Here is a 56835-nt window from a genome sequence, read left to right as displayed (position 1 = left end):
ATGCGAAAGCTCGCCCTCGTCGCGTGAGATGAGGAAAGCGGCTGCGAGTAGGCCGACATAGAACAGCCCGACCATGCACACGACATAGATGCCTGGAACCGGGCCGAGCTGCGCCACGCGCGCGGCGTCGAGAAATGACGCGCCCAAGCCTATCGGCGACCCTTCGCGCTGCAGACTGGGCGTCGTGATCTTCAGCACCCACGCCAGCATCAGGATCGTGTACATGAAAATGTAGTTGCGGCGCAGCCGGCGCACCAACGCCGCGCGTTGCGAGATCAGGAAGCGCGGCGAACGCAGGCCTTCGCCGACGATGGCCAGCCAGTTGGAGGCGTAGTCGGGCTGCGGCGAGAAGATCTGCGCGAAATAATAGCGCTCGAACTGGCGCACCCTGGCCCGGTAGACGTCGAAGAAACGATAGCGCCGCGCCTCGATCCATAGCAGCAGCGTGGTCAGCAGCATGGCAAAGAGCAGCACCCCGTGATGGGCGCTGGGCGTCGAGAGTGAGACTGAGAGCATGGCGGCGACGACAGTAATCGCCCAGTTGCTGGTACGGTCCAGCCGGTCGCGCCAGCCGGCCATGCGGGCTATTTCGGCGCGGTGGAAATGCGACATGGTGGCCACGAATTCCGATGAGGTGAGCTTCAGCGCGAACGCATCAGAGGCCCGCGGCGCTGCAGCCGCTTCGTCGGTTTTCACGGTCTTGACCTGGGACATCCCTTGCCACGCGCCTCCCAACGCCATGGCCGGCCGAAACGACGCCGGTCATCCCCATCCGCGCAACGCGCAATCGGTTGAAAATGTTCCGTCGCCGGCCCGGGTCTCGGCGGTTTATCCGCAGTCAGATAGGCCCGTTATGCGATTCAGGTAAGGAGGAACCTGCGGCGCGCCAAGGGAGCGTGGCGTGCAACCGATCTCGCCCTCAAAACGTTATACCGGGCACAATGAGGGGGTGCATGTCCTTCGTGGTCAACCTGCGCCGGTCGGTCGCGCTTGCCGCGGCAGCTTTCGCATTCATGCCGGCCGCATCGTTGGCAGCCGAAAAGACCGGCATGTCCAGCGAGGGCATTTTCGTTCTCGAAATCCTCCTTCTGCTTCTCGTCGGCCGCGGCATCGGCGAGTTGCTGGAGCGTCTCGGCCAGCCGGCGGTGATGGGTCAGCTCATCGGCGGCATCCTGCTCGGGCCATCGCTGCTCGGCTGGCTATTGCCGGAAGCAGAACGCGTGATCTTTTCAGGCGACGCCACCCAAAAGAGCATGATCAGCGCCATCGCCCAGCTCGGCGTGTTGATGCTTCTGTTGCTCACCGGGATGGAGACGGATCTGCGGCTGGTGCGCAGGGTCGGCCGTGCGTGCTTTTCCATCTCCGCCGCGGGCGTCACCGTGCCTTTCGCGCTCGGCTTCACCGCCGCGCAGTTCATGCCGGCCTCGCTGCTGGCCGACGGAACCGAGCGCATTGTCGCCGGTCTCTTCCTCGGCACGGCGCTGTCGATCTCCTCGGTCAAGATCGTCGCCATGGTGGTGCGCGAGATGAACTTCATGCGCCGCGATCTCGGTCAGACCATCGTCTCGTCGGCCATCATCGAGGACACGATCGGCTGGGTGATCATCGCCATCACCATCGGCATCGCCACCAAGGGGCGCATCGAGCTCGGCAGCCTTGCCTTCACCATTGTCGGCGTCGCCGCCTTCATGGGGTTTTCCTTCACGATTGGCCGCCGCATCGTCTTCGACGCCATCCGCTGGACCAACGATACGTTCCGCAGCGAATACGCCGTCGTCACCGTCATTCTCGCCATCATGGGCGCAATGGCGCTGATCACCGATCTGATCGGCGTCCACACCGTGCTCGGCGCCTTCGTCGCCGGCATACTGGTTGGGGAATCGCCGATCCTGTCGCGTCATATCGAAGGGCAATTGCGCGGCGTCATCATGGCGCTGTTCATGCCGGTTTTCTTCGGCGTCGCCGGCCTTTCGGCGGATCTCACCGTGCTTGTCGACCACGAGCTTGCGCTACTCACGGCCGCTTTGGTGCTGATCGCCAGCTTCGGCAAATTCGCCGGCGCCTTCATCGGCGCCGAGCTTGCCGGCATGAGCCGCAAGGAAGGCATCGCCGTCGGTTGCGGCATGAACGCGCGCGGCTCGACCGAAGTCATCGTCGCCTCTATTGGCCTGTCGATCGGCGTTCTGTCGCACAATCTTTTCACCATGATCGTGACCATGGCCGTCATCACCACGCTCGCCATGCCGCCGACCTTGCGTTGGGCACTCGGCCGCTTGCCGATGGGCGAGAACGAGAAGAAGCGTCTGGAGCGCGAGGAGATCGACCAACGCGGCTTCATCGCCAATCTGGAACGACTGCTGGTGGTGACCGATGAGGGCGTTGTCGGCCGCTTTGCCGCTTACCTCGCAGGAGTCGTGGGCGCCGGCAGGCCGACGACGGTGCTGCATGCCCGAGGCGAGGGGGAGGAGGCCGAGCCCGGCACGGATGCGAAGCTCGAGCCGATCGAAAAGGGTGCCGAGGACAGCCGCGAGGCCGCCAGGAGTTCGGACGAGGAGCTGACCCGCGCGGCGCCTGTCACGCGGCGCCACGAGGCCGAGCTTTCGGCCGAAACGGTTGCCAAGGAGGCGCGCAAAGGCTATGGGCTGCTGCTGATCGGGCTCGGCCGCGCGGTCACGTCGAAAGGTGGGTTTGCCCGCCGCATCAACGAGATCGCCGGCGCCTTCGAGGGCCCGCTATGCCTGGTGCTGAAGGCGCCCGGCGCCGGCCGCCAGATGCCAAGGCTAGGACCTGAAGGCGGGAAGATTCTGGTTCCGGTCAACGGCACCGCGATCGCCCGCCGGGGTGCCGAAATGGCGCTCGCGATTGCAGCGGTCACGGGTGCGCGGGTCAAGATACTTTATGTCGCGCGCGTCGGCCGCGACGAACCGCGCGACACTGTCTCGCATCGCCGCAGGGAGGCGGTGCTGAAGGATACCGTCGCACTAGCCGACCGCTATGGCGTCGAGATCGAGACTGCCATCCGCAGCCGGGCCGCCGCCGCCGATGCCATTGCCCGCCAGGCCGGCAGGGGGGCGGCGCTGATCGTCATGGGCGTGGCGCGGCGCCCTGGCGAGGAACTCTTCTTCGGCGAGACGACCACCGGCGTGCTGCAGCGCTGCCAATGCCCGGTGGTGCTGATCTCGGACGCCAGGCTCAGCCGCGACGACGAGGGCAGAGAAGAGCTGCGCTCAGGAACGGGGACAGGGTGATGAGTATTTCCCCTCGAGGGGAAATTTCGCTCATGCCGCCTGCAGCCTCTCTCGGCCGGGCTGCGGCGGGAAGGCGATGGCGATGCCGGCAGCACCGAGGCCGATCAGCGCCGAGCCGATGAACAGCCAGGAATAGCTGGCATAGGCGTCGAAGATCATGCCGCCGGCGAGCGGGCCGAACGACATGCCGAGGCTGGACAACAGGGTCGCGGCGCCAAGTATCGTGCCGATGATGCGTGGCCCAAAATAGTCGCGCGCCAGAACCGCATAGAGCGGCATGACGCCGCCATATGTGGCGCCGAAGATGATCGCCAGGAGATAGAACTGCTCGAGATTGCCGACGGCGAGATAGGCGGCGATCACCACCGCCTGGATGGCGAGGCCCACGATCAGCACCGGCTTGGCGCCCAACCTGTCGCCGAGCACGCCGTAGAGCACGCGCCCGCCAAGGCCGGCAAGGCCCTCGACGCTGTAGATCGACACGGCTGCCATCGGCGCCACGCCGCACGACATCGCATAGCTCACCATGTGGAAGATCGGCCCCGAATGCGCCGCGCAACAGGCGAAGAAGGTCATGCCCAGCACCAGGAATTGCGGCGAGCGCAGCGCCTGGCCGACTGACATGCCGGGGGCCGCGGCAGGCGCGGGCGCGCTGCCATCCGCTGCCGCGACCGCCGCCGACGGCTGGCGCACCAGGAAGACGGCCGGCAGCAACAGCACCCAGGCCATGATCCCGATGTCGAACATGGCGGTACGCCAGTCATAGGCCGTGATCAGCCAGCGCGCGAAGGGCGAAATGGTCATCGGCGCCACGCCCATGCCGGCCGAGACCAGCGACACGGCCAGGCTGCGATGGGTCTCGAACCAGGCGGTGGTCAGCGCGATCATCGGCGCGAAGAAGGCGCTGGCCGCCAGCCCGACGATGACGCCATAGCTCAGCTGGAAGACCAGCAGCGATTGGGCTCGGCTCGCCACCACCAGCGACAGGCCGAGCAGCACCGCGCCGGCAAAAACCACCGGGCGGGCGCCGACACGGTCATAGATGGCGCCCCAGGCGAAACCGCCTGCACCCATCACTAAGAAATTCAGCGTCATGGCGCTTGAAATGCCGGTTCGCGACCAGTTGGTGTCGAGCGCCATCGGCTCGAGAAAGATCGCCAGCGAAAACATCGCGCCGAGCGCCACACAGGTCATCAGCGCGCCGCACGCGACGATCACCCAACGGTAGGAATTGTTCATGCTCTTCTCCCGAGATCGGTTTCGATGCGGCGCCACTCGCTCCAGCTCCGTTGCGCCGCTTGCGTCCGAAGGACGTTGGCGGGATTTCGAATCCGACAATCCGGTTGCATTTTTTATCCGGTCTGCGTGGAAGTCCATCCGGATATGACAAAAGCAGGGGTGTAAGGCTGCCAAGCGCGCCGACAAGATAGACTGCCGAATTGACGAGCCGCTCCGCGGCACTAGCTTTGTGGTCTCGCGACGGGAGATATCGCTCATGGAACTGCATCGCGGCCGCCTCATCGACCACGTCCAGCTGGTGGTCAGGGACCTCAAGGCGAGCCGGCGCTTCTATGAAGCCGTCTTCAAGGTGCTCGGCATTCCGATCGGCGGCGAGGCCGAGGACTATTTCTGGGCCGACGAGCTGTTCATCTCAAGCCTCGACAGCCGGGCGGCGAGGGGACAGCTGACCGGGCGCCATCATCTGGCCCTCCAGGCCAGGGACAAGGCCATGGTCGATGCGTTCTACAAGGCCGGCCTCGATGCCGGCGGCGCCGACAATGGCGCGCCGGGTGAGCGGCCCTACCACCCCGGCTACTACGCCGCCTTCCTGCTCGACCCCGACGGCAACAACATCGAGGCGGTGTTTCACGGGCCGGCAAAGCGAAGTGCCGCTTCGGTCGAGATCAATTTCTAGCGCAGGTTCACGAGGAGCGGGTTGCGGTGATCCGTCCGGAGTTCTCGTAAAAACAAAGAGTTGAAGCGGTCCACGGATTCAATCGCTGAACTACTTCACATTGCCGGCGCGTAGCGGTTCACCACCATTCCGCAGGCATAGGCTTTAGAGCCAAGCAGGCGCAATTTCAGGAAGCCGCCACAGTCGAAAATCCGCTCGCCGTCGCCCAGCGCGGCCGGATTGATGAACAGCTGGAACTCATCGACCAGTCCCGCTGCAATCAGCGCCGAGGCAAAGCCGGCGCCGCCGAATACCGCCATGTCGCCTTCACCTTCAGCTTTCAGCGCCTTGACCTCGCGCGGCAGGTCGCCGCTGGCAAGCGTCGTGCGCTCCCACCGCGATGCCGCGAGCTTGTCGCTCAGCACCACCTTGCGCGCCTCGACGATGCGCTGCGCAAAGGCGTAGAAGGGATCGCGCGGATAGTTTTTTGCCGCATTGCCCCAATGGGTTAGATAGCCTTCTTCGGCCATCTTGCGGCTGAGCAGAATGGTATCGATGCCGGCGAACACCGCGTTGAAATCCTGCTTCAAGTCGTCGTCCCACGGGCAGTTGGCGCCCCATTCCCAGAGCTGCCAGTGCTCATCGCCGGCCGCGCCGACAAAACCGTCGACCGACATCTGCATCTGCAGGATCAGTTTTCTCATCGTCGTTCTCCTGATTGAGCTCTGGTGTCACCAGCGCCAGGTCAGGCGGCGTTGGTGATTGCTTTACTTTCGGAACCATTGACACGAGAGAAAAATGATGTCAATAGTAAAGTGATTTAGAAATGGAAGCATTGAGAATGTCGACCAGGGAAAGATCCGGCTGCCCCATCAGCCTGTCGCTCGAATTGCTCGGTGACCGCTGGACGCTGCTGATCATCCGCGACATGATTTTCGCGGGAAAAAGGCACTTCCGGGAGTTTCTGCTATCAGGCGAAGGCATCTCGTCGCGCACGCTGGCCGAGCGGCTGCAGACCTTGCAGGATGAGGGCATTGTCACCAGAAGCGACGACCCCACGCACAAGCTCAAGGCGATCTATAAGCTGACCGAGGCGGGCATCGACCTGTTGCCGGTGCTGGCGACGCTCGGCGCCTGGGGGAGCAAATACCGCAACGCCGATGACAAGCTGGCAAGGATCGCCGATGAACTGGCGACGGGCGGCGAGGCAGGCCTGGAGCAGATAAAGAAGAAGCTGCGCGCCGAGCATATCGGCTAGGGAGCAACGCCAGCCCTCCCTTCGGGCCGATGGCGGGCTACATCGACACGACGTCGCGCAGCCTCACCCTTCCCATCCCGCAAATCGCTGTGGCCGGAGCCATGTCTGCTTCGGATTGCCATCGCCCGAACCACGGCCTCTTCCAGCCAGCGCGCGATGGCGGGGGCGGCATGCATGCCGATTGGCCCATGCCGCCATGCACGTAGAGCTCTTCGACCGCGGTGCGGCCGGCGACAGGCAGCCCGTCCGACAGCATGGGCGATTGCCGGGATAGACATTCGTCACCCTGGGTGAGCCGAGACCGGACAGGATGCGTAGCGTGCGCGCCGCGATGCGAAGGCGTCTCGGCGCTAGCGCGCCGATCCACCTTCTCCAACAAGGGGAGAAGGTGAGGCGCGCCTTGTCCCGCCTGCGCTTCTACGCGTAGCCTAAGGAGCTAGCGGGAGGAGAATCGCTTGGACACCACTGTCGTTATTGTCGGCGCCGGGCCTGCCGGCCTTGCGGTCGGTGCCTGCCTGAAGCGGGCAGGAGTGGATTTCATCCTGCTCGAAAAATCGCAGGAGATCGCGCCCGCCTGGCGGCGGCACTATCGGCGGCTGCATCTGCATACGGTGAAGTCGTTCTCGTCGCTGCCGTTCCTGCCATTTCCCAGGGACTATCCGCGCTACGTGCCGCGCGAACTGGTGGTCCGTTACCTCGACGACTATGCGGAAAAATTCGACCTGCGCCCGCGCTTCGGCGTGACGGTGAAAGCCATTCGCCTCGGGGACGGCGGTTTTCTGGTCGAGACAGGATCGGACAACCTCAAGGCGCGCCATGTCGTCATCGCCAGCGGTAACAATGCCGAGCCGATCATCCCCCGGCTCCCTGCTATCGAGGCTTTCAAGGGCGAGGTGCTGCACAGCGCCGACTATACGCAAGCGGCGCCCTTTGCCGGCCGCTCGGTGCTGATCGTCGGCATGGGCAACACCGGCGCCGAGATCGCGCTCGACTTGGCGGAAAGTGGCGCGCGTCCGACCATTTCGGTGCGCAAGGGCGTCCACATCGTGCCGCGCCAGCTGTTCGGCGTGCCGATCCAGATGGTCGGCATCGCCAGCCGGCCGATGCCGCAGGCGCTGAACGACTGGATGTTCCCGATCATCCTCGATTTCGCGCTGGGCAAGCTCGAGAAATACGGCATCGTCAGGCCGAAGCAGGGCATCCTGCAGCAGATCGACGAAGTCGGCCGCATCCCGGTCATCGACGTCGGCACGGTCGACGCCATCACCAAAGGCGCCATCAAGATCGCGCCCGACATAGCGGGCTTCACCGAGCGCGGCGCTGCGTTCACCGACGGCAGGCAGGAAGATTTCGACGCCGTCATCCTCGCCACCGGCTATCGCCCGGGCTACGAAAAGTTTCTGCCCGTGGAATTGCAGCCGGAGCGCAGTGGCGTCAACGCCCGCGCCTCGCAACTCGGCCTCTACCTCGTCGGCTTCTACAATCCGGTCACCGGTCTGCTCAGGGAAATTGGACGCGAGGCGAAGGCAGTGGCGGCCGACATTGCTCGGCGAGGCTGAAAGGGGCGGCGTCGGCCAAGCTGCGGATCTCCCGCCTTGCGGGGAGATCGGCTATCCATCACAGCCGCGCCGCATCGCCCTCATCCAGCAGCCATTGCCGCACGGCTTGCGTCGGTTCTGGGTGCCGTTGCTTGCGCGGCATCACGACATAGAAATCGTGCGTCCCACGCATCTCTGCGTTGATCGGCTGCACCAGCCGGCCGGCGGCAATGTCGGCAGCGACGAGAAACCGGCTGGCCAGCGCGATGCCCTGGCCGGCAATGGCGGCGTCGATCGCGAGGCCTGTCTGGTTGAAGCGCATGCGTTTGGCCTCGGTGGCCATCTTCAGCCGAGCGCTCTCTCCATGAATTCCGGCCACAGATTGTGCGCGTCGTGCAACAGGACATGATGCTGGATATCGGCCGCCGCGATCTCGTTCGCGCCGGTCGGCAGCAGGGCAGGGCTGCAGATGGCGATGATCTGCTGTGGAAACAAAAGATCCACCATCAGGCCGGCGCCGGAGGGCAGGCGGCCTTGCCTGACCGCAATGTCGACGCCATCGGCCTGAAAACTCGACAGGCTTTCGCTGGCCAGGATTCGCAAATCGACCAGCGGGTTGTGCGCGACGAACTCCGGCAGTTTGGGGATCAGCCATTTGGTGGCAAAGCTCGGCGTGACACTGATTGTCAGTCGCGCCGGCTCGGGCCGCAACAGCAGCGTTGCCTCGGAGATCAGCTCGAAGGCGCGGCGAATGTTCGGCACATAGGCGCGGCCCTCATCGGTCAGCGCCAGGCCGCGCGGCAGCCGGTCGAACAGCTTTGTGCCGAGATCGGCCTCCAGCCCGCGTATATGCTGCGCCACCGCCCCTTGCGTCACGTTCAGCTCTTCGGCGGCGATGCGGAAGTTGAGATGACACGCGGCGGCTTCGAAGGCACGCAGCGCATTCAATGGTGGCAGGCTCAGGAAGGCTTCAGGCATGCAGGAGTTTTTCTACAGCTTGATTTCAGGCTTTCTGGTTCGAACCAGATGGCAAAACCGTTTATAGCATTGCTCGAAGGTCGGAAACATGGGCTTCAGAGTCCCGCCAACCCGTGCGAAGGAAAATCGAGATGAGTGTAGAAAAAGTAGCAGTCGTCGTCGCGGGCGGCAGCGGTATGGGCGCGGCGGCGGCCAAGCGGCTGGCGGCGGACGGGTTCAAGGTCGCGATCCTGTCGTCCTCCGGCAAGGGCGAGGCTCTGGCCAAGGCGCTTGGCGGCCTCGGCGTCACCGGCTCCAACCAGTCGAATGACGATCTGCAGCGGCTCGCGGATCTGACGCTCGAGCGCTTCGGCCGCATCGACGTGCTGGTCAACAGCGGCGGCCACGGGCCACGCGCGCCGATCCTCGAAATCACCGACGAGCAGTGGCACACCGGTCTCGACGTCTATCTGATGAACGTCATCCGGCCGGTGCGCATCGTGGCGCCGCAGATGGTCAAGCAGAGGGCCGGCGCCATCATCAACATCTCGACCGCCTGGGTGGTCGAGCCGAGCCCGATGTTCCCGACCTCGGCCGTATTCCGCGCCGGCCTTGCCGCCTACACCAAGATCTTCGCCAACACCTACGCCGCCGACAATGTGCGCATGAACAATGTGCTGCCCGGCTGGATCGACAGCCTGCCGGCCACCGAGGAGCGCCGCGACAGCGTGCCGATGCAGCGCTACGGCACCTCGGAGGAAATTGCCGCGACCATCGCCTTCCTCGCTTCCGAAGGTGCGGGCTACATTACCGGCCAGAACATCCGCGTCGACGGCGGCATCATCGGCGCGATCTGACCGCGCCGGTCGCCTCGCGTGAGCCGGCGCGTCACTCCTTCACCGCGCCGGTCATCGACGAGACATAGTGCTCGACGAAGAACGAATAGAGCACCACCACCGGCAGCGAGCCGATCAGCGCTCCCGCCATCAGCGCCCCCCATTCGTAGACGTCGGAGCGCACCAACTCGGTCAGCACACCCACCGGCACGGTCTTGTTTTCCGAGGACTGGATGAATGTCAGCGCATAGATGAACTCGTTCCATGACAGGGTGAAGGCGAATATGCCGGCGGAGATCAGGCCGGGCACCGACAGCGGCAGCACGATCTTGGTGAGGATCTGCCACCGGCTCGCTCCGTCTATCAGCGCGCATTCTTCCAGTTCGAACGGGATGGAGCGGAAGTAACCCATCAACAGCCACGTGCAGAACGGCACCAGGAAGGTCGGATAGGTAAGGATGAGCGCGAAGGGCGTGTCGTAGAGCCCGAGGTTGAACACCATCACCGACAGCGGAATGAACAGGATCGAGGGCGGCACCAGATAGGCGAGGAAGATGCCGAGGCCGACCTGCCGCGCCCCGGAGAAGCGCAACCGCTCGATCGCATAGGCGGCGAACACCGACGCCAGCAGCGACAGGAACGTGGCGGCGGTCGAGATGATGATCGTGTTGAGCAGCCAGCCCGGATAGGAGGTCTCGAACAGGAGATAGCGGATGTGCTCCAATGTCGGATGCACCACCCAGAACGGATTGAACTGCGCATAGTCGGTCATCTCGAGATTGGGCTTAACCGCCGTGATCGTCATCCAGTAAAACGGAAACAACAGCACGAAGACGAACACCAGCAGCGGCAGATAGACCGTCACCACGCGGCGCGGCAGGCTCTGCAGGTAGCCCATGCCGCCTTCGTCGATATCCCCACGTTTCGCCTTCCTTGTCGCGGCCGTCTTGACCATGTCAGTCTCCGCCGCCTTGTTGCCATTTGCGGCGTTGCAGGCCGAAATAGCTGAACAGGATCGCCGCCAGCAGGAACGGGATCATGGCCACCGCGATGGCCGCGCCCTCGCCAAGCTGGCCGCCGGAAATGCCGCGCTGGAAAGACAATGTCGCCATCAGATGCGTGGCATTCACCGGTCCGCCCCGGGTCAGCACGTAGATCAGCTGGAAATCGGTGAAAGTGAACAGCACCGAGAAGGTCATGGTGATGGCGATGATCGGCGTCAGCAGCGGCAGAGTCACATAACGAAACAACTGCCAGCGACTGGCGCCGTCGAGCGTGGCCGCCTCGTAGAGCGACTGCGGAATGGTCTGCAGGCCGGCGAGCAGCGTGATGGCGACGAAAGGAATGCCGCGCCAGACGTTGGCGGCGATAACCGAAGCGCGCGCATTCTCCGGATCGCCGAGGAAATTGATGCGGTGGTCGATCAGGCCCATTTGCTGCAGCGCCCAGGACAGGATGGAGAACTGCGAATCGTAGATCCACCAGAAGGCGATGGCTGACAGTACGGTGGGCACCACCCAAGGCAGCAGGACTATCGCGCGGAAGAACGATTTGAACGGCAGGTTTTCATTGAGAATGAGCGCCAGCCACAGGCCGAGCACGAACTTCAGGATCGAGGCGCTGACCGTGTAGAGCAAGGTGTTGAAGACGGACAGCCAGAAGACGGCGTCACTCCACAGATACTGATAGTTCTCGGTGCCAATGAAGATGCCGGGGCGGCCGATACGGGCATCGGTGAAGCCGAGCCAGACGCCCAGCCCGAGCGGATAGGTCAGGAAGACCAGCAGCAGCGCCGCCGCCGGCAGCATGAAGCCGAAGCCCAGCGCGTTGCGGCTTTCGGAGATCCGCGAAAGCATCGACGGACGCGGCTGGGCGGCAACGGACGGCACGGCCATGAAGGGCTCCTCATCGGGGAATCAGGTCACGGCGTCAACGGCCGCCATGGGATTGTGCGACGGGCCGGGCAGCGCACTAGACGCTGCCCGGCGGTGCCGTGATCAAACGCGGTAGTAGCGGTTGGCGCGCTTCTCCGCCTCCTCCATCGCCTCCTGCGGCGTCGCCTGGCCGGTCACCGCCTTGGCGAACATGTCGACCAGGACATAGTCGGCCATGGTCGCCGCCGAGGCATAGCCGAGCGGCCCGGCATAGCCGTTGGGGCGCAGCGTCGCCGAGGCCTTGGCATAGGCGGCATTGTTCGGGTCGGCCGTCCACACTGGATTGTTGTCGAAGGCCTTCAGCGTCTGGCAGCAATAGCCCGCCGAGGAGGTGATCCAGTCGGTCATCTGCGGATCCTCGAACATGAACTGCAGATAGGCCTTGGCCGCATTGGGGTAGGGCGTGTAGTTGAAGATGACGGCGGTGGTCACCTGGAACAGTTCGACCGATTTCCCGACGGGACCGATCGGCAGGTTGGTAGTGCGGATGTCCTTGGCGATCTCAGCCAGCTTCGGATCGTTGTCCTTGTTGATCTTGGCCGTATTGTAGGCGGAAATGCCGTTGGCGATGACGCCGAGTTCGCCGGCCAGGAAGGCGCGGTTGTTATTGACGTCGAGCCAGCTTTCGGTCCCGGGAATGAAGGTCTTGTAGAGTTCCTGCGCGTATCCGATCGCCTTTAGCGTCTCGGGGCTGTTGATCGCCACCTTGCCGCTCTCGTCGACCATCTGGCCGCCATGGCTCCACAGCAGCCAGTGCGCGTAATTGTTGCCGTCGCCGACGCCGTGGCCGTGCGTGAAGCCAGCCGGATGTCCCTTCGCCTGCAACGCCTTGCAAAGCTCGAGGAAGCCTGCCGTGTCCTTCGGAAATTCGGAGAAGCCGGCCTGCTTCACCCAGCTTTCGCGATAGACGATGGCATTGCCGATCGTGGCCAGCGGCAGGCCGACGAACTTGCCGTCCCGCGTCGCATATTGCTTTGGTCCGTCGTGCCAGCCGCCATATTTCGAGCCCAGATACTCGCCGAGCTCGGTCACGTCGTGCAGCTTGTCTGGATATTGATGCGGGTCGTCGAACCAGACGAACATGAGGTCCGGGCCGGAACCGACATTGGCGGCGACCGCTGCCTTGGGGCGAATGTCCTCCCAGCTTTCCTTGTCGACACGAACCTCGACACCTGTCGCCTCGGTGAAGCGCTTGGTGTTGGCCAGCCATTGATCCTCATCGCCCTTGACGAAGGGCGACCAGCGCAGCAGCCGCAGCTTTGCGCCTTCCTCGGGCTTGTATTTCAAGCCCTCCTGGGCAAAAGCCGGCGAGCCGACGAACCGGCTTCCCAGAGCTCCCGCCGCGGCACCTGCGGTCGTGCGGATTACATCGCGTCTCGTGAATTTCATGGTCGTCTCCTCCGGTTTATCTTCCTTGCTATGCGGTCCTTACCATCCGTTACGCGTTTCAAATCGTGTTCCAGTCTTGCCGTCAAAGAGATGAATCAGGCCAGGCGCGGCAGAGAGCCGTATGGATTCGCCCGGTGTGAAGGCATGGCGTTCGCGGAAATTGGCGACGATCTCGTCGCCGCCGGCGGTGCGGCCGATGATCTGCACTTCCGACCCGGTCGGCTCGACCACCGCGACGGTGCCTGGAATGCCTTGGTCTGCCGATAGCCGCAAATGCTCGGGCCGTATTCCCAGCACCACCGGATGACCGTTGCCAACGGCCGGCGCGCCGGCCAGCGGCACGGAAATTCCCCCGGCGCCGCGAAAGGACGGAGACCCGTCGGTGACGATCTCGCCCTTGATCAGGTTCATGGCGGGCGAGCCGATGAAACTGGCGACGAAGAGATTGTTGGGCCTGTCGTAGAGCTCCAGCGGCGGTCCGATCTGTTCGACGATGCCGTCATGCATGACGACGATCTTGTCGGCCATGGTCATGGCCTCGATCTGGTCGTGGGTGACATAGACTGTCGTCGTCTTGAGCCGCTGGTGCAGTTCCTTGATCTCGGCGCGCATCTGCACCCTGAGCTTGGCGTCGAGATTGGAGAGCGGTTCGTCGAACAGGAAAACCTGTGGATCGCGCACGATCGCCCGGCCCATGGCGACGCGCTGGCGCTGGCCGCCGGAAAGTTGGCGCGGATATCGCGTCAGCAATGGCACCAGCCCGAGGATTTCGGCGGCGCGCTGAATGCTGGTAGCGCAATCGGCCTTCGAAACACCTTTGAGCATGAGCGAGAACGCCATGTTCTCGGCGACCGTCATGTGCGGGTAGAGCGCGTAGTTCTGGAACACCATGGCAACGTCGCGCTCTTTCGGGGCAACGTTGTTGACGACCCGATCCCCGATGGCGATCTCGCCCCGAGAAATCTTTTCCAGGCCGGCGATCATCCTGAGAAGGGTCGATTTTCCGCAACCCGACGGGCCGACCAGCGTGACGAATTCGCCGTCATCGATATCCACACTGACGCCATGCAGGACCTCGACGGTCCCGAACGATTTGTAAACGTCGCCGATCGCGACAGACGCCATCGATCTCCTCCCGAATGCTTCTTGCGACGCCCCGAAGGAAACCGCTCCTCTCCCGCCTCGCGACCGTCTCCCATTCCCCGAACAGGTCGCGCGACAATCAGACGGTAGCGCTACCAAGCCTGCCTGTAAAGCGGCCATGCGGCCGGTACTCTTGTCGTTCGGAACACTCGGCGCTATGACCGGCACACCGGCAAACTACCTCCCATTCACAAAAGCCAGCACCAGCTTCTGCAGGTTTCCGCCGGGGCCGAATTCGACTCGGTCGAAGTCGCGGCTCGCCTGCCGCTGTGCCAGCGAGATCTGGGCGAGTTGCCTCGTCAGCTCGGTTCTGATCTTGCTGCAGCCGGGGTCATCAGTAACGGTCAGGCCGACGCTCACCGCCTCGATCTTGCGCACCATCTCGGCGATGGCTGCGCCATGCACTCTCTCGTGGGCGGCGAGCCCGGCGATGAACACCGTCCAGTTCTTCTGGACGGAAGCCGGCAACGGTTCGGCCGGCTTCGGCAAGGTGTAGGTGATGATCAGTTTCGGCCGCGCCGACACCAGCTCGCAGGCGTCGCCTTTCGGCCTGTAGTCCCTGGTCCAGGTCAGCTTGAAATTGGTGTGCGCGATGACCCGGCCCTTGCCGAGCAAGGGGCCGGCTTCACCGATCGCGGCATAGAGTTCCGGGCCGGTCCGCCCTGCGATGGCGTAGGTCTCGACCTTTTCGACCGGCTTCCAGTCGGCGCGTGCCGGCGACGCCAGCAGAGAGGCCGCGAACAGGAGAAAGAACATGGCTGGTTTCATGGAAACGTCAGAGACACTGGGCTGAGGCAAAGATCAACCCGGCGCAAATGCACTCAGGTCCCACGGCAGGCCGCGTCATAGTCGGCCAGCACCTGATCGACAGCTTCGAGAAGGATAGCCTCGGGATTGCCCGCCGACCCGAGTTCGGCCGGCAGCGCCGGCAGGAATTGCCGCATCAGCGTTTCGGGAATGGCGACCCCGTCCAGCGCCTTGCGCAGGCGCTCGACGGCCGCGACAGCGGTGGGGTTGCTCCAATAATAGCGGATGCGGTCGCTGTAGCTGTAATGCCGCTGCACATAGAGCTCTGCTTCGTTGCCGTGATAGTGGCTGTGCCAATGGCCGGGTGCTGCCAGCATCGCGCCTTCCATGGTCCGGGCGAGCGACCGGTCGCCATAATCCGTGATCATTTCGGATGCTATCAGGTCGAGCCCGTAAAGCGCCTCGCGCAAGGCGAAGGTCAGGCCGGGGCCGACCTTGAGGATGGGAAAGCCGTTTGCGACCAGCGCGGTCAAAGCCGCACGGCTCTGGTAGTCGGTCGAATGCGCCTCGTAGACGAGCGACGGCTGCTCATCGAGCAAGCCGGTCAGGCCCTTGGATTTCTCGGGCGCGTAGGCGACGACGTTCTGGCTGCCGAATTCCACGCCCGGCTGCACCACCACGGCCATGACGCGGCCGAACGCCTCGGTCAGGCCTTCGCGGGCAAAGATCTCCCGGTGAACCTCGATCGTGCGCCTCGCCGCCGCCGCCTCGGTCGGCTTCAACTCGCTGATCGCATGGTCGACGCCGCCGGGGGCGGGAACTTCGGTGCCGATGATGTAGACCGGCAAGGTGCTGCCTGCGGCGTGCGCGCCCGTTTCGGCCGCCTTTGCCAGCCGCGCCGCCCGGGTGGCGATGGTCTCGTCGTCAAGCGCCGCCGGCTCGCCGGCGCAGCCCATCGATGCGTCGAGATGGATCTTGGTGAAGCCGGCCGCGATATAGGCGCCGACCATGGCCTCGGCCTTGTCCATCGCCTGCGCCGCCGGCTCTGCGCGCCACGGGTTCGGTCCCAGATGGTCGCCGCCGAAGATGATGCGCGAGGCTTCCAGCCCCTCGCGGCAGGCGATCTCAAGCACGAAGGCGACGAACAGCGCCGGGGTCATTCCGGTATAGCCGCCGAACTGGTTGACCTGATTGCAGGTTGCCTCAATCAGCAGGTTTTTCTCCCTGTCGGCAACGGCGCGTCGTATCGCTGTCTGGATCACCAGCGGATGAGCCGAACAGATAGACGTGATGCCGTAGGGCGAGCCGTTTTTGCGCGCGCTGGCGAGGCCTGCAAGCGGGTTGGCGCTCATGTCCGTCTCGCTGTTCCCTTGATGAATTGGTCAAGCGCATCGAAGCCGGCGGTGCCTTCCATCGGGCCGCGCCGGGTGACGTTGCGGGCGCCGGCGGCATTGGCATAAAGCAGCGCCTTGCCGGGCTCCATCCCCTGGCGGCGGCAGGTCAGGTAGGTGGCGCCGAAACAATCGCCGGCGCCCGTCGGGTCGACTTCCTCGACCTGAAAACCGGCGCAGTCGGTCCTGGCGCCCTCGGCGCCGAACCAGGAAGAGCCGTCAGCACCGCGCTTCAGCACGATCTCGCCGACGCCCCTGGCAAACAGCGCCGCCACCGCCTGATGCTCGTCATCGACGCCCGCCGTAGCGAGCAATTCGTCGCCGGACGGCAGCAGCAGGTCGGCATCGTCGATGAGTGCGGAAAACAGTGCGCCGTCGGAGCCGTCGATCAGCTCCTTGCGCACATTCGGGTCGAATGAGGTCGAGCCGCCGCGGGCACGAACCGCCTGCACTGCGTAGCTGACGATCTCCTTCAGCCCTGCCACCGACAGCGTCGATCCCATGATATGCAGATGGCCGGCCCTGTCCGCCAGCAGGCGCGCAGCAGTGGTCAGGTGGATCTGCCCGGCGGCGGATTCGGCGATGTTGTAGACGAAGTCCCTGATACCATCGGGCCGGTAGCGCACGAAGGCGCATCCCGTCGGGAAGCGGTCGCTGATATCGACGGCTGAGACGTCGACGCCGTCGAGCTCCAGCCTGTCCAGGTTGAGCGTGCCGAAATCGTCGCGGCCGACGCAGCCGATAATGCCGGCGCCGCCTCCCAGCCGGGCGACCTGATCGATGAAGATCGCCGGCGCACCGCTGGGGAATGGCCCGACAAGCGACTGCGGCTCGAGGAAGCCGAAACCCAGTTCCGTCGCCATGATCTCGACCAGGATTTCGCCGGCGACAATCGTTGGCCCCACGCCCTCGGCGGCGATCTCGCTTCGGCGCGAAAGGCTCATGCTTGCGATTCCTCTCACACGCAAACTGATTGCTTGCCCGCGCAGTTATCCGACGCAAATGTTTATCGGGTAAATCGCACATACAGCGAAGTCAATAAAACTCTACATGCGTATAGTTTATCTGTTTCCGCGCGTACACATTGCAGGATTCGGGTGGCTGGGATCGTGGCACCGTGCAAATCAGGCGTCGACCGCAGCGAAAGGACAGCCATGCTCACGCTTCATGATTATTTGCCGTCGCAAAACGTTTGGAAGGCGAGGGTCGTGCTCGGCCTGCTCAACATTCCCTATGAAAGCCGCCTGGTGTCGATTTTCGAGGGCGAGAGCTACACCGACGCCTTCCTGAAGCTCAACCCGGCCGGCGCCGTTCCTGTGCTCGAACTCGAGGATGGCCGTGCGATCGCCGAATCGAATGCGATCCTCATTTATCTCGCCGAAGGCACGCCCTTGCTGCCGGCGGATCGCTATGTCAGCGCGAAAATTATGCAATGGCTGTTCTTCGAACAGTACCATGTCGAGCCGGTCATCGGCTCCCTGCGCTTCTGGACGCTGGCCGGAAGGCTGGAGCGCAACCAGGCGATGGTTCCGGCCAAGCGCGAAGCCGGCGCCCGCACGCTGGCAGCGCTGGAGCGCAGCCTGAACGACACGCCGTTCCTTGTCGGCGACACGCTCACCATCGCCGACATTGCTGTCTATGCCTACGGCCACCGTGCCGAAGATTGCGGCTTTGCGCTGGCGGCTTATCCGGCGGTCCTCGCCTGGACGGACCGGGTGCGCGACGCCATCGGTCCCGGCTATCCCGTGCATCTCTACAGCATCGATCCGCACTCGGCTGCTTGACGGCAAAAGGCGCGCGCGTTCATCTTGCTTAGTCGAAAAGAAGACCCAGATTCTGCTTTGTCGGCGGTTTTTACTCGCAATCCGTTGGCTGGATGGCCGGGTCTCGGCGTCATCTCGACGACCGGCCGGCACTTAGCATGGAGGTGACCATGACACGCGACGACATCATTTCGGTGTTGGGGCCGGTAGACGAGGCAGTCATAGCCGACATCGCGCTGACCGGCGCCACCCTTGAAGAACTGCGCGAGGCGTTCGCCTGGCTCGGTGCCGACGAGGCGCTGGTCAACGAGGGCCGCCGCTTGCCGGGAACGAAGGTGGCGCGGCTGATCGAAATTCTCGATATGCCGGACGACGAGGACGGCCGGCAAGCGGCGGCGCAGTAGGCTGTAGGCGTAGGGTATCGATCCGCGCCACCTTATTCCCTATTCCACACTGCCTGTTCCCTTCCTTACGCCCTCGACAGCAGCCGGCGCATGATCAGCGAGGCGTGGCCGCCAACGCCGTGCGCGGCCGTGTGGCGCTCGACCACTTCGAAACCGTGCTTGCGATAGAAGGCGATCGCCCGGTCGTTGCCCTCGATCACTTCCAGCGCAATGCTGGGGATGCCGGCATGCGCGACAAGCACCGCGTGCAGCAGGTCGGTGGCGAGCCCGCTGCCGAACTCTGTCTTGTCGATGTGCAGCCGGTCGAGCAGGACATCGCCACGATCGTCCATCGCCGCCATCGCGTAGCCGGCGATCGAACCGTCCGGCCGTTCGGCCACGAACGACATCTTGTTGTCGTCCCCAAGTTCCTCTGCCAGCCGCTCGGGCGCATGCTTGTCGTCCGAGAGCCGCGCGGTATTTTCAGGTCCCAGGATCGACGAATAGGTGCGCCGCCAAGACTCTCCCAGCAGCCGCGATACCGACGCTACATCGTTCTCTGCCATCGCCCTGATCTGAACCATGGCCGATCCCTTACCGCCTTACCCGCGACTTCAGCCAACGATCGAAGGCCACGGCCAGGATCAGGATCAGGCCGATGACGATGCTTTGTGTGTAGGACGAGACATTGTTGAACTGCAGCCCGTTCTGCAGCACGCCGATCAGCGCTGCGCCCACCACCGTGCCGCCGACCGAGCCGATGCCGCCGAATAGCGAGGTACCGCCGATGACCACGGCGGAAATCACCGTAAGTTCGTAGCCGATGCCGGCTACGGCTTCGGAGGAGTTGAGCCGTGCTGACAAAACGAAGGCCGCCAGCCCGGCGAAGAAGCCGACGATGACATAGACCGAGATCAGAATGCGGTCGACGCGCAGGCCCGAAAGGCGCGCGGCCTCGGCATTGCCGCCGACGGCATAGACGGCGCGGCCGTAGCGCGTATAGCGCAGCACGATGTGGCACAGGATGGCCGCCACCGCGAAGATGATCGCCGGCACCGGCACCGGTCCGATGAGCCCGGTGCCGAACCAGCGCATCGAGGCGTCGAAACCGGAGATCGGTCCACCATTGGAGATGGTCAGCGTCAGGCCGCGAAACACTGTGAGACCACCCAGCGTGACGACGAAGGGCGGCACTTTCAGCCTGGTGATGGCAAAGCCCTGGACGCCGCCGGCCAGCGCCCCGACGATGACGGCGGCAAGCAAGGCGGCGAACCAGCCATATCCTTGCGTGCCCGTGGTCGACAGCGACAGCGTGTTGGCGGTGCCGCCCTTGGCCACCACCGCCGCCACCATGCCGCAGAAGGCGAGCAGTGAGCCGACCGACAGGTCGATGCCGGCAGTGAGGATGACGAAAGTCATGCCGAGCGCGATCAGCCCGGTGATCGAGATCTGCCTCAAAATGTTGAACAGGTTGATTGGATCGATGAAGCTCGGCTTCAGCACGGTGAAGATGACGATCAACACCGCCAGGAACATCAGCGGCCCAAAACTCATCAGAAGCCGCGCGATGTTGATGCCGCTGCGCTGGGTCTGTTCGGTGGTGCTGGTCATTGCGTTGCGTCCTGCTTGCGGTCGAGCGCCATCAGTTCCATCAGTTTTTCCTCGGTCGCTTCGATGCCCGGCATTTCGCCGGTGATACGGCCGCGCCGCATCGTAACGATGCGATCCGACACTGCCAGCACCTCCGGCAGCTCCGACGAGATCATCATGATGGCGATGCCGCGCGCAGCCAACTGGACCAGGATCTGGTGCACTTCGGCCTTGGCGCCGACATCGACGCCGCGCGTCGGCTCGTCGACGATCAGTACTTTCGGGTCGCGCGCCAGCCAGCGGGCCAGGATGACTTTTTGCTGGTTGCCGCCGGACAGGCCCTCGATCGCCTGGTCGGGCGAGGCCATGCGGATCGACAGTGCCTTGCGATAGCCGGCCAGCGCCTCGCGCTCGCGCCGTTCGGCCATGAAGCCGGCCCCATTGCTGTAGCGGCCGAGCGAGGCGATCGAGAAATTGTTGAGAATGCCCAGTGCTGCAAAGATCGCCTGGTGCTTGCGGTCTTCCGGCACCAGCCCGATGCCGAGTTTGATGGCGTCTGCGGGGGAGGCCGGGGCGATCGGCTTACCGTCGAGCGCAATCGTGCCGGCGGCGATGCGGTCGGCGCCGAAAATGGCGCGGGCAAGCTCGGTGCGGCCGGAACCGACGAGGCCGGCAACGCCGAGGATTTCGCCGGCCTTCAGATCGAGGTTGACGCCTTCGAGTACGATGGCATGCGGCGCCAACGGGTCGCGTACCGTCCGCAGCCCGCGCACCGAGAGCCTGACCTCGCCGGCGACATCGCGCTGCGTCGGCCGCGCGTAGAGCTCGGAGGCGGCGCGGCCGACCATCTTCTCGATGATCTTCGGGATCTGGATCGGCTGGCCGTCACGGTCGAGATGACCGGCCAGCCTGCCATCCCGCAGCACGGTCATGCGGTCGCAAATGGCGGACGCTTCCTCCAGCCGGTGGGTGACGAACATGATGGCGACACCGTCCTTGCGCAGCCTGTCCATGATCGACATCAGTTTCTGCACCTCGGTCTCGGTCAGCGCCGAGGTCGGCTCGTCCATGATGATCAGGCGGCTTTCCAGCGACAGAGCGCGGGCGATTTCGACCAGCTGCTGTTCGGCTACCGACAGCGAGGACACCGGCGTCGCCGGATCGATGTCGAGACCGACGCGGGCGATGATCGCGCGCGAGGCGTCCTCCATCCTGCGCCAGCTGACCAGCCCGAGCGGCCCGAGCGGCGCGCGGCCGATGAAAATGTTTTCCGCAACCGTCAGCGTCGGGATCAGGCTCAGTTCCTGATAGATGGTGACGATGCCATGCCGCTTCGCATCCTGCGGACTGGACGGCGCGTAGTCGGCGCCGTCGAAGACGATGCGGCCGCTTGACGGCGGCATCACGCCGGACAGGATTTTCAACAGCGTCGACTTGCCGGCGCCGTTCTCGCCGAGCAGGCCAAGGATCTCACTGGGCCGCACCTCGAGCGAAACGTCGATGAGCGCGGTGACGCCGGAAAAATGCTTGGTCACGCCTTCGACGGAAAGGAGCGGTGGCGATGATGCGGTGGGTTCAACGGCGGACAAGCATTGCTCCCGGATTGCGATAGGCAGCGGGACAGCGCCCCCCTCTGTCCTGCCGGACATCTCCCCCACACGGGGGGAGATCAGCAGTTTTGCCGGCAGCACTATTTCTATAACGTTGGCGATTGGCGAAAGCAGACGTGACGGCCAATCTCCCCCCAAGTGGGGGAGATGTCCGGCAGGACAGAGGGGGGCGCGACAGAGCGCGACCTCCACCCGTCATGGGCCCTACTCTCACTTCGTCTCGTTCAACCTCTCCGCCTTGTCGAGATTGTCCTTGCCGATGACGATCGGCGTCAACAGCACCAGCTTCTCCTTCGGCTCGGTCTTGTCCCTGGCGAAGGCGACCGCGATCTGCACCGCCTTGCGCGACTGTTCGCCGGGGAACTGCTCGACCGTGCCGGCGAGCTTGCCGTCGCGCACGGCGACCAGCGCTTCCGGCAGCGCGTCGAAGCCGTAGATCTTGACGTCGGTGAAGTTGCGCGCGGCACAGGCTTCGAGCGCGCCGAGCGCCATGTCGTCATTGGCGCAGATGATGGCGTCCGGCTTGCCGTTGGCGGCAAGCCCGGCCTCGGTCACCGACAGCGCTTCGGCGCGGGCGAAATTAGCGGTCTGCTCGAAGATGATCTGGTACTTGTCCTTGAGCGGATCGAGCACATTGTGGACGCCTTTGTTGCGGTCGATCGCAGGCCCGGCACCCGGCTGGCCCTGCAAATGGAACAGCTTGGCGCCGTTGGGGAACGCCGCCACCATGGCCTGCGCCTCGGCCTCGCCGCCCTTGACATTGTCGGCGCCGACATGGGCCAGAATGCCCTCGACGCCGTCAACGCGGCGGTCGATGGTGACCACGGGAACCCCGGCCTTGACCGCTTCCTCGATCGCCGGCGCCAGCGCGTTGACGTCAAGCGGCGAAATCACGATGGCGTTGACCTTCTGCACAAGTGCGGCCTCGATGTCGGCGGTCTGCTTCGGCGCCGAGTTCTGGCCGTCGCTCTCGGTCAGATTGACGCCTTGCGCCTGCGCCTCCGCCTTGATCTCGTTCAGCATGTGCACAAAGAACGGAAAGCCGAGATTGGGCACCGAGCCCAATATGGTCAGTTTGTCGGCGGCAAAGGCCATGGGCGCGGCCAGCGCCATGGCGCCGGTCGCCACGGTCGACAACAGGAATTCGCGTCTGTTCATCAGATATCCTCCACATGAACGCAGGAGCCCGAAACCGGGAGCGGCTCGGGACGGTCCTTGCGTCAATTCAAAAATGGAGTGTCCTGTGAACGCCCCGAGGGGACGCGAGGCGCTCCAGCCGGTCCGCCGCAACGTTCTCCTCCGCACGGCGCCGACCCGAGGATGCTAGCCAAGGAAAATCGATTACGCAAGGTGAGGCGAGGGGCTGAAACTGCTAATCTCCCCCCTTGTGGGGGAGATGTCCGGCAGGACAGAGGGGGGGCGCTGTCCCGCCGACATTGGCCAATTTCACTTACATCTTTGAGCTAACCTCTACGCAGAATACTTGATGCGGGCGATCCTTCGCGCCCCCCTCTGCCTTGTCAGGCATCTCCCCCACGAGGGGGGAGATTGGCAGCTTAGACGCCTCTACCTGTCGATCGTTGTCATCACCCGCTCATTGTAGCGCGGCCCTGAGACCTTGCCCGGCGCAAGGGCTGCGTCGAGCGCAGCTATCTCGGCCGCGTCGAGCGTGATCGCGGCCGCAGCAACATTTTCTTCGAGATACTTGCGCCGCTTTGTCCCCGGGATCGGCACGATGTCAATGCCGAAACCGTCGCCCTTGCCGAGCACCCAGGCCAGCGCGATCTGTGCGGGCTTTGCCCCTTTGGCCGCGGCCACCTCCTGCACCGCAGCCGCAGCCGCGACATTGGCGTCGTAGTTGGCGCCCTGATAGCGGGGGTCGCCGCGGCGGAAATCGCCTTCCGGATAATCCTCGGCGCGCTTGACGTCGCCGGCGAGGAAACCGCGGCCGAGCGGCGCGAACGGCACCAGGCCGATGCCGAGCTTTTTGAGCAGCGGGATGATCTCCGGCTCCAGATTGCGCTCCCAAAGCGAATACTCGCTCTGCACGGCCGACACAGGGTGCACGGCATGAGCACGGCCGATATTCGCCGCGCCCGCTTCCGAGAGGCCGAAGAAGCGCACCTTGCCATCGGCAACCAGCCGGCCGACCGTGCCGGCGACGTCTTCCATCGGCACCGCCGGATCGACGCGATGCTGGTAGTAAAGGTCGATATGGTCGGTGCCGAGCCGCTTCAGCGAGCCCTCCAGCGCCTCGCGGATATGGTCGGGCCGGCTGTCACGCTCCGTGCCGACCTGTCTGCCGTTTTCGATGCGGAAGCCGAATTTGGTGGCAAGGGTCACCTCATCGCGCCGGCCCTTCAGCGCCCGCCCGAGCAGTTCTTCATTGGCATAGGCGCCGTAGACTTCCGCCGTGTCGAGGAAGGTACAGCCGAGTTCGATGGCTCGGTGCAGGGTGGCGATCGATTCCGCCTCGTCGGCAGGGCCGTAGGACTGGCTCATGCCCATGCAGCCGAGGCCGATCACCGAGACCTGCAGCCCCTGGCTGCCAAGTTTGCGGGTGCTGAGGGTCATTGCCGTTCTCCTTGGGGCTGAGGAAAACTATAGCGGCCGCTCCTCCAGTTTCCATAGCTGTTCGGCGGAAGAACAGCGCTTCCCTTGACAAAACCCAGCCGCAAGCGCCTTTGCCGGCGGTCATTGGGGGCCATGGGATACCAATGAAGACGATCTACGAGAAGCCGACGCTGAACCGGCGTCAGCAGCTCTCGCGCGTCACGGCGCTCATAATTCCTTCGGACCACTAACCGAATATTGTCGTCGCCATTGCAAAGTCCGCTGCCGAGGCGCAGCGGTTTTTTGCTGCCGTCGGATCGTAGCGCTGCCAGAAGCAGGCGGTCAAAATTGACAGAGCGGCCGATCTCCAGCATCCTTATGCCGCCGCCATGTCTTGCGGTCTTGTGTATGAGTGAGCCATGGCCAGTTCCGTCACCAGCCAGAATTCCAAGCGCGCCGCGGTGCGCAAGGCGCTCGACCGCCACAAGGTCTACGTCACCGCGCAAAGCTTTTCCGGCGGCGTCTACTCGGCCCGCGTGCTGGTCGACGGCGAGGCCTACTGGGTCGACGAGTTCCGGCTGAGCCAGCTCCAGCAAGGGCTGTCCCCGGCCGAGCTAGACCTGACGCCCGCCTCAGACGATTGAGCGTGATCTCCACATTCTTCGCACCGCGCTGGGAAATTTGAAATGTTGGCGGGACAGCACTGTGCAGGAACGCGGCGCCGGGAAGGTTCGTCCGCCGCCGCCGCTCCCGCCTGACCCATGCCAACCCCGCCAACACTCAAGGCCTATCGCGCCAAGCGCGAATTTACGAAGACGCCGGAACCGGCGGGCGGGCTTATTTCAGGCGACGGCAACCGCTTCGTCGTCCACAAGCATCACGCCACCGCCGACCATTACGATTTGCGCCTGCAGGTCGGCGGCGTGCTGAAAAGCTGGGCGGTGCCGCGCGGGCCCTCCCTCAACCCGGCCGACAAGCGGCTCGCAGTTGAGACCGAGGACCATCCGCTCGAATATATCGACTTCGAGGGCGTCATTCCTGAAGGCGAATATGGCGGCGGGCCGATGATCGTCTGGGACACCGGCACGTGGGCGCCGATGGACGATGTCGACAAGAGCCTGCGCACCGGCGCCTTCAAGTTCCGGCTGGCCGGCGACAAGTTGAATGGCGGCTGGATGCTGACCCGTCTGAAGCCCAAGCCCGGCGAAGACAGCGAGAAGAAAAACTGGCTGCTGTTCAAGGAGCGCGATCTCGCCGCCGATACCGGCCTCGACATCCTGGAAGCGCGGCCGGAAAGCGTGAAGTCCGGCAAGCGCATCGAGGAGCTGGTGGCGCCGCCGAAAAAGCCGGCCCGCCTGCCCCCCAAACCCGGCGCGCTGAAACCCGGTGCGTTGCCCGGTGCGGTCAGGGGCGATCCGCCGTCGCGCATCGAGCCGCAGCTCGCCACGCAGGTGCCGAAGCCGCCGGGTGGGCCAGTGGAAGACACAGGTGAACTCTGGTTGCACGAAATAAAATTCGACGGCTACCGCACCATGGCGCATATCGCCGATGGCGAGGTCAGGCTGATCACCCGCGGCGGCATCGACTGGACGAAGCGTTACGGCGACCTGCCGCAGGCATTCGCCCGGCTGCCCCTCAGCAAGGCGATCATCGACGGCGAAATCATGGTACTGGACGAGAAGGGCATCTCGCGTTTCGCGCTGCTCCAGGATGCGCTGTCGGCGGGTGCGGGCAGCAAGCTCCATTTCTATGCCTTCGACCTGCTGCATCTCGACGGCTGGGACCTCCGCAAGGCGCCGCTCGCAAAGCGCAAGGCCCTGCTCGCCGAACTGCTAGCCGGACAGGGCGCCAACTCCGCCATCCAGCTGAGCGACCATGTCGAAGGCGACGGACAGGGGCTGTACGATCAGGCCTCGATCCTTGGGCTGGAAGGCGTCGTCTCCAAGCGCGCCAACGCCATCTACCAGAGCGGCCGCACGAAGAGCTGGACCAAGGTCAAGGCGCTGGAGACCGGCGATTTCATCATCGCCGGCTACACCGTTTCCGACGCGGCCGAAGGACTGGCGGCACTCGGCATGGCTGAATTCGCGGATGGCGAACTGCACTATCGCGGCAAGGTCGGCACCGGCTTCGATGCCGCTACGGCGGGCGACTTGCTGGCCCGGCTGCAGCCGCTGCGCGACGGCGCGACAGCACCCGAGGGTGTGCCGCGCGAGATCATGCGCGAGATGAAATGGGTGCGGCCGATGCTGTCGGCCCGCATCCACTACGCCAACCGAACGGCGGACAATTCGCTGCGCCACGGTGTGTTTCGGGGCTTGCGCGATGTCGGCCTGTCGACGCCGGTGTCGCCGAAGCGCAAGCGGCTGATCGCCGAAGCCGATCTCGCAACCATCTGGGTGACCAATCCGGAGCGGCGGCTGTTCGGCAAGACCGGACCGACCAAACTCGACATCGCCGTCTATTACGCGCTGGTCGGCGATTTCATGCTGCCGCACATTATGGGCCGCCCGGTGTCGCTGGTGCGCTGCCCGACGGGCCTGCCGAAGGACTGTTTCTTCCAGCGCCACGCCTTCACCGGCATGCCGCCGTCGGTGGTCACTTTTGACGCCACCAACTCCGAAGGTGAAACCAAATCCTATCTGTCGGTCGAGGGAGCAAAAGGCTATCTGGCACTCGCGCAGTTCGGCGTCGTTGAGTTCCACACCTGGGGCACGCATCGCTTGAGCCTCGACAAGCCCGACCAGATCGTTTTCGATCTCGATCCGGGTGAGGGCATCGCCTGGCGCGAGGTGGTCGAGGCCGCCGTCCACATCAAGGGCGAATTAGAGCGGTTCGGCCTGGTGCCGTTCGCCAAGACATCCGGCGGCAGCGGCATCCACATAACCGTGCCGGTGACGCAAAAGCAGAACTGGAAGAAGCTGCACCAGGCGACCAGCGCCATCTCCACGCACCTGGCGGCCACCGCGCCCGACACTTTCACCACCACAATGGGCAAGGAAAACCGCAAGCGCCGCATCTTCATCGACTATCACCGCAACGCGCGCGGCCACACCTCCGCGGCGCCTTATTCGCTGCGCGCCCGCACCAACCTGCCGGCATCGACGCCGGTGAGTTGGGCAGACCTTGAGACGATCGATGCGCCGCAGGATCTGAACTATTCGTCCTTGCCGGGGCTGTTGGCGACGTCGGGCGATCCGTGGGCGGACATGGAGGATTTCGCAAGAGATTTGCCGTTGTTTTCGGGGAAGTAGATCGGGAGGTGTTGGCGATCCGGCACACCCCCCTCTGTCCTGCCGGACATCTCCCCCGCAAGGGGGGAGATCGGATGTCGCCTCTGCTTTCGCCAATCGCAAACCTTGCAAGAGGAGCGATAAGGTTGAAGCTGCCAATCTCCCCACTTGCGGGGGAGATGTCCGGCAGGACAGAGGGGGGTGCTGTCCCTCCGGCATGACTTACTTCCCCAAGTCCATCGACCATGCGGACAATTTGAATTATCCTCCGTCGGTGCCCTCCAGCTCACCTGGAAGGTTTCGTCAGGAATTTGCCGGTATGTTTGGGGCCGGTGTAGGATTTGCGCAGTGCCAATCGTCCTCGGAACGAAGCGCTGCAGTAAGCATGATCCCGAAACGTGGGAACCGGTTTTCGGATAAGATCATGCTCAGTCTGAAATGTCAGTGCGTGGCCGCGTAGGAGAGTATCATGGCGCCCAGGGCAAGTTGGAAAGGTTACCTCAAGCTCAGCCTCGTCAGCTGTCCGGTCCGGCTCTATCCGGCAACGACGACCAGCGAGCGCATATCGTTCAACCAATTGCACAAGAAGACCCACAACCGCATCAACATGAAGCCGGTCGACCCTGAACTCGGCCTCGTCGAGCGCGCGGACTTGGTCAAGGGTTACGAATACGAGGACAAGCAGTACATCATCATCGATGAGGCCGACCTCGAAGCAGTGCGCATCGAATCCAATCACACGATGAACATCGAGGCCTTCGTCGACGAAGACGAAGTCGACGTCATTTATCAGGATGCGCCGTACTACTTGGCGCCGGATGGCGCCATGGCGGAGGAAACCTTCGCCGTGCTGCGCGAGGCAATGCGCAAATCCGGCAAGCTGGCCATTGCCCGCCTTGTCCTGTCCAGCCGCGAGCGCGTGGTGACGATCGGCGCGCGCGAGAACGGCATGTTCGTGTGTACGTTGAGGAACCCGAACGAAGTGCGCGGCACGGCTGAATATTTCGGCAACATCCCGGCTGGCAAGCCGGATCCCGAAATGCTGCAATTGGCCGAAGCGCTGATCAAGCAGAAGGAAACCACCTTCGATCCGAAGAATTATGAGGACCGCTACGAGATCGCGCTGATGACGATGATCCGCGAGAAACTGAAGGGCCATAAGCCGATCATTGCGGCGGCGCCCGAGCGTGGCAATGTCATCAACCTCATGGACGCGTTGAAGGCGAGCCTGTCGCAATCAGCCAAGCCGCCGGCCAAGTCGAAGAGCAAGGCCGACGACGCTGAAAAACCTGCCGCCAAGGGTAAGGCGGGTGCGGCCAAGGAAAACCCGTTGAAGGCCAATCTGCTCAAGGCCGTCGGCAAGAGCAAGGGGTGACGGCGCCGACCGGTATAATCCCGGGCGCCGTCTTCGGCGCCATCGGCGCGCTGGCGGCATTTCCGCTGCGGCTCGCGGCCCGTGAGGTGGAGCGTCAGCACGGCCAGTTGCGGCGCGGCGTCACCAGGCGCACCAGCCATGTTGTGTTCGGCCGAACGCTGATCGCCAAGGCCGGCACGGCGAAGGGCGGCGATGCCGAGATCGAGCGCCGGGTTGCAGCCGAGGACTCCGCTGGCCGAACACTCCTTAGCGAAAATGGCTTCCTGCGCCTGCTTGGTCTGATGAAGGCGCCGGAGGCGTCTTCGCTGTCCAGGCAGTCTCTCGTCGACCAGTCCAGACTGTCCGGTGCCGACCTCGACCTGCTCAGCCTGTTTGACGCCTTCGAGCACGATTGTGAACCCTACTCGTTCCGCGATCTGATCCTTGCCCGCAAATATGCCGGCCTGGTCGCCGGCGGTGCATCCTGGGGCGCGATCGCGCGCTCCGTGCATCGCTCCGGTCCGGTCGCTTCGCTCACCGCCAAATCGCTCAATGTCGGCTCGCAGCATGGCCGGCCCGATCAGATCTATCTCGAGGATGGCCAGAGCGAACTCGACGGCCAGCTGCTGTTCGATCTCGGCAGCGCAAGCGCCGCCGGCGACGACACGCTGGAAGAATTGTTCGCCGAGGCTGAAAGCGCGGAAGAGGAGGGCCGGCACGACGATGCCGCGGCGCTCTACCAACGCTGCCTCAGCATCGATCCGAGCGACGCCATCGCCGCGTTCAACCGCGCCAATTGCTTGCGTGGCGCCGGTCGCGTGGCCGACGCGGCGCATGACTATGCAAGAGCGATCAAGCTCGATCCGGCGTTCGCCGAGGCCTGGTTCAACCTCGCCGGGCTGATGAGCGACGAAGGCAAGATCGCCTCGGCGCGCCGGCATCTGGTCAAGGCCATCGCGCTCGACAAGAGCTACGCCGATCCGGTGTTCAACCTTGCCCGGCTGGAGTTCGACGCCGGCAATCTGACCGAAGCCCGCCGCCACTGGGTGCGCTATCTCGAACTCGATGCTGACAGCGAATGGGCGCGCACTGCGCAAAAGGGGATACAGTTCGTCGATCTGCAGCTGGCGCGGACGGCGGGGTGAGATGTTGGCGCGCGAGCACCCCCCTCTGGCCTGCCGGCCATCTCCCCCTCAAGGGGGGAGATTGGGTGTCGCCATCGCTTTCGCCAATCGCTATCGTCGCGAGGTCCGTGAGGCGCTAAACTGCCAATCTCCCCCCTTGAGGGGGAGATGTCCGGCAGGACAGAGGGGGGGCGAAGGAACTCGGCCTTTACCGGCAGCGCACCCCATGACCACCTTCCTCTTCGACGGCTTTGACACAGCCCCCCTCACCATCCTGCTGGCCCACGGCGCCGGCGCGTCGATGGATTCCCCCTCGATGACCGACACCGCCAAGGCGCTCGCCACAGCCGGCTTCCAGGTTGCGCGCTTCGAATTCCACTATATGGCGGCGCGACGCTATGGCCAGCGCAAGCCGCCGCCGCGCGCCGAGACGGTCAACCCGGAATACATCAAGGCCATCGCCGATCTGAGGGCGAGGGGCGTCGCTGGTCCGCTCATCATCGGCGGCAAGTCGATGGGCGGGCGCGTCGCCTCGATGGTCGCCGACGAGATGTTCGCCAAGGGCGAGATTTCGGGCCTCGTCTGCCTCGGCTATCCCTTTCATCCGCCGGCCAAGCCCGAGCAACTCAGGACAAAACATCTCGCCGACCTCAAGACGCCGACGCTGATCTTCCAGGGCACCCGCGACGAGTTCGGCACGAAAGAAGAGGTCGCGACCTACGGCCTTTCCAAAGCCATCGAGGTGATCTGGCTGGAGGATGGCGACCACGACCTGAAGCCGCGCAAGAGCGTGTCGGGGTTTTCGACCGCCGATCATTTGAAGACGCTGGCCGGGACGGTGAAGGCGTGGACAGGGCGGATCGTTTCCTGATCGCCAAATGAAAATCGCCACCTTCAATATCAACAACGTCAACAGCCGGCTGCAAAACCTGCTGGCGTGGCTGGCGGCAGCCAAGCCCGATGTCGTCTGCCTGCAGGAGCTGAAGGCGCGCGACCTGCAGTTTCCGCGCACGGCACTGGCCGACGCCGGCTATGGCGCGGTGTGGAAGGGCGAGCCGACCTGGAACGGCGTAGCCATACTGGCGCGAGGAGCCGAGCCGGTGCTGACCCGTGACGAACTGCCCGGCGATACCGCCGACAAGCAGAGCCGCTACATCGAGGCGGCGGTGTCGGGCGTCGTCATCGCCTGTCTCTACGCGCCCAACGGTAACCCGCAGCCGGGGCCGAAATTCCAGTACAAGCTGGCGTGGCACGCGCGGCTGGAGGCGCATGCCGCAGAACTGTTCGACACCGGCCTGCCGGTGGCGCTGGTCGGCGACTACAACATCGTGCCCGAGCCGCGCGACATCTACGCCACCCGCTCCTATGACGACAACGCGCTGGTGCAGCCGGAAAGCCGGGCGTCGTTCCAGCGTCTGCTCGAGCAGGGCTGGACCGATGCGCTCCGCAAGAAGCATCCGAAGGAAACGCTCTACACATTCTGGGATTATCGCCGCAACCGCTGGCCGCGCGATGCCGGGCTGCGGCTCGACCACATCTTGCTGTCGAAGAAACTGGCGCGCCGCCTCACCGCTGCCGGCATCGACCGCGATGTCAGAGGTGAGGACGGCGCCAGCGACCACGCGCCGGTATGGGTCGAATTGAAGTGAATTTGGCTGCGTGATCGCGCCCACTTTCGTGGGCGCAGTTTTGCGCTATTTGTTTCGCTGCGGCGGCCGCATGATGAGCAAGGTGCGGCACCGGAGGGGGAGTCCGATGGACAGGTTGGCCGAAAGGCTGTTTGCGCTTCCGCTGCTGGCGGCCGCTTTGGCTTGTCTGGTGCGGGCGTATCTGCTGCTCGGCGACAGAGATTTCAGCTGGAGCGGGATCGACCACATGCTGCACGGCCCAGCCACGCTGCGACCGGTGGTGTTCCTGACCGTCGGCGGGCTTTGCCTGCTTGGCGCCCTGTTGTTCTGGGCCGGACTGCTGCCGGGTCGGCGAAGCCAGCCTGCTGGAACGCCGCTTTTTGGCCGCGACGCTGAGATGGAATCCAAGGGTCGCCCGGGCTGGCGGCGCGCCTTCCTCATGTTGCCGGTGCTCGCCGTGTTGGCGCTGCTGGCCGACCACTTCCCTTGGGCGCGTGACGCCGGCCCGGGCGCTGAGGTCGTCGCCCCGAGAGAGCCCAAAGCCGAGCCGAAGGGCCAGGATATCGCCGGCGTCCCACCGGACCTGGCGACGCCGGCGGTTCCACCGAGTTCGCCGCCGCTCGCCACGCCTCCCGAGCCAACCCCGCCTGAGCAGGCTGCCAAACCGCCGGAACCGGCGCAGCCTACGCCTCCAACTGCTCCCCCTCGGCCGCCACAAGTCGCACTCGCTCCGGCGACACCGCCACCGCAAACCGTCGCGCCGTTGCCGCCGCCTCCGCCGGCGCTGCCGACCGAGCCCGACGGCCATCGCGACGCCGTCGTCTGGCTCGCCGTCTCGGCCGATGGCCGCGACATCATGAGCGCCAGCACCGACCATATGATCAAGCTCTGGGACATCGCCGGCAAGCGGCTGATCCGCAACCTTGGTGAACACAAGGACATGGCGCGCACGGCGCTGTTCATGCCCGACGGCGCAACCGCGCTGACCGCCGGCGACGATGGCGAGATCGTGCTGCGAAAGCTTGCCGACGGCGCGGTGCTGCATGTCTTCTCGTCGGGCGCGAATGGCGGCGTGCGCAAGCTGGCGATCAGCCCGGACGGCAAGCGCGCCGTCAGTGGCCACGACACCGGCAACGTCATCGTCTGGGATCTCGTCAACAAATCGGTGCTGCATGTGATGACCGGACATGACTGGCCGATCAGCACGGTCGCAATCTCGCCCGACGGCACGCGCGCGCTCAGCGGCTCCATCGACGGCACGCTGAAATTCTGGGACGTCGAAAGCGGCAAGCAATTGCGAAGCTGGCACGGCCACGAGCAGGGCACTTACGGCGCTGTCTTCACCGCCGACGGCCATCATGTCGTCACCGGCAGCGGCGACTACACGATCAAGCTCTGGGACCTCGACACGTTTAGGGAATTGCGCCGCTTCGAGGGTCACGAAGGCACCGTCTATACGCTGGCGCTGTCGGCCGACGGCAAGCGCTTGGCCTCCGGCTCGCTCGACGGCACGGCGCGGCTGTGGGATGTCGGCACCGGCGGCCAGACCGCCATGTTCGACAGCCGCACCGGCCCGATCTACGCCGTTGCTTTCGCCACCGACGGCACGCTGCTCACCGGCGGCGACGATCGGACCATCAGGGATTGGCCGGCGGCTGGCGGCGATGGCGAAATCCTGTTCGCCGGCGCACCGCAGTAGCGACATCAAATGCTTTGGATATTCCAGAACAGCCTGGCTTGCGCTATGGATTACTGGTGGCTGCAAATGGATTGGGGACGGTGAGCAACAACGACTGGGCGCCCAAAGTGGATACACCTGTCTACAGCCCGCCCACGTCGCGTCGCCGAGGGGTCCTTACCGTCGTTCTGGTGTTGCTGGCGGCTTTTGTGCTGCTCGGTCCTGGCCGAAATTACTATGTGCAGTGGTCAGCGGCACAAAAGGGTGCAGCGGCTCTCCAGGCAAAGGATTATGCCGAGGTATTCCGTCAAATGAAGATCATGGCGGACGCTGGCAATGTTGACGCAAAAGGCCAGGTTGGTGCGCTGTACTGGCGCGGGGAGGGCGTGGCTCAGAACGACAGCCAGGCGGTGTATTGGTGGAAGAAATCCGCCGATGGCGGCAATGCGGAAGCCATAGCAGCACTGGGTCAGGCCTACCTTATGGGCAGGGGCGTTGAAAAGGACAGTCGGCTTGCCGAGAGTTTCTCACGAAAGGCCGCCGATAAAGACAACATGAATGGGCAGTACCAGCTCGGCGTGTTGTACTGGCAGGGCCAAGGGGTCGCGCAAAGTTATGAGCAGGCGCTCTATTGGTGGCGCAAGGCGGCCGATCAGGGGAGCGGGGAGGCTGAATATTCTCTCGGCCAAGTCTATTTAAATGGCCAAGGGGTCGAAAGAAACGATCAACTGGCGTTGAAGTTTTCCAGGCAGTCAGCCGACAAGGGCAATGCGAACGCTCAGTACGCCCTCGGCGTCCTGTATGCGCAGGGTCGGGGTGTTGCGCAAAGCTTCGAGCAGGCTGCCTCATGGTGGCGCAAGGCGGCTGACCAAGGAAGCCTGGAGGCCGCTTTCTGTCTCGGACGCGCCTACTATCTTAACCAAGGCGTCAAGAAGGATGATCAGGCCGCCATAGTGTGGGTGAAAAAGGCAGCCGATCTGGGTGAGCCGAATGCCCAGGCTTTGCTGGGCACTTTGTACTCGCGGGGCCACGGCGTTGAGCAGGATGACCGCCTTGCGTTCGGGTGGTGGATGAAGGCCGCAACCACCGGTCTGACAGAAGCGCAATACGCGGTGGCGGCCGCTTATGGCCAGGGAAAAGGTACCCCTAGGGACGACGGCCAGGCGTTTGCGTGGATGAGCAAAGCCGCCAATCAGGGCTTTGTGTTCGCCCAGTCGAATCTGGGCGGATATTATTCGATGGGCCAAGGCGTCGAGAAGAGCGCCGGGCAGGCGGTCTATTGGTGGCGCAAGGCCGCGGAAGCGGGGAATGCCGAAGCCGGTGCCAATCTGGCCCGGGCGTATTCGCTGGGCGAAGGCGTGGGACGGGACGATGCGTTGGCCGCGACTTGGGCGCAAAAGGCGTCCGACGGGCGAAACGCCGACGCTCAATATATGCTTGGTATCCTCTACAGCCAGGGCCGCGGCGTTGCGCAAGACAATGATCTGGCCTTCCGATGGTGGATGAAGGCTGCTGTCCAAGGCCATGTGGTAGCGCAGTATAATGTCGGGGTCGTGTATCGGGACGGGCAGGGCGTCGGGAAGGATGAAAGGCAGGCATTCGAGTGGCTGAGCAAGGCTGCCGACAAGGACAATGACCTTGCGCAGTTCGCTCTCGGTGGACTGTATTGGGATGGTCTAGGAGTAACGAAGGACCCCGTTCAGGCGGCAAGGCTCTGGCGCAAAGCCGCCGACCAGAGCAATGCATTCGCGCAGAAAGCGCTCGGCACAGCCTATTCCGAGGGTGTTGGCGTTGCGCAAAGCAGTGCGGATGCGGCGGGCTGGTGGCTCAAGGCGGCGCGGCAGGGAAATGTCGATGCCCAGCTCGCCTTAGCGTATGCCTCGGCCAACGGCGTGGGCATTGCCAGAGACGACAAGGCTGCCCAGTCCTGGTGGCTGGAAGCCGCAAAGGCCGGCAGCGTCGATGCCGAGTTCAGTCTGGGCTCGCTCTACTACCGCGGCGTCGATGGGAAACCAAACTACAAGGAAGCCGCCAAATGGTTCTTCAAGGCGGCAGGCCACGGCAGTTCCGGCGCCAAGACCTATCTCGACCTGATGAAGGAAAACGGCCAGCTCGACAGCAAGATGCTGTGAGCCGAGTGCATAAGCGTCGCCGTCACGCCTTCCGTTTGAGGCGTGACACTCGCATCGCACGATGCGAAGACTCATTTGCCGCTGCATCTCGAGAATCCCATGCCCAACCTCCAGCTCGTCGAAGCCACGATCGCCGACCTGCGCCGGGCGCTGGAGGCCGGCACCGTCACCAGCGTCGAGCTGGTGGGCGCTTATCTCAGGCGCATCGCGCATTACGACCGCCACGGCATCGCGCTCAATGCCGTGCCGGTGCTTAACCCGGCAATGTTCGAGGAGGCGGCGGCGTCCGACCTGCGGCGGCGCAATGGTGCCACCCTCGGGCCGCTCGACGGCATCCCCTACACCGCCAAGGACAGCTATAAGGTGAAGGGCCTGACGGTGGCCGCCGGCTCGCCCGCCTTCGAGCATCTCGTCGCCAACGAGGACGCTTTCACCATTGCCAGGCTGAGGGCCGGTGGTGCTGTGCTGATCGGGCTGACCAACATGCCGCCTATGGCCAATGGCGGCATGCAGCGTGGCGTCTATGGCCGCGCCGAGAGCCCCTACAATGCCGACTATTTGACCGCCGCCTTCGCTTCCGGCTCGTCCAACGGCTCGGGCACGGCCACCGCCGCCAGCTTCGCCGCCTTCGGGCTGGGCGAGGAGACATGGTCTTCCGGCCGCGCGCCGGCGTCCAACAATGCACTTGTCGCCTACACGCCGTCGCGCGGCGTCATTTCGGTCAGGGGCAACTGGCCGCTGGTGCCGACCATGGATGTGGTGGTGCCGCACACGCGCGGCATTGCCGACATGCTGGAGTTGCTGGATGTGATCGTCGCCGACGATGCGGAGACGCGCGGCGATTTCTGGCGTGTGCAGCCCTGGGTGTCGATCGCGAAAAGCGCTGCTCTCAGGCCGCCAAGCTACACTGCGCTCCAACTGCAAGGCTCATTACAAGGCAAACGCCTCGGCGTGCCGAAAATGTATATTGGCCGCGACGGCGGCGCGCCCAAACCCATCGAGACCCGCGCCTCGGTGCTCGACCTCTGGCGGCAGGCGGCGCGTGATCTGGAAAAGCTCGGCGCGGAGGTGGTCGAGGTCGATTTCCCCGTCGTCTCGAACTATGAGCGCGACCGTCCGGGCACAAAAACCATGGTCGAACGCGGGCTGGTGCCGGAAGCATTCGCAGAGCGCGAAATCTGGGATCTCTGCATCTGGGGCTGGGACGATTTCCTGCGCGCAAATGCCGATCCGGCGATCCCCGATCTGGCTGCGGTCGACGGCCCAAAGATTTTCCCGCAGCCGCCGGGCGCGCTGCCGGACCGCTATGGCGACGACGGTTTCGATCTGGCCGACTACGTCACGAGCGCCAAGCAGGGCGTGATGCCATTGCTGGATATCCCAACGCTGGCGGAAGGTCTCAAGGGATTGGAGGCGACGCGGCGCATCGACTTCGAGGACTGGCTGGACGCGAACCGGCTCGACGCCGTCGTGCTGCCGGCGGTCGCCGATGTCGGCCCGGCCGATGCCGACGTCAACGAGACCTCTGCAGCAATCGCCTGGCGCAACGGCACCTGGGTCGCCAACGGCAATCTGGTCTGGCGTCATCTCGGCATCCCGACCGTCACCGTGCCGATGGGAACGATGGCCGATATCGGCATGCCGGTCGGGCTGACCTTTGCGGGCAAGGTCTATGATGATGCGGAGTTGCTGCGGCTCGCCGGCGATTACGAGCGCGCCACCCAACGCCGCACCAGCCCGCCGCGCACGCCGGAATTGCCGGACGATGTGTTTGCGGGGCGGCTTGGTGGATTACGGGCCAGCGATGCGCCGGCGCCGAGGCTTACGCTTGTTGCCGAGACGATGCGGCGAGGAGACCAGGCCGAGATCGCCGTGACGGTTGAACTCGATGCGGAGACCGCTGGCGTCAAGGTTCACGTCAATGGCGAACCGGTCGCTCTGCGGTGCAGCGGCACAAGCTTTCACGGCCGCATCCTGGTGCCGGCCGGCGAGCATGAAAGAATGCACAGTGTGTGGCGAGGCGCTTACGGCTCGATCGTTACGGCCGTCATGCGGCTGGAGGATGGACGCACGGCTGGTGCTTACGTGGTTACCGGCGGAATCGGATGAGGGTACAGGTAATCTCCCCAAGGGGGAGATCAGCAGCTTCGCCGTCTTGACCCTCCCATCGCCCGCGTTATCTTCGCGCCATGTCAAACCTCGCTCCCCTCATCGTCATCGATCTCCAGACCAACATGTTCGACGGGCGCGTCGAGCCGCCGATCCATGATGCACCAGGCATCGCCAAGCGCACACGCTCATTGATCGACTGGGCACGGCGCAGCGGGCGAAAAATCGCGTTCGTGCGGCATGACGGGCCGGCCGGCGATCCGCTGGCGCCGGGCGAGCCGGGTTGGCCGGTATGGCCGGAACTCGGCCAGGCCAAGGACGAGCCGACATTCTCCAAGACCGTCCGCAACGCCTTCTCGAATGCCGAGCTTGGCGCCTGGGTGGCCGGGCAGGGGGCCGGCGAAGTCGTGCTCGCCGGAGCGCAAACCGATTTCTGCATCGCCGGCACCGTCAAGGGCGCCCTGGCCGAGGGCCTCGGCGTTACCGTCGTTTCCGATGCCCATTCCACGCTGGACACTGAAGGCGAGACCGCGACCGAGATCATCGCCCGGTACAATGCTGATTTCACCGATGCCGGGGTCACGCTGGTGACGACGAAGGCGCTGACCGGCGACTGAAGCGCCGGCGCTTCGAAGACTGGGAGACTGCCGTGCCAACCCTGAAATTGCCGGCCGAGGGCGGGTGCCGCTGCGGACGTGTGCGGCTCAAGATTTCCGCAAAACCGCTTTTGACCATGGCTTGCCATTGCATCGGCTGCCAGCGCATGTCGGCCAGCGCCTATTCGCTGAGCGCCGCCATTCCCTCGGACGGCTTCGAAATCATGCAAGGCGAGCCGATGATCGGCGGGCTGCACGGCGCCTCGCGTCATTACTTCTGCCCTTATTGCATGAACTGGATGTTCACGCGCCCCGAAGGGCTCGACTGGTTCGTCAATCTGCGCCCCACCATGCTTGACGAGCCCGGCTGGTTCACGCCGTTCATCGAGACATGGACCAGCGAGAAACTGCCCTGGGCGACGACGCCTGCGGTGCACAGTTACGAGGCGCTGCCGGCCTTCGAGGCGTATGAGGGGCTGGTGGCGGAGTTTGCTGAAACTGCGAATCTCCCCCCTTGAGGGGGAGATGGCCGGCAGGCCAGAGGGGGTCGGTGCGACTGGGCTCGACGTCCTTGCTGCAGATGGAAGGTTGGCGCTTCACGCGCGGCGACCCCCTCTGTCGCCTTCGGCGACATCTCCCCCTCGAGGGGGGAGATAAGCCCCGCTGAAAATTTCATCGAATCGATTGCGCAAACGTTTCGATCGCCCTAAGCTCCCTTGAAATCCGCCATCAGAGCGGATGGGAAACGCATACTAGGGAGGAGCGCTTGCAGGCGCTGATATGTCTTGCCGACAATGGCTGAAGTGGCGCGGCGCGCCGGCGTGTCGGTGTCGACCGTCTCGCATGTCGTCAACAACACGCGCTTCGTTTCGCTGGAAAAGGCGAGGCTGATCAACGACGCCATTGCCGCCATGGGCTACCAGCCCAACGAGCTGGCGCGCTCGCTGAAGGCCTCGACCACCAACAGCGTCGGCCTGGCGATCTCGGCGATCTCCAACCCTTATTTCACCGACATCATCTGCGCGGTCGAGGCCGAATGCGCACGGCTTGGGCTGATGGTGTTTCTGTCGGATACCCAGGAGGATCCCGACCGCGAATTGCAGGTGGTGCGCGCTTTCCATCAGCGCCGCGTCGACGGCGTCATCCTGGCCCCGTCGGGCTCGCCGCAGCGCGCCATCGATTACCTCGCCGACAAGAAGATGCCATGCGTTCTGATCGACCGTTTCGCCGACCAGCGCTTCGATCAGATCGGCGTCGAGAACGAAACGTCGATGCGCGCGCTGATCGACCATGTCGCCTCCTTCGGCCACAAGCGCATCGGCTATATCGCCGGACAGCCGGGCCTGACGACGACGCGCGAGCGCATCGAGGCGTTCCAGGCTTCGCTCGCCGCCAATGGACTTGAAAGCGTGCCGCGCTATCTCTCGGCCGAGAATGTCGACACGGCGGCGGCGACCGCATCCACCCACGCCATCCTGTCGCTGCCGTCGCCACCAACCGCATTGGTCACCGGCAACAACATGACGACGATCGGAGCCGTCCGCGCCATCCGCGAAAAAGGCCTCACCATTCCGGGCGATCTGTCGCTGGCCGGCTTCGACGATTTCGAATGGGCCGATTGTTTCGAGCCGCGCCTGACGCTGGTCGCGCAGCCCTGCACCGAGATAGGCAGGCAGGCCGCGGCCCTGCTCAGCGCCCGCATCGCGGCGACCGCTTCCGCGCCGCGTTCGGTGCGGCTGCAGGCGACTCTGCGGGTGCGCGCCTCCTGCGGGAGGCCGACCCACACGAGGCTAACATGACCGCCCCGCTTCTGGTGATGACGGGCGCCGTCAAACGCTTCGGCGGCGTGCAGGCGCTGCGCGGCGTCGACTTCGACCTGAAGGCCGGCGAAATCCACGCGCTGCTCGGCGAAAACGGCGCCGGCAAGTCGACGCTGATGAACCTTTTGTCGGGCGTCTACACGCCGGACGAAGGCACCATCGAGATCGACGGCAAACCCGTGCGTTTCAACAACCCGCGTGAGGCGCAAGCGGCCGGCATCGCCACCATCTTCCAGGAGCTCGACCTGGTGCCGTCGCTGGATGTCGCGGCCAACCTGTTCCTCGGCCGCGAATTGATGCGTCCGGGCGGCTTCCTCGACGTGCCGGCAATGCGCCGCGAGGCCAAGAAGCGGCTGGAAGCCATCGAGATCGCCATCGATCCGTCCGCCATGGTGGCGGACCTGTCGATCGGCCAGCGCCAGGTGGTGGCGATCGTCAAGGCGCTGTCCTACGCCTCGCGCGTGCTGATCATGGACGAGCCGACGGCCGCACTTACCGTCGGCGAAGTCGAGCGGCTGTTCGACATCATGAGAAAACTCGCAGCCACCGGCGTCGGCATCGTCTATATCTCGCATCGGCTGGAGGAAGTGCCAGGGATTGCCGACCGGGTGACGGTGATGCGCGACGGCCGCGTCGCCGGCATCACCGAGCCGCACGCGCCGCAGGCGGAGCTGGTCAGGCTGCTGGTCGGACGTCCCCTGGACGAGCTCTATCCGCAGCGCGCCAAAGCGGCGGGCAAGCCGCTGCTCAGCCTGAGGAACGCCAGCTTCAGGCTCGCCCGCGACAGCGCCGGCTGGCAGGCGCCGCAAGGTGTTTCGCTCGATGTCCATGAAGGCGAGATCGTCGGCCTGGCCGGCATTATGGGGGCAGGGCGCACCGAACTGCTCTCCGCGCTCTACGGCACCGGCCTGTCCGGCCGCTGGGAGGGCGAGGTCGCCATATCGGGCAAGCCGGTGAAACTGGATTCGATCAGTGCTGCCCGCCACGCCGGCATCGCCTTCGTCACCGACGATCGCCGGGGCTCGGGCCTGATGCTGCGCATGGCGGTCGGCCTCAATCTGGTGATGTCGGTCATATCCAGAATCTCGCCGAACTGGCTGGTCTCGCCGCGCCGCCAGGCCGAGGCGGTGAAGGAATCCTTCGGTCAGTTCGACATCCGGCCGAAGAACCCTGATATCGCCGTCGGCGCACTGTCCGGCGGCAACCAGCAGAAGGTGGTGCTGGCAAAAGAAATCCTCGGCAACCCCCGCCTGTTGCTGCTCGACGAGCCGACGCGCGGCGTCGATGTCGGCGCCAAGGGCGAGATCTACCAGCGGCTCAGGGCACTCGCCGCGCAAGGGCTCGGCATTCTGGTGGCGTCCAGCGAGATGCCGGAACTGATCGGTCTGTGCGACCGCATCGTGGTGCTGCGCCAGGGGCGCAATGTGGCGGAATTTTTGTGCGGCGTCGACGAGCACACGGTGCTGGCCGCGGCTAACGGCAGGGAGGCCTGATGTCTCAGGACAACAATCCAGTGGCAGCGAGCCCAGTGCTGGCGGCGCCTCAAAAGCATCGCGACCCGCTGGCGCTCATCGTGCGCTTTCAGAGCCTGATCGGCCTGGTGCTGGTGGCGATCGGCGGCATCATCTTTTCGCCGCGCCGCCATGGCGAGATCCTGTTCCTCAACCCCGACAACATCGCCAACATCGTGCGCGCCGTGTCGGAGACCGGCATCATCGCCATCGGCATGACCTTCGTCATCATCACCGCCGGCATCGACCTGTCGGTCGGCGCGGTGCTTGGCCTGTCAAGCGTCGTCACCGCATCGATGATGATCTCCGGCGGCTTCGGCCTGATCCCCACCATCCTCGCCGTGCTCGCTTTGGGCATCGTCTTCGGCGCCATCCAGGGCACCATCTCGACCCGTTTCCGGCTGGAGCCGTTCATCGTCACGCTGGCCGGCCTGCAGGCCGCGCGCGGCCTGGCGCTGGTCGTCTCCGGCAATCAGTACATCAACATTTCCTATGGCGAAGGGCCAGGCCTGGCGCCGCCGGTGTTCGCCGTGCTGGGCGAGCGGCTGTTCAACAACACCGTGCCGGTGGCGACGCTGGTCTTCGTCGTCTTTGCCGCGATCGCCACCATCGTCCTCAACACCACGCGCTTTGGCCGCTATGTCTTTGCCGTCGGCGGCAATGAGCGCGCCGCGCGCATATCCGGCGTGCCGGTGTCGATGGTGAAGATCTCGGTCTACGCCATCACCGGCTTTGCCGCCGCCCTTGCCGGCATCGTCCATGCCGGCCAGTTCAATTTCGGCAGCGCCAATGACGGCATGGGCTATGAGCTGACGGCCATCGCCGCCGTGGTCATCGGCGGCACCAGCCTGTTCGGCGGCGCCGGCTCGATGGTCGGCACCGTTGCCGGAACCATCATGCTGGGCGCGCTCGCCAACATCCTGCAGCTCAACAACATCACGCCCGCTATGCAGCTGCTCGCGACCGCCGCGATCATCGTTTTGGCGGCAGTGCTTCAATCCCTCGTTCGCCGCCGCGAGGGGTTGGGTCGTTAGTGCATGTCGCGCAAAAGTGACATCGGTTTTGCGATGACGACATGCACAAACAAACAAGGAGGAGACGGCAACACCTGAACGTCAAACCAAGGTCTGGCCCCCCGGCCGGACGAGGAGGAGAGTGAGTTATGAAAACGACACTAAGAGGATCGACCCTCAAGGCCGTGCTGCTGGCCGGCGCTGGCCTGTGCATTGCAGGCTCCGCTTACGCCGCCGAGCCGCTGGTGAAAGCCTGCGCCAAGGACGGCCAGTTCGTCATCGGTTTTTCGCAGGCCAACAATGCCGAGCCCTACCGCCAGCACGTCAATGACGAGCTGGAGGCGGCGGCCAAGGAAGTGCCTGGCTTCACGGTGCAGATCGCCGACGGCGCCGGCAACGTCAACACGCAGACCTCGCAGGTCGACAATTTCATCACCCAGAAGGTCGATATCCTGCTGATCTCGCCCTTTGAGGCGGCGCCGCTGACTCCGGCGGTGAAGCGCGCCATGGATGCCGGCATCCCGGTCATCGAGCTTGACCGCAAGACGGTCGGCGACCCCGGCAAGGACTACACCGCCTTCATCGGCGGCGACAATTTCAAGATCGCCGAGGAAGCCGGAAAGTACACCGCCAAGACGCTGCTGCCCGATGGCGGCGAGGCGGCGGTGCTGCAAGGCCTGCCGAGCTCGACGCCGGCCGTCGAGCGCCTCAACGGCTTCAAGGAAGGCGTGAAGGGCAACCCGAAGGTCCAGATCGTCGCCGAGCAGGCCGCCGACTGGGTGCCGGACAAGGCGCAAGTCGCCTTCGCCGCCATGCTGCAGGCGCACCCCGACATCAAGGTGCTCTACGCCTCCAACGACATGATGGCCGCCGGCGCGCTGCTCGCCGCCAAGGGAGCGGGCAAGGACGTCAAGATCATCGGCACCGACGGCCTGCCTGGCCCGGCCGGCGGCATCGAGGCGGTGGCCAAGGGCGACTGGGTCGCAACCTTCACCTACCCGACGGGCGCCAAGGAAGCGATCGAAATGTCGAAAAAGATCCTGCTCGATTGCGCCACCGAGGTGGACAAGACGGTGACGGTGGAAACCACCGCGATCACGGCGGAGAATGCCAAGCAGCTGATGGGGAAGTGAGGGGCGACGCTCAGCACTGAGGTTGAAAGCAAGGCCCCGGGAGGGGCCTTGTTGCGTTGCGGCGAGCTACGGGTGAATGGCCGCTGCCGGCCTTCAGATCAATGCCATCGCTACCCGTAAGCGGACGTTGGTCTGCTTTAAACCGTAAGTTGCGGCTGCGCCGGGGATCGTGATGTTGCCGAATCCGCGCTCGTCGAGATTGCCGGCAGAACGTGATGCGTCGTTAATCACTCAATGTCTGCTGTGATGAACCAATCGTTGATCTCCCGCAATTCCGCACGCGCCTCTTCGAATCTACCCTGTGACCGCAATAGCTTTGCCAGACTATTGGTCGCCTGCAACTCCCAACTCCTAGCGCGCTGCTGCCGCGCAAAGGCAATAGCCTCGCGGAAAGAAGCCTCTGCCGCTCTGTCTCCGACTCCATTTGCAAGTTCGATCTCGCCGCGAATGCGAAGCAAGGCAGCTGTAAAGTAATGCTCGCCAATCTTTTCGGCCTCGCGCAGACCTTTCTCGACGGTCTCTGCCGCTATATCGAATTGTCCAGAGTTAATGAAAGCTTTGGCCAGTAAGCCTAAATAACACGATTTGTCGACTTCCTGCTCTTCAAGGTCACTCTCGGTCAATGCCATCATATGGCTTCCCACCAGACTGTCATCGAGGCTTGATGCAGCCAAGCCACCAAAAAAGCGCGCCACCCGTGTCCAGAGATTGAAACCGTTTTCCTGCGCTAATGGCAGAAGTTCATCCGCCAGCCGAGCGATATCCCTGCTCTCTTCGCGGAAGGCGAACAACACACACCCGTTTCCCAAGCAGGCGGCCAAGCGATAGGCGGATTGCTGCCGAACGGTCGCCTCCGCCTCGAGGTAGAGTTTCAGCGCTTGACGGCGATACCCCAGAATATGCAAGGTCCACGAAAGGTAGATCATGGCCATACTCGGAAAGTCGCTGCCGACCTCGTCTGCACTGCCCTTGTGGCTGAGAGCGCGCTCAAGATATTGCCGAGCCTCCGCCAACTCACCCTGACAGAACAGACTCATGCCCTTAAACTGCAGACCTATAACGAGCGCGTTTAGGTAGCCGCCCTCCTCGCCGACTCGAATTAATTCATCACTGGCCGCGAGGGCCTTACCAAACTGGCCCGAGTTGAAATGGGTACCGAAAAGCCCGTCGAGTGCCCTAATCGTCGCCTCCAGTTCGCCAAGCTTCCCGCTCAGCGCTATGGCCCGCTGATACGCGGCACTGCCTTCGCCCGTCACGTAGCCGAGCGCAGCGTACAGAACGTCGCCCAGTTCCAGTTCGAAGCGAAGCAAACTGCGGCTACGATCGTCGGAGTCAGGCAAGAGTTTCGCGGCTTCAAGCCCTTTCCTGAAGATACGCACTGCGTCAACTTTCGCCCAAGTCTTGGCGGCCTTCAGCCCTGCCTGCAGCCAGTAGTCAGCGGCGCGATCGAACAGACCGGCGTCGGCGAAATGCTCAGCGAGCACTTCGGGATAGGCAAAGCCCGCGTTGGGGTCGCGCAGCTCGATGCATTCGGCAATCGATTTGTGAATCTGTTGCGCACGTTCGTGCAGCATCGTGCCTCTAGCGGCCTGCTGGAGCAGCACGTGGGTGAACGAAAAGCCTGCTCCGGCCGTCCCTCGCTCGGCTACGATCAGCCCTGTGCGCATCAGCTCACCAACCGCAGCGCGCAACTCCGCTTCAGGCCAATCACAAATTTCGCGCAGCATGTCGAAATCGAATTCGCGGCCGATCGCCGCCGCGACCTGCGCGACTTCCTTGGCGGTCCCTAGCCTGTCGAGACGGGCAAGCAACGAGAACTGCAGAGAGTTTGGAATGTTGTTCGTGAGTGACAGACGCTTGGGCTGCGATACTTCTAGGCGCAACCCTGTTTCGACCACGCTTCGAGTAAGCTCTTCGATATAGAGCGGGACGCCTTCACCGCGATCGAGCACCGCTGCTACGTCAGCAGCGAGCGCATTCGGACTAATGTCATGGACAATCGCTTCAGCGTCCGCTCGGCTGAGCGCTTCAAGCCTGATATGGTGCCCGTCAGGACCGTCGACCCATGGAACGCTTGCGTTGTTCCTGCTCGACACAAGCAAGAGGGCGGGTGTCGAAGCCAGGCTGGCGACGATTTTTTCGAGAAGGTCGCGCGAGGTCGCATCGGCCCATTGCTCATCCTCGAACAAGATCAGGATCGGGGTAGTTCGCGCCAAATAACTGACCAGATCGATGAATGCTTGCTCGGCAATGTTGCGCTGTCGTTCGGCACTTATCCCTTCAAGCCTGTCCGGCATTGTCGTCGGCATCCCGAGCAGGCCTGAGAAGATCGCCAGCGCGATGTCGCTGGACACCGAGCCTATCGACAATCCGTTGCGGAGCTTTCGAAGCTTTTCTTCCGTTGAGTCACCGTCCTCGATCGTTGCAATCCTCTGCAACTCTGCGAGGAATGGATAAAGGGTGCTGTTCTCAAAGGTCGGAGAACATTGCATGGTTAGTTGCGGAAAGCTGCGCAGGCGCTGCTGGATTTCGTTGAGCAACCGGGACTTGCCGATTCCCGACTCCCCCGAGACCAACACGGCATTGCCACGCCTGTCGCGCACGACAGTCTCCCAGTGCTCCATCAGCAGTCGCAATTCGGCGTTGCGGCCGCACAGCTTGGTCATACGCGCCCGCTTTGCAAAGCGGGTCGGCACCATGCGCGCCCTTTGCACCTGCCAAACCTGGACTGGCGCGGCGAATCCCTTCAGCTCATGTTTGCCGAACCCGGTGAAATCAACCGCGCCGCTTGCGGCCTCGAAGGTCGCCGCGTCGACAAGGATCGTATTCGGCTTGGCCAGTACCTGCAGCCGTGCCGCTAGATGCGCGACGTGACCGAAGGCGACGGTGGATACACCGCTCGGTGCGCCGACGAAATCACCCACCACGACTTGGCCGCTCGCGATACCCATCCTCACTTGCAACGGATATCCCTGATTTGCGGAGATGGTGGCCACCGCATCAACGATCTCGAGTGCCGCCAGCACCGCGAACTCGCTGTCGTCCTCACCAGCTGTTGGATAGCCGAAATAGGCCTGAATAGCATCGCCGATGTAACTAGCCGTCACGCCCTTGCGGCGCCGGACGACGCTGCTGCAGGTCTGTAGAAAGCTCTCAATCAGGTGTTGGAAATCCTCGGGATCCAGGCGGTCGGCATATTCGGTTGACCCCACCATGTCGCAGAACAGGATGGTGAGATAACGCCGTTCCGCAACAGGTTTCGCCGGATTGCCGGGCAAAATGGGGCTAGCCAATGGAACCGGCGTGGTCACGCTCCGGGACCCTCCTTAGTGCGGCGACCATGTAGCACCCAGTCATGTTATCGCAAATCCCGGTGCTCACCAGTCGCTTTCGATCGCGTCAGGTGGTTCATTGAAGCTCGCCACACTGAACATCGGCGTAGATCAAATGGTCTGCCTCGCTAAATGCCGCTTGGCTCTGGTCGAAGCAGAACCGTTTGGGCACCAAACGAACTAAGGTGCGTCGGTTGCATTCACCGGGCAGATCGATCTGGAAGGTGCGCGGCGACATCGACGGCGCTGGATCGCTCCATTTCTTGTGACCAGCAAACGAAACGTTCTCGATCCACAAGCTGGAGCCGGCTGAACCGACTGGACCGGAGATAGCCTCGACGCTGATGCCCTTTGCCTGCTCGATGCTTGGATATTCGCCACTTTGCGGCGGATCCCCGTTTGCCGGAATCGTGCCCGCGCTGACTGCCACATTGATCCTGATATCGTCGCGCTCGGGAACACCACCGTAGCTGTTGCGAAAGGTCCAGCTTAAGCGAAGGACACGCGTCCTGACGTCCTCTCCGGACGGTGGAGGCAAAACCCGAATCTCGGCATCGGCAAGCGAAGAGCCTTCATCCTGCGCTTCTGGCGCCGGGCAGCGCGTGTAGAGTGGGCGGTAGCCACACTCAGGACCGCCGGCTCCCCACAGACAGTCGCTCAGCTTGCGCCAGTCTTCCAAGCTCAATCGAGGCGTTCCTGAGGACAGGTCATTGCCGGACCCCGGCACCATCCAGGGATGGATGCCGCTGCTGCCGATCGCCCAGTCCGTGCGATGTGCTTCTATGCCGGCGTAGACGGTCTGTTCCTCGTGCAGCTCGAGCAATTGGACCCAGGTTGGCGATGTGACCGCCGGTTCGTACCCGACTGCGTCCGCGGCAAAACGGCGGCCGGTGATTTGTGTGGTAAGCGTGTGGCAGCTTGTGCAGTTTCCGGTCGGATCTTCGACCGTCCTGGCTTGGCTAAGTTCATTGGGATAGGTGCCGGTGTAACCGGAGCCGACCACGCGGAACGGCGCGCCCGGCAACCGCGGTCGGCGCGGTAGAAAATCTCCCAGGCTGAAGGCGGTCGATTTGGAATCGCGGGCTGAACGGAAACCGACCCTGCTCTGTTCAATGTGCGGATCTATCACATAGGGGCTTTTGTTGTCATGGCATGCATGGCACGAGATCTGGAACGTCGGGTCATAGATTTTCTCCGCCGCAACCCTTCCGATGTCATCGGAATAGTTGCGCCCGCCTGGCGGAACGAAGGGCTTTGACCAATCGAACTCGGTCCGGTCCTTGCGGCCGTCGAAGAAGATGATTTCTCCGGATTTCCGATTGAACCCGATGGTGCCGAAGACGGAAAATCTCGGATCCGACCGTGTCCAGTAGGGATCGGTGCTGACCTCGTGGCTGATATTGGACTTTCTGCAGAGGAACAGCCATTCCACGTTGCCGCGCACGACCCTTACTGCACGTGAGTTCAGCCCACAGTAGGTTGAGCTGCCAGTTAGCGAAGGCTTGTCGCATCTGGGCAATGTCGCCGTCCATTTCACCACCTCTCCGTTCTCATTGCTGTGCTCGAACTCCAGCGGAGAGCCCGGTTTTGTCGGATTGGGCTTGAGGTCGACGACATTGCCATCAACTTCCAGTGGGATGACCTTCATCTGTGGGCTGCCGCAATCGCCCTCTGGAATAGGACCGAACACCGCCCGCGCTTCATCGCCAGACCTCGTTATGACGTCGGTGCTCTTTGAGGCTGGCGCCCAAAAGATGTCAGGGTTCCATCGCGTAACGGCTTCGGCGAACGCCTTCCCATCGAGTTCAGCGGGAGCGAAAGCGACGCTGCGAGGGCGCAGCGGCTCGAAAGCGGAACTGCGTGGCAATGGTGACGCCGCGCAGTTGCCCGCCTTGCTGCAAATCGTGTCGGCCTGATTGGAGCCTTGCCTCTCGCCGGCTCGCGGCGTCGACACGAAAGCTTCATGTCCGATCGTCCCGGACAACAGGAGAAACGCAACGCCGAGGACAGCAGCGATCAGCGCAACAGCACGCATCTCAGCCCACTGGAGCGTGCCAGTGAACCCATGGCCGATCTCTGGGCGTCATCGCTTCTTCGCTGCGACAGAGCCAGCGTCATAGTCAGCGTGGACAGTAAGCGATTGAAATCGCCACATGCCGTCATCGCCCTTTACAACAGACGCGCGGGCATCCGCCGAATAGTCAAGACTCGGTGCCGAAGCGTGGGAGTCCTGCATTGTCACAAGGACTATCGATTTGGTGTTCACCGTCTTGTCGTCAACCACGTCGAACAAGGTGTTGGTCACGAGATGCCGGGTCTGGAGTTTATCGGTTTCCAGTTTCTTAACTATTATTTTCATTTGAACGAGAAGATCATGTGCCGACTCTGGGCCAAGGTCGAGTGTCAGCTCGAGGACACTGCTGCCTGCATCGCAAATCTCATAGTAAGACGATTTAGGTTCCGCAAAGAGGGTGGCGAACGCGGCTGCATTTTTTTCGTCGATCGTCCAGGCGTAGCGGGACAAAAGATCTTGGATTGCCTGACGGTCTTCGGCCGGAGGATTATTATTGACGTTCCAGCCGTGAGTAGCCTCTGTTCCACATGAATCAGCCAAAGCAGTGCCGCTGAAAGCAAAACAGAACCCATACGCCAGGGCAAAATACCTCAAAATCGCGCAGACTGTTATTAAGCCTTTCCAACGCTCGCTCATAATGGCCCCCTCGGATGGAGCTTGATGGGAAAGTAGCGGTTCATCTTATACCACGCCAAAAAAGGCGCCAGTGAAAATCGATGTCATTAGAGGCCGGGGATGTCGTATTCCTGAATTTGTGAATTTGTGGTAAGTTGTACTCCCCTGTCTGCAGCAATTTTATTCCTGATTGCCAGATCAGCTGTGGGTGATCCTGGTATGCGTTAGCAAAATAAAAGCTCACGTAGGCGAAACAATAGATTCTAATCGTGGTTACACAGGAGCAAAAAATGCCAAACATTGTTCGAAATATGGTGTTTCTAATTTCAGCCTTTTTTAGTATAGTTCCTTTGGCGTTTGCGCAGCAGAATCAGGAAATTGAGATAGTTCTGCAATCGCGCCTGACTTCTTTTGGAAACGATACCCCACTAATTATTGACTTTACTCTCACGAACCGGTCACGCAGCCCGATCAGGCTGCTCAGGTGGACCACGCCGATCGACGGCGTCTCGGGCGAAATTTTTTCAGTAGCGAGAGGGTCGCAGCCAATTCAGTATATTGGCCCTTTGGTGAAGCGAGCAGAACCGACCGAGGCTGACTTTATCAATATCGAACCCGGACAATCGATTTCGGTGCCCGTCGATCTGTCATTGTACTACGCCATCTATGAAGCAGGGATCTATGCGGTTACCTATGATACAGAGAGAGTGGGTCTGCTGGTTGGCCCTCAAGGTGCCCTGAGACGCGCCCAGGTTCTGAGCAACGCCGTCACGTTCAGGCTTCTATCCGGTCGAATTCCTCCGGAACGGGTACCGCTCTCGGCACCCAAACTCGACCAGTGTGACAGCTCTCAACAGGACGATATTGGCGCTGCGCTGGCGGAAGCAAACAACATAGCCTCGGCTGCCCTGCAGGTTTTGCAGGGCACGCCTTCTGCCCAGCAACCGAATTCCCAACGATATCTGACATGGTTTGGGGCGCATACCGTAGGACTGTACGCGAAGGCCACTGGAAATTTCTCGAAGATTGCGGATGCTCTTGCAAACAAAGCAATATCGTTTGGATGTCACGGCAGCGTCTGCGGACCGGGAGTTTATGCGTATGTGTTCCGTGGTCAACCTTATAATATCTTTGTTTGTCAAAAGTTCTGGTCAGCCGCTCTGAAAGGAACGGACTCAAGATCTGGAACGATTGTACACGAAATTAGTCACTTTGAGGTCGTCGTCTTCACAGACGACTATTCCTCTGGTGGTCAAAATACCGCCAAGCTACTCGCGGTTGAAAACCCCCCGCAAGCCACAGAAAATGCCGATAGTCATGAATACTTTGCGGAGAACAACCCGGATCTTCCGATGTGAGGGACACCCAGGCAACTGATCCAGCGTGGATACGGGTGCCGTATTGCCATCAGAAACGAGAAAAGATCACCGAGGGCCGGACACATTGCGATCGCAAGGTGAATGTCCGCTATCGCTCCCGCACACCGAAAGCGGTCCGGTCGCTCTCGGCCAAAATGCGACATTCAACTTTCGTCTCGTCCTGTCAGGATTTGGCAAGCCGCCCGCCGGCTGGCTCCGAAATGTAGGATCGAAGTCCTGGCGCGCATGCTAATGCGGACAACACGAACTGGACCGGTTTGGCAGTGATCCACTGCGCGCGCCAAACCCCGGCCGATTCACGGCGCAGCCGTAAACCCGCACTGCTTCTGTTCCATCTCGATCTGCTTCGTGATGCGGATGGCGTTCTGGGCGTAGGCTTCCGTTACCGAGCCGCTGTTGACGGTCTTGTCCTTCAGCGGGCTGACGGCTGCGCAGAGGTGGAAGACATGCTCGGTGTCGGACTTGGCGGCGCCGTTTTCCGGCGCGATCCAGTAGACGATATCCTGGCCATTGGGGTGTGCCGCGTCCTTCGTCGCCGCGGCCACCGTGGTGGAGTCGGTGGCGATCGCCTGCGCCTGGGCGGCGACCTCGGGCGAGCAGGCCGTGGTCGGCTGCCCCGCCTTGATCTGTTCCGCGCAGGTGTTCATGTCCTGCGTGTACTGCTCGACCGATGGCGGCTGGTAGCTGACCCCGATCAGCGTCGCCAGCACGGCCAGCACGGCGCCGATACCGCCGGCCACCTTCTTGCTCTTCGGGTCCATGTTCTTGTCGTTGAGGATCAAGAGAACCAGCGGCAGGAAGGCAATCAGGGTGATGATCGCGCCGAGCTGGTTCTGGACAAAGAACCTGAACGTGTCGGATTCGCGGGCCGGGTCCTTCCGGTTGGCCGCCTTCCAGAGCAGGCTGCCGGCGATGGCGAATATCGCGATCCCGACCAGGATGCCGATCAGCAGCGGCAGGTTGCCCTGGTCGAACTTGTGCTTGTAGAGCAAGACGATCCCGGCGATCTCGCCGCCAATGGCGATGACCCACGACAGCACGGCGAACAGGCGCAGCCGCGTGGCGCCCGACTTCTGGCCCTGCGTTGCCTGCCAGTCCTTGGTAACGTCTACGGTCGGCTTGTTGTCGGTCATGACCAGATCCCCCGGTATCGACACTTTTGCGTGGCGGCGTCAAAGGCGCCCGGCGCAGCGTCATTGAACGAACGTCGCCTGCCTCGGCGCGAAAGCGCCACGGCAGACCCCATCCTTATTGCGCATGATGGGATTCGTCCATAGCCGAGGCGGGCGGACGCCGGAGGGCAGGGCAATCGCATAAGGCGGCGCATCCTACGCGATTGCCCGGGAAGAGGGAGTCACCCCTTGAGCCGCTCCAGCGCAGCCACGATCAGATCGCAAAACTTCGCATGGTCGAGCTTCACCGCCAGGCTGTGACGGAAGTCGGTCTGCTCGCTCGCCGTGCCGCCGAAATGGTGCATGCCGCCCATTTTCTCGAAATTGCAGATGCCCTTGGTCCAGCGTCCCGCAAGCTCGACGCGGATATCGGCCTTTTGGACGCGGGCAGTCTGGCGCGGCCTCCTTAGCGACTCTCCCGTTCCCTGAATTGATTTGTATACAAATGTTTCTGGGCGGCATCGGTTTGTGAAGCGCTTCACCGTTGCCGCGCAATCGATCGGTTACAGAGGTGGCGCAAGAGCGGGCCTAAGGCAGCGCTCTGCTGCTGCATGGAGGTAACCGATGTTTGAAAGTCTCAGCAGAATTCGCGCTGCCCTGGCGCGCGCCAGCAAGCACAGGAAGACCGTGCGCGCACTGAATGCGCTGCCGACGGAGATCCAGAAGGACATTGGCTGGACGGAGTCGAGGTCGATCGATGAGATAAGGCTGCCGTTCTAGGGCCGCATCCAGCGTCGCTAATATATCGCTCGCCATCGATTGTTCGGAAGCGTACAGTGCAGCATCGTCGGCCACATCAATGGGCGCTGACGCTTGGGAGCGACCATCGCACTCCTGCCCCGACAGGAGGCATTGGAGCCATGGCGGAGCAACCGAGACAGTCCGGTCTGAGCGCCGAGACGCTCGCGGCCTTGGCGCGGGAAACCGGGGCCTCCGAGCAGCAGATACAAGAGATCGCATCGCTGATCGGCAACGATCGCTCGTCCATCGTGCGCGAAGCGCGCATGGTTGCGGCTGACCGCCCGAAGCGCTGATCCAGGAAAAAGCTGCTGGATTGATCCATGGGGCGTCGCCCCTGATTTGTCGGTTTTGTACGAAGTACAATGGCTGAATCCGAGTCAGCTATCGTCCAATGACCGTTTGCATTTGGGCAGGGCGCCGACGGCTGGGAGATTACATGTGCTGTTGCCCTTGGGGAGAGAGCGATGGACCAGTCGGTCAGCAAGGAGAAAAGCGGCCTCTTGCGCCGCATGAACCCGGCCGACTTCGCACTGCTTGCGCCGCATTTGCACCATCGTGTGCTCGATCTCAAAGCCCCGCTCGAAATGGCGGGCGAGCCGGTCGCCTCGGTCTGCTTCCTGGAAAGCGGCCTGGCCTCGGTGGTGGCGAGGAACCGGCCGGGGCTCGACACCGAGGTCGGCATCATCGGCCACGAAGGCATGTCGGGCTCCGCCTTGGTGATGGGCGCCGACTGGGCGCCCCATGATTGCTACATGCAGATGCCGGGCGAGGCGGTGTGCATCGATTCCGAGCCGTTCAAGGCAGCGTTGCAGAAAAGCCCGACGCTTCGCGCCTTCCTGCTGCGCTATGCCCACTACCTGCACGGCCAGACCAAATCCACGGCGCTGAGCAATGCCCGCGCCAAGCTCGAGGATCGGCTGGCCCGATGGCTCCTGATGTGTGACGACAGGGTGGTCGGCCACCAGATCCAGATCACGCATGAGTTCCTGTCCGTCATGCTCGGCGTCAGGCGTCCGGGCGTCACCATCGGCCTGCAGATCCTGGAAGGGCGCGGCCTGATCCGGTCGAGGCGCGGCGAGATCGTCATTCGCGACCGCGATGGCCTGATCGCCGTCGCCGACGGTTTCTACGGCCAGGCCGAGGCCGAATACGAACGCCTGCTGGGCTGAGCCTGGCACCGCTGGAAATGGCCGACGCGAATGCCGGTGAAAGCATGTTGCCAGAGCCGCGCCGGCCATTTGCGGCCATCTGAGGAGAGGCCGCCCGGCAAATCTAGCATCGGCGCAAAAGCGGGCAACGAACCGCAATCGCTTGGTAAAAACCGTACAATCGAATTGTGTTGAACCTTGGTTCGGCAAGAGTATGAATCTGCTGTCGTCGACCATGTATATGGGGCGCTGGCGCCTGAGGCTTCGACAGGCTCGCGCGCCCGATGTGAACGGGGAAAACCGAAATGGCAGAACTGCTTTTCGATGTATCCGCCTTCGATTGCGCCATCCTGCGCGCCGCCTTCATCAAATCGGTGATGGAAGACAATGTCCCGGAAAAGCGCTGGCGCGCGCTCGCCGCCTCCCTGGTTCGCGACCTGACCGACCACGAAGACGTCGAGCCGGATCTGCTCGGCTGGATCACGCGCAAGTAGCAATATTCTGACGGTCCGGCGGCTACCCCAGCCACCACCACAGCGCCGCGATCGCCGCAAGCACCGCCGCCACCGACAGCCCCAGCATGATGTAGCTGCCCTTGATGATGTCGCGGATGATCTTCTTCACGCTTTCGCGGTCGTTGAGGTTGGGGAAGGGCTCGTTGGGCAGCGCCACGCCGAGGAAGCCGCAGAGCGGCGCCCAGCCATCGCTGACCTTGAACACCAGAAGCTTCTCCGGCGGCACGGCCGCTATCACCTCCTCGGTGTAGGCGTTGTAGCGCGCCACCGCCTTGGCGCGGTCGTCCATCACGCCGGCAAGCGTGCGGCCCCAGATCAGCCTGTGCGACATGTCGCCGAATTTGCGGCCGAACGGCGTCAGCCATTCCAGCACCTTGAACTGCCACAATGTCTCGGTGAAGTGGATGGTGTCGATGGTGCTGTCGTACCAGGCCTCGGCGCCGCGTGGATGCAGGGTGAGCAGCACCTTGGCGTCGGGATAGGCGGCCATCAATTCGCGCCACACGCAGCATCCCGGATTGTCGACCGTCGCCTTGTAATTGGCAAAGACTCTGGTCCAGTCGTGCTGGCTGCCGGGCGGGCTGTTGGCCACCTTGCACCAGAAGTCGAGATGGCCTTTGTTGGCCTTGTTGAGGATGACTTCCTGCATGTGATAGCTGGGAAGGCCCAGCCTGTTCAGCGCGGTAAAGGTCGACCATGTGCCGGTGCGGCCGAATCCGGCCCCGATGAGCTCAAGCGTCATTTTAGCCCCCCTTGTTGAGACCGCTTTTCTTTTTATGCCGGTCCGCTCGGAATGAGGTTGCATCCGCGCGCCTCGGCGCGCAACAATTTTCCCTGTGCAGGGCAGAAATGTCTTTGCTTTTTCGTCTTGGCCACGCGGAATGACGGTCTGGCTATTCCCGCGGGTGGGGGAGCCTGATAATAGGTCAGCCAGATTGACCTAATTCGCATGGCCGGAACGGTCATGCTGGACCAGATGCCGTATCCCGGGAGGTGGGCTCGTGAGTTTGATGGACCTGTTGGCGTCGCGCGCCTCGCGCATGAAGGCGTCGGAAATCCGCGAGCTGCTCAAACTGCTCGACCAGCCCGACATCATCTCCTTTGCCGGCGGCATCCCCGATCCGGCCTTGTTTCCGGCGCAGGCGATCGCCGATGCTTACGCCTCGGTGCTGGGCGGCGCGGAGGCGAGCGCAGCACTTCAGTATCAGGTCTCCGAAGGCTATCTGCCGCTCAGAAAATGGCTGGCCGGCCAGATGGGCAAGCTTGGCATCGCCTGCGACGAGCACAACATCTTCATCACCTCCGGCTCGCAGCAGGCGCTGGATTATCTGGGCAAGCTGTTCCTGTCGCCCGGCGACACAGCGCTCGTGACGTGGCCGACCTATCTCGGCGCGCTCCAGGCCTTCAACGCCTATGAGCCGCGCTACGACCGGCTGACGCCGGATGGCGGCAACATGACGCCCGCCGCCTACCAGGCGGCGGCTGCCGCTGCAGGCGGCAAGGTGAAATTCGCCTATCTGGTGCCCGATTTCGCCAACCCGACCGGCGAGACGCTGAACCGCCAGCAACGCGAGGCGGTGCTTGACCTCGCCGGCGAGCTCGACATTGCCGTCATCGAGGACGCCGCGTATCGCGCGCTGCGCTATGACGGCGAGGGCCAGCCGCCGATCCTGGCGCTCGACTGCCAACGCTCAGGCGGCATCGACAATGCCCGCACGCTCTATTGCGGCTCGTTCTCAAAGATTCTGTCGCCGGGCATGCGCGTCGGCTGGGTCTGCGCGCCGCGCCGCGTCGTCGAGCGACTGGTGCTGATGAAGCAGGCGTCGGACCTGCACAGCCCGTCGATCAACCAGATGGTCATGCACCGCGTCTCCGAGGCCGTGTACGACAGCCAGGTGGAAAAGCTGATCGGCGCCTATCGCCAGCGCCGCGACGGCTTGCTTGCAGCACTTGAGGCCGAAATGCCGGATGGCGTCAGCTGGAGCCGACCGGAAGGCGGCATGTTCGTCTGGCTGACGTTGCCCGAAGGTGCGGACGCCACGGCACTGCTCGCCCGCTCGGTCAAGGAAGCCCGCGTGGCGTTCGTGCCGGGCAACGCATTCTACGCCGACGGTTCGGGCCGCAACACGATGCGGATGAGCTTTACGCTGGCTGATGAACGCGCCGTGGGTGAGGGCGTGCCGAGGCTGGCGAAATTGATGAAGGGCTAGGCCCCCTACCTCCCCCTTGTGGGCATAGGCGCTAAGATAGCTTTGGCATGGACTGGAATTTGCGCTTTCGTGGTGGTTCGCGCC

General features: G+C 63.3%; 51 protein-coding genes and 1 pseudogene (1 of these 52 only partly in view). 28 read left to right on the top strand and 24 right to left on the bottom strand.

Features of this window, described 5'->3' with window-relative positions:
• Positions 1 to 714 carry the 5' portion of a DUF2270 domain-containing protein gene (locus tag NKI88_RS11685; RefSeq protein ID WP_023703102.1) on the bottom strand. 18 nt of this gene lie to the left of the window's left edge, so 714 of the gene's 732 nt are visible here — the first part of the coding sequence; its start codon is at positions 712 to 714; its stop codon lies off the left edge, out of view.
• A 239-nt stretch (positions 715 to 953) separates the two neighbouring features.
• Between NKI88_RS11685 and NKI88_RS11680 the strand changes: the two genes are divergently transcribed.
• On the top strand, positions 954 to 3248 hold the full coding sequence (locus NKI88_RS11680; RefSeq protein WP_352655220.1) for a cation:proton antiporter domain-containing protein: 2295 nt from the start codon (positions 954 to 956) through the stop codon (positions 3246 to 3248).
• 30 nt (positions 3249 to 3278) lie between these two features.
• On the opposite strand, the gene NKI88_RS11675 is transcribed toward NKI88_RS11680, so the two are convergent.
• Entirely contained in the window at positions 3279 to 4487 is a 1209-nt protein-coding gene (locus NKI88_RS11675; protein WP_023693802.1) for an MFS transporter, read from the bottom strand.
• Positions 4488 to 4734: 247 nt separating this feature from the next.
• Between NKI88_RS11675 and NKI88_RS11670 the strand changes: the two genes are divergently transcribed.
• Positions 4735 to 5163, top strand: coding sequence for a VOC family protein (locus NKI88_RS11670; protein ID WP_155927330.1), 429 nt, complete (start codon positions 4735 to 4737; stop codon positions 5161 to 5163).
• Positions 5164 to 5258: 95 nt separating this feature from the next.
• On the opposite strand, the gene NKI88_RS11665 is transcribed toward NKI88_RS11670, so the two are convergent.
• Positions 5259 to 5846, bottom strand: coding sequence for a dihydrofolate reductase family protein (locus NKI88_RS11665; RefSeq protein ID WP_023673464.1), 588 nt, complete (start codon positions 5844 to 5846; stop codon positions 5259 to 5261).
• 137 nt (positions 5847 to 5983) lie between these two features.
• Between NKI88_RS11665 and NKI88_RS11660 the strand changes: the two genes are divergently transcribed.
• Together NKI88_RS11660 and NKI88_RS11655 are read left to right on the top strand one after the other, a co-directional pair.
• Positions 5984 to 6400: a winged helix-turn-helix transcriptional regulator gene (locus tag NKI88_RS11660; RefSeq protein WP_023673465.1), complete on the top strand. Its 417-nt coding sequence runs from the start codon at positions 5984 to 5986 to the stop codon at positions 6398 to 6400.
• Positions 6401 to 6855: 455 nt separating this feature from the next.
• Positions 6856 to 7959: a flavin-containing monooxygenase gene (locus tag NKI88_RS11655; protein ID WP_352655217.1), complete on the top strand. Its 1104-nt coding sequence runs from the start codon at positions 6856 to 6858 to the stop codon at positions 7957 to 7959.
• Between the two features lie 58 nt (positions 7960 to 8017).
• Here the strand turns inward: NKI88_RS11655 and gcvA are convergent.
• Positions 8018 to 8916, bottom strand: a pseudogene (gene gcvA, locus NKI88_RS11650) (transcriptional regulator GcvA).
• A 131-nt stretch (positions 8917 to 9047) separates the two neighbouring features.
• Between gcvA and NKI88_RS11645 the strand changes: the two are divergent.
• The gene (locus NKI88_RS11645; RefSeq protein WP_352655215.1) at positions 9048 to 9752 is read left to right on the top strand and encodes an SDR family oxidoreductase; all 705 of its coding nucleotides are present in this window, start codon (positions 9048 to 9050) and stop codon (positions 9750 to 9752) included.
• Positions 9753 to 9783: 31 nt separating this feature from the next.
• On the opposite strand, the gene NKI88_RS11640 is transcribed toward NKI88_RS11645, so the two are convergent.
• The 7 genes from NKI88_RS11640 to NKI88_RS11610 all read right to left on the bottom strand — a co-directional run bounded on the left by NKI88_RS11640 (position 9784) and on the right by NKI88_RS11610 (position 17279).
• On the bottom strand, positions 9784 to 10686 hold the full coding sequence (locus NKI88_RS11640; protein ID WP_023673469.1) for a carbohydrate ABC transporter permease: 903 nt from the start codon (positions 10684 to 10686) through the stop codon (positions 9784 to 9786).
• A gap of 1 nt (position 10687) precedes the next feature.
• Positions 10688 to 11587 carry a carbohydrate ABC transporter permease gene (locus tag NKI88_RS11635; RefSeq protein ID WP_444849008.1) on the bottom strand — a complete coding sequence of 300 codons (900 nt, stop codon included), beginning with the start codon at positions 11585 to 11587 and terminating at the stop codon, positions 10688 to 10690.
• Between the two features lie 141 nt (positions 11588 to 11728).
• A complete protein-coding gene (locus tag NKI88_RS11630) occupies positions 11729 to 13054 on the bottom strand; it encodes an ABC transporter substrate-binding protein (protein WP_352655213.1) in 1326 nt (441 codons plus the stop codon).
• Positions 13055 to 13093: 39 nt separating this feature from the next.
• On the bottom strand, positions 13094 to 14179 hold the full coding sequence (locus NKI88_RS11625; RefSeq protein ID WP_352655210.1) for an ABC transporter ATP-binding protein: 1086 nt from the start codon (positions 14177 to 14179) through the stop codon (positions 13094 to 13096).
• 195 nt (positions 14180 to 14374) lie between these two features.
• Entirely contained in the window at positions 14375 to 14965 is a 591-nt protein-coding gene (locus tag NKI88_RS11620) for a DUF922 domain-containing Zn-dependent protease (RefSeq protein WP_023743900.1), read from the bottom strand.
• 53 nt (positions 14966 to 15018) lie between these two features.
• A complete protein-coding gene (locus NKI88_RS11615; RefSeq protein ID WP_023703090.1) occupies positions 15019 to 16296 on the bottom strand; it encodes a D-tagatose-bisphosphate aldolase, class II, non-catalytic subunit in 1278 nt (425 codons plus the stop codon).
• The gene (locus NKI88_RS11610) at positions 16293 to 17279 is read right to left on the bottom strand and encodes a tagatose kinase (protein ID WP_023834506.1); all 987 of its coding nucleotides are present in this window, start codon (positions 17277 to 17279) and stop codon (positions 16293 to 16295) included. The genes NKI88_RS11615 and NKI88_RS11610 overlap by 4 nt, the downstream gene beginning before the upstream one ends.
• Positions 17280 to 17489: 210 nt before the next feature.
• Between NKI88_RS11610 and NKI88_RS11605 the strand changes: the two genes are divergently transcribed.
• Together NKI88_RS11605 and NKI88_RS11600 are read left to right on the top strand one after the other, a co-directional pair.
• Positions 17490 to 18119: a glutathione S-transferase family protein gene (locus tag NKI88_RS11605; protein WP_352655208.1), complete on the top strand. Its 630-nt coding sequence runs from the start codon at positions 17490 to 17492 to the stop codon at positions 18117 to 18119.
• Positions 18120 to 18268: 149 nt separating this feature from the next.
• Positions 18269 to 18502 carry a hypothetical protein gene (locus NKI88_RS11600; RefSeq protein WP_031202909.1) on the top strand — a complete coding sequence of 78 codons (234 nt, stop codon included), beginning with the start codon at positions 18269 to 18271 and terminating at the stop codon, positions 18500 to 18502.
• 65 nt (positions 18503 to 18567) lie between these two features.
• On the opposite strand, the gene NKI88_RS11595 is transcribed toward NKI88_RS11600, so the two are convergent.
• From NKI88_RS11595 to NKI88_RS11570, 6 genes are all read right to left on the bottom strand, one after another.
• Positions 18568 to 19065: a GNAT family N-acetyltransferase gene (locus NKI88_RS11595; protein ID WP_023828764.1), complete on the bottom strand. Its 498-nt coding sequence runs from the start codon at positions 19063 to 19065 to the stop codon at positions 18568 to 18570.
• A 10-nt stretch (positions 19066 to 19075) separates the two neighbouring features.
• Positions 19076 to 20092, bottom strand: a complete 1017-nt coding sequence (locus NKI88_RS11590; RefSeq protein WP_023673479.1) for an ABC transporter permease — start codon at positions 20090 to 20092, stop codon at positions 19076 to 19078.
• A complete protein-coding gene (locus tag NKI88_RS11585; RefSeq protein ID WP_444849007.1) occupies positions 20089 to 21720 on the bottom strand; it encodes a sugar ABC transporter ATP-binding protein in 1632 nt (543 codons plus the stop codon). The genes NKI88_RS11590 and NKI88_RS11585 overlap by 4 nt, the downstream gene beginning before the upstream one ends.
• A gap of 171 nt (positions 21721 to 21891) precedes the next feature.
• Positions 21892 to 22839 carry a substrate-binding domain-containing protein gene (locus tag NKI88_RS11580; protein ID WP_023673481.1) on the bottom strand — a complete coding sequence of 316 codons (948 nt, stop codon included), beginning with the start codon at positions 22837 to 22839 and terminating at the stop codon, positions 21892 to 21894.
• A gap of 408 nt (positions 22840 to 23247) precedes the next feature.
• Positions 23248 to 24255: an aldo/keto reductase gene (locus NKI88_RS11575; protein ID WP_352652072.1), complete on the bottom strand. Its 1008-nt coding sequence runs from the start codon at positions 24253 to 24255 to the stop codon at positions 23248 to 23250.
• Positions 24252 to 24608 (bottom strand): hypothetical protein, encoded by a 357-nt coding sequence (locus NKI88_RS11570; RefSeq protein WP_352652074.1) that lies wholly within the window; start codon positions 24606 to 24608, stop codon positions 24252 to 24254. Before NKI88_RS11570 ends, NKI88_RS11575 begins: the two co-directional genes overlap by 4 nt.
• A 45-nt stretch (positions 24609 to 24653) precedes the next feature.
• Here NKI88_RS11570 and NKI88_RS11565 point away from each other — a divergent pair, with 45 nt between their 5' ends.
• From NKI88_RS11565 to NKI88_RS11495, 15 genes are all read left to right on the top strand, one after another.
• The gene (locus NKI88_RS11565; RefSeq protein WP_023673483.1) at positions 24654 to 24878 is read left to right on the top strand and encodes a hypothetical protein; all 225 of its coding nucleotides are present in this window, start codon (positions 24654 to 24656) and stop codon (positions 24876 to 24878) included.
• 117 nt (positions 24879 to 24995) lie between these two features.
• Positions 24996 to 27488 carry a DNA ligase D gene (ligD, locus tag NKI88_RS11560; RefSeq protein WP_352655204.1) on the top strand — a complete coding sequence of 831 codons (2493 nt, stop codon included), beginning with the start codon at positions 24996 to 24998 and terminating at the stop codon, positions 27486 to 27488.
• 448 nt (positions 27489 to 27936) lie between these two features.
• Positions 27937 to 28842: a non-homologous end joining protein Ku gene (ku, locus tag NKI88_RS11555; protein WP_352655202.1), complete on the top strand. Its 906-nt coding sequence runs from the start codon at positions 27937 to 27939 to the stop codon at positions 28840 to 28842.
• Positions 28839 to 29966, top strand: a complete 1128-nt coding sequence (locus NKI88_RS11550) for a tetratricopeptide repeat protein (protein ID WP_352655200.1) — start codon at positions 28839 to 28841, stop codon at positions 29964 to 29966. Before ku ends, NKI88_RS11550 begins: the two co-directional genes overlap by 4 nt.
• Positions 29967 to 30171: 205 nt before the next feature.
• Positions 30172 to 30816, top strand: coding sequence for an alpha/beta hydrolase family protein (locus NKI88_RS11545; protein WP_023834501.1), 645 nt, complete (start codon positions 30172 to 30174; stop codon positions 30814 to 30816).
• Positions 30817 to 30823: 7 nt separating this feature from the next.
• Positions 30824 to 31594 (top strand): exodeoxyribonuclease III, encoded by a 771-nt coding sequence (locus NKI88_RS11540; protein WP_023727066.1) that lies wholly within the window; start codon positions 30824 to 30826, stop codon positions 31592 to 31594.
• Between the two features lie 106 nt (positions 31595 to 31700).
• Entirely contained in the window at positions 31701 to 33272 is a 1572-nt protein-coding gene (locus NKI88_RS11535) for a WD40 repeat domain-containing protein (RefSeq protein WP_352655197.1), read from the top strand.
• A gap of 80 nt (positions 33273 to 33352) precedes the next feature.
• Complete coding sequence (locus NKI88_RS11530) at positions 33353 to 35383, top strand: SEL1-like repeat protein (protein WP_352655195.1); 2031 nt, start codon at positions 33353 to 33355, stop codon at positions 35381 to 35383.
• A 99-nt stretch (positions 35384 to 35482) separates the two neighbouring features.
• Entirely contained in the window at positions 35483 to 37492 is a 2010-nt protein-coding gene (locus tag NKI88_RS11525; RefSeq protein WP_352655193.1) for an amidase, read from the top strand.
• Between the two features lie 80 nt (positions 37493 to 37572).
• Positions 37573 to 38109, top strand: a complete 537-nt coding sequence (locus NKI88_RS11520; protein WP_352655191.1) for an isochorismatase family protein — start codon at positions 37573 to 37575, stop codon at positions 38107 to 38109.
• Positions 38110 to 38141: 32 nt separating this feature from the next.
• Positions 38142 to 38606 carry a GFA family protein gene (locus NKI88_RS11515; RefSeq protein WP_352655189.1) on the top strand — a complete coding sequence of 155 codons (465 nt, stop codon included), beginning with the start codon at positions 38142 to 38144 and terminating at the stop codon, positions 38604 to 38606.
• Positions 38607 to 38873: 267 nt separating this feature from the next.
• Positions 38874 to 39887, top strand: coding sequence for a LacI family DNA-binding transcriptional regulator (locus NKI88_RS11510; RefSeq protein WP_352655186.1), 1014 nt, complete (start codon positions 38874 to 38876; stop codon positions 39885 to 39887).
• Positions 39884 to 41401 (top strand): sugar ABC transporter ATP-binding protein, encoded by a 1518-nt coding sequence (locus NKI88_RS11505; RefSeq protein WP_352655184.1) that lies wholly within the window; start codon positions 39884 to 39886, stop codon positions 41399 to 41401. The genes NKI88_RS11510 and NKI88_RS11505 overlap by 4 nt, the downstream gene beginning before the upstream one ends.
• Positions 41401 to 42453, top strand: coding sequence for an ABC transporter permease (locus NKI88_RS11500; RefSeq protein ID WP_352655182.1), 1053 nt, complete (start codon positions 41401 to 41403; stop codon positions 42451 to 42453). The genes NKI88_RS11505 and NKI88_RS11500 overlap by 1 nt, the downstream gene beginning before the upstream one ends.
• Positions 42454 to 42581: 128 nt before the next feature.
• Positions 42582 to 43565, top strand: a complete 984-nt coding sequence (locus NKI88_RS11495) for a substrate-binding domain-containing protein (RefSeq protein WP_352655180.1) — start codon at positions 42582 to 42584, stop codon at positions 43563 to 43565.
• A 93-nt stretch (positions 43566 to 43658) separates the two neighbouring features.
• Here NKI88_RS11495 and NKI88_RS11490 read toward each other — a convergent pair whose 3' ends face one another.
• The 4 genes from NKI88_RS11490 to NKI88_RS11475 all read right to left on the bottom strand — a co-directional run bounded on the left by NKI88_RS11490 (position 43659) and on the right by NKI88_RS11475 (position 49607).
• A complete protein-coding gene (locus NKI88_RS11490; RefSeq protein ID WP_155921578.1) occupies positions 43659 to 43796 on the bottom strand; it encodes a hypothetical protein in 138 nt (45 codons plus the stop codon).
• A complete protein-coding gene (locus tag NKI88_RS11485; RefSeq protein ID WP_352655178.1) occupies positions 43793 to 46876 on the bottom strand; it encodes an ATP-binding protein in 3084 nt (1027 codons plus the stop codon). Before NKI88_RS11485 ends, NKI88_RS11490 begins: the two co-directional genes overlap by 4 nt.
• A 97-nt stretch (positions 46877 to 46973) precedes the next feature.
• Complete coding sequence (locus tag NKI88_RS11480) at positions 46974 to 48932, bottom strand: hypothetical protein (protein WP_352655176.1); 1959 nt, start codon at positions 48930 to 48932, stop codon at positions 46974 to 46976.
• Between the two features lie 48 nt (positions 48933 to 48980).
• A complete protein-coding gene (locus tag NKI88_RS11475) occupies positions 48981 to 49607 on the bottom strand; it encodes a nuclear transport factor 2 family protein (protein WP_352655174.1) in 627 nt (208 codons plus the stop codon).
• Positions 49608 to 49876: 269 nt separating this feature from the next.
• Between NKI88_RS11475 and NKI88_RS11470 the strand changes: the two genes are divergently transcribed.
• Positions 49877 to 50944, top strand: a complete 1068-nt coding sequence (locus NKI88_RS11470) for a M35 family metallo-endopeptidase (RefSeq protein ID WP_352655172.1) — start codon at positions 49877 to 49879, stop codon at positions 50942 to 50944.
• Between the two features lie 317 nt (positions 50945 to 51261).
• On the opposite strand, the gene NKI88_RS11465 is transcribed toward NKI88_RS11470, so the two are convergent.
• Entirely contained in the window at positions 51262 to 52098 is an 837-nt protein-coding gene (locus NKI88_RS11465; RefSeq protein WP_352652093.1) for an SLC5/6 family protein, read from the bottom strand.
• 221 nt (positions 52099 to 52319) lie between these two features.
• Positions 52320 to 52619 (bottom strand): hypothetical protein, encoded by a 300-nt coding sequence (locus tag NKI88_RS11460; RefSeq protein ID WP_352655170.1) that lies wholly within the window; start codon positions 52617 to 52619, stop codon positions 52320 to 52322.
• A gap of 82 nt (positions 52620 to 52701) precedes the next feature.
• Between NKI88_RS11460 and NKI88_RS11455 the strand changes: the two genes are divergently transcribed.
• The 4 genes from NKI88_RS11455 to NKI88_RS11440 all read left to right on the top strand — a co-directional run bounded on the left by NKI88_RS11455 (position 52702) and on the right by NKI88_RS11440 (position 54520).
• Positions 52702 to 52857, top strand: coding sequence for a DUF1127 domain-containing protein (locus tag NKI88_RS11455; RefSeq protein WP_023671409.1), 156 nt, complete (start codon positions 52702 to 52704; stop codon positions 52855 to 52857).
• A gap of 140 nt (positions 52858 to 52997) precedes the next feature.
• Complete coding sequence (locus NKI88_RS11450) at positions 52998 to 53171, top strand: hypothetical protein (protein WP_023671410.1); 174 nt, start codon at positions 52998 to 53000, stop codon at positions 53169 to 53171.
• A gap of 171 nt (positions 53172 to 53342) precedes the next feature.
• Positions 53343 to 54047 carry a Crp/Fnr family transcriptional regulator gene (locus tag NKI88_RS11445; RefSeq protein WP_023685922.1) on the top strand — a complete coding sequence of 235 codons (705 nt, stop codon included), beginning with the start codon at positions 53343 to 53345 and terminating at the stop codon, positions 54045 to 54047.
• Positions 54048 to 54331: 284 nt separating this feature from the next.
• Positions 54332 to 54520 (top strand): hypothetical protein, encoded by a 189-nt coding sequence (locus tag NKI88_RS11440; protein WP_023671412.1) that lies wholly within the window; start codon positions 54332 to 54334, stop codon positions 54518 to 54520.
• A gap of 22 nt (positions 54521 to 54542) precedes the next feature.
• On the opposite strand, the gene NKI88_RS11435 is transcribed toward NKI88_RS11440, so the two are convergent.
• Positions 54543 to 55283 (bottom strand): sulfotransferase family protein, encoded by a 741-nt coding sequence (locus tag NKI88_RS11435; protein ID WP_352655167.1) that lies wholly within the window; start codon positions 55281 to 55283, stop codon positions 54543 to 54545.
• A gap of 268 nt (positions 55284 to 55551) precedes the next feature.
• Here NKI88_RS11435 and NKI88_RS11430 point away from each other — a divergent pair, with 268 nt between their 5' ends.
• Positions 55552 to 56751, top strand: coding sequence for an aminotransferase-like domain-containing protein (locus tag NKI88_RS11430; protein WP_352655285.1), 1200 nt, complete (start codon positions 55552 to 55554; stop codon positions 56749 to 56751).
• Positions 56752 to 56835 lie beyond the last annotated feature (84 nt).

The sequence above is a fragment of the Mesorhizobium sp. M0317 genome, assembly GCF_040321555.1.
In the GTDB taxonomy this organism is placed as follows: domain Bacteria; phylum Pseudomonadota; class Alphaproteobacteria; order Rhizobiales; family Rhizobiaceae; genus Mesorhizobium.
Note: the sequence above shows the minus strand (reverse complement) of the source record. Positions and strands in the feature narration are given on the sequence as shown.

Excerpts from the sequence above, each read along its gene's own strand:
- NKI88_RS11680 (WP_352655220.1), top strand. The coding sequence starts at position 954 with ATGTCCTTCGTGGTCAACCTGCGCCGGTCGGTCGCGCTTGCCGCGGCA.
- NKI88_RS11675 (WP_023693802.1), bottom strand. The coding sequence starts at position 4,487 with ATGAACAATTCCTACCGTTGGGTGATCGTCGCGTGCGGCGCGCTGATG.
- NKI88_RS11665 (WP_023673464.1), bottom strand. The coding sequence starts at position 5,846 with ATGAGAAAACTGATCCTGCAGATGCAGATGTCGGTCGACGGTTTTGTC.
- NKI88_RS11660 (WP_023673465.1), top strand. The coding sequence starts at position 5,984 with ATGTCGACCAGGGAAAGATCCGGCTGCCCCATCAGCCTGTCGCTCGAA.
- NKI88_RS11645 (WP_352655215.1), top strand. The coding sequence starts at position 9,048 with ATGAGTGTAGAAAAAGTAGCAGTCGTCGTCGCGGGCGGCAGCGGTATG.
- NKI88_RS11640 (WP_023673469.1), bottom strand. The coding sequence starts at position 10,686 with ATGGTCAAGACGGCCGCGACAAGGAAGGCGAAACGTGGGGATATCGAC.
- NKI88_RS11635 (WP_444849008.1), bottom strand. The coding sequence starts at position 11,587 with ATGCTTTCGCGGATCTCCGAAAGCCGCAACGCGCTGGGCTTCGGCTTC.
- NKI88_RS11630 (WP_352655213.1), bottom strand. The coding sequence starts at position 13,054 with ATGAAATTCACGAGACGCGATGTAATCCGCACGACCGCAGGTGCCGCG.
- NKI88_RS11625 (WP_352655210.1), bottom strand. The coding sequence starts at position 14,179 with ATGGCGTCTGTCGCGATCGGCGACGTTTACAAATCGTTCGGGACCGTC.
- NKI88_RS11620 (WP_023743900.1), bottom strand. The coding sequence starts at position 14,965 with ATGAAACCAGCCATGTTCTTTCTCCTGTTCGCGGCCTCTCTGCTGGCG.
- NKI88_RS11615 (WP_023703090.1), bottom strand. The coding sequence starts at position 16,296 with ATGAGCGCCAACCCGCTTGCAGGCCTCGCCAGCGCGCGCAAAAACGGC.
- NKI88_RS11610 (WP_023834506.1), bottom strand. The coding sequence starts at position 17,279 with ATGAGCCTTTCGCGCCGAAGCGAGATCGCCGCCGAGGGCGTGGGGCCA.
- NKI88_RS11605 (WP_352655208.1), top strand. The coding sequence starts at position 17,490 with ATGCTCACGCTTCATGATTATTTGCCGTCGCAAAACGTTTGGAAGGCG.
- NKI88_RS11600 (WP_031202909.1), top strand. The coding sequence starts at position 18,269 with ATGACACGCGACGACATCATTTCGGTGTTGGGGCCGGTAGACGAGGCA.
- NKI88_RS11595 (WP_023828764.1), bottom strand. The coding sequence starts at position 19,065 with ATGGTTCAGATCAGGGCGATGGCAGAGAACGATGTAGCGTCGGTATCG.
- NKI88_RS11590 (WP_023673479.1), bottom strand. The coding sequence starts at position 20,092 with ATGACCAGCACCACCGAACAGACCCAGCGCAGCGGCATCAACATCGCG.
- NKI88_RS11585 (WP_444849007.1), bottom strand. The coding sequence starts at position 21,720 with ATGTCCGGCAGGACAGAGGGGGGCGCTGTCCCGCTGCCTATCGCAATC.
- NKI88_RS11580 (WP_023673481.1), bottom strand. The coding sequence starts at position 22,839 with ATGAACAGACGCGAATTCCTGTTGTCGACCGTGGCGACCGGCGCCATG.
- NKI88_RS11575 (WP_352652072.1), bottom strand. The coding sequence starts at position 24,255 with ATGACCCTCAGCACCCGCAAACTTGGCAGCCAGGGGCTGCAGGTCTCG.
- NKI88_RS11570 (WP_352652074.1), bottom strand. The coding sequence starts at position 24,608 with ATGCTGGAGATCGGCCGCTCTGTCAATTTTGACCGCCTGCTTCTGGCA.
- NKI88_RS11565 (WP_023673483.1), top strand. The coding sequence starts at position 24,654 with ATGGCCAGTTCCGTCACCAGCCAGAATTCCAAGCGCGCCGCGGTGCGC.
- ligD (WP_352655204.1), top strand. The coding sequence starts at position 24,996 with ATGCCAACCCCGCCAACACTCAAGGCCTATCGCGCCAAGCGCGAATTT.
- ku (WP_352655202.1), top strand. The coding sequence starts at position 27,937 with ATGGCGCCCAGGGCAAGTTGGAAAGGTTACCTCAAGCTCAGCCTCGTC.
- NKI88_RS11545 (WP_023834501.1), top strand. The coding sequence starts at position 30,172 with ATGACCACCTTCCTCTTCGACGGCTTTGACACAGCCCCCCTCACCATC.
- NKI88_RS11540 (WP_023727066.1), top strand. The coding sequence starts at position 30,824 with ATGAAAATCGCCACCTTCAATATCAACAACGTCAACAGCCGGCTGCAA.
- NKI88_RS11535 (WP_352655197.1), top strand. The coding sequence starts at position 31,701 with ATGGACAGGTTGGCCGAAAGGCTGTTTGCGCTTCCGCTGCTGGCGGCC.
- NKI88_RS11525 (WP_352655193.1), top strand. The coding sequence starts at position 35,483 with ATGCCCAACCTCCAGCTCGTCGAAGCCACGATCGCCGACCTGCGCCGG.
- NKI88_RS11520 (WP_352655191.1), top strand. The coding sequence starts at position 37,573 with ATGTCAAACCTCGCTCCCCTCATCGTCATCGATCTCCAGACCAACATG.
- NKI88_RS11505 (WP_352655184.1), top strand. The coding sequence starts at position 39,884 with ATGACCGCCCCGCTTCTGGTGATGACGGGCGCCGTCAAACGCTTCGGC.
- NKI88_RS11500 (WP_352655182.1), top strand. The coding sequence starts at position 41,401 with ATGTCTCAGGACAACAATCCAGTGGCAGCGAGCCCAGTGCTGGCGGCG.
- NKI88_RS11495 (WP_352655180.1), top strand. The coding sequence starts at position 42,582 with ATGAAAACGACACTAAGAGGATCGACCCTCAAGGCCGTGCTGCTGGCC.
- NKI88_RS11480 (WP_352655176.1), bottom strand. The coding sequence starts at position 48,932 with ATGCGTGCTGTTGCGCTGATCGCTGCTGTCCTCGGCGTTGCGTTTCTC.
- NKI88_RS11475 (WP_352655174.1), bottom strand. The coding sequence starts at position 49,607 with ATGAGCGAGCGTTGGAAAGGCTTAATAACAGTCTGCGCGATTTTGAGG.
- NKI88_RS11470 (WP_352655172.1), top strand. The coding sequence starts at position 49,877 with ATGCCAAACATTGTTCGAAATATGGTGTTTCTAATTTCAGCCTTTTTT.
- NKI88_RS11465 (WP_352652093.1), bottom strand. The coding sequence starts at position 52,098 with ATGACCGACAACAAGCCGACCGTAGACGTTACCAAGGACTGGCAGGCA.
- NKI88_RS11455 (WP_023671409.1), top strand. The coding sequence starts at position 52,702 with ATGTTTGAAAGTCTCAGCAGAATTCGCGCTGCCCTGGCGCGCGCCAGC.
- NKI88_RS11450 (WP_023671410.1), top strand. The coding sequence starts at position 52,998 with ATGGCGGAGCAACCGAGACAGTCCGGTCTGAGCGCCGAGACGCTCGCG.
- NKI88_RS11445 (WP_023685922.1), top strand. The coding sequence starts at position 53,343 with ATGGACCAGTCGGTCAGCAAGGAGAAAAGCGGCCTCTTGCGCCGCATG.
- NKI88_RS11440 (WP_023671412.1), top strand. The coding sequence starts at position 54,332 with ATGGCAGAACTGCTTTTCGATGTATCCGCCTTCGATTGCGCCATCCTG.
- NKI88_RS11435 (WP_352655167.1), bottom strand. The coding sequence starts at position 55,283 with ATGACGCTTGAGCTCATCGGGGCCGGATTCGGCCGCACCGGCACATGG.
- NKI88_RS11430 (WP_352655285.1), top strand. The coding sequence starts at position 55,552 with ATGGACCTGTTGGCGTCGCGCGCCTCGCGCATGAAGGCGTCGGAAATC.